The sequence below is a fragment of the Haematobacter massiliensis genome (assembly GCF_000740795.1).
GTDB classification, from domain to species: domain Bacteria; phylum Pseudomonadota; class Alphaproteobacteria; order Rhodobacterales; family Rhodobacteraceae; genus Haematobacter; species Haematobacter massiliensis.
Genome location: NZ_JGYG01000007.1, coordinates 1 through 56,240 on the forward strand (window position 1 = coordinate 1; position 56,240 = coordinate 56,240).

Annotated in this window: 54 protein-coding genes (1 of these 54 running past the window's edge); 34 read left to right on the forward strand and 20 right to left on the reverse strand. The window is 66.0% G+C overall.

The window, feature by feature from the left end; translation table 11 throughout:
- Window position 1 precedes the first annotated feature (1 nt).
- The 9 genes from CN97_RS11120 to CN97_RS11165 all read left to right on the forward strand — a co-directional run bounded on the left by CN97_RS11120 (window position 2) and on the right by CN97_RS11165 (window position 11,758).
- The gene (locus CN97_RS11120) at window positions 2-1,108 is read left to right on the forward strand and encodes an ABC transporter substrate-binding protein (RefSeq protein ID WP_051911173.1); all 1,107 of its coding nucleotides are present in this window, start codon (window positions 2-4) and stop codon (window positions 1,106-1,108) included.
- Between the two features lie 11 nt (window positions 1,109-1,119).
- Window positions 1,120-1,887, forward strand: coding sequence for an ABC transporter ATP-binding protein (locus CN97_RS11125; RefSeq protein ID WP_084684141.1), 768 nt, complete (start codon window positions 1,120-1,122; stop codon window positions 1,885-1,887).
- Complete coding sequence (locus CN97_RS11130) at window positions 1,888-2,589, forward strand: ABC transporter ATP-binding protein (RefSeq protein ID WP_035711368.1); 702 nt, start codon at window positions 1,888-1,890, stop codon at window positions 2,587-2,589.
- Window position 2,590: 1 nt separating this feature from the next.
- Window positions 2,591-3,478: a branched-chain amino acid ABC transporter permease gene (locus tag CN97_RS11135; protein WP_035711372.1), complete on the forward strand. Its 888-nt coding sequence runs from the start codon at window positions 2,591-2,593 to the stop codon at window positions 3,476-3,478.
- Entirely contained in the window at window positions 3,471-4,481 is a 1,011-nt protein-coding gene (locus CN97_RS11140; RefSeq protein ID WP_407059732.1) for a branched-chain amino acid ABC transporter permease, read from the forward strand. The genes CN97_RS11135 and CN97_RS11140 overlap by 8 nt, the downstream gene beginning before the upstream one ends.
- 55 nt (window positions 4,482-4,536) lie before the next feature.
- Window positions 4,537-6,132, forward strand: a complete 1,596-nt coding sequence (locus CN97_RS11145; RefSeq protein ID WP_035711378.1) for a GMC family oxidoreductase — start codon at window positions 4,537-4,539, stop codon at window positions 6,130-6,132.
- 522 nt (window positions 6,133-6,654) lie between these two features.
- Window positions 6,655-7,908, forward strand: coding sequence for a peptidase T (gene pepT, locus CN97_RS11150; protein ID WP_035711798.1), 1,254 nt, complete (start codon window positions 6,655-6,657; stop codon window positions 7,906-7,908).
- Window positions 7,909-8,032: 124 nt separating this feature from the next.
- On the forward strand, window positions 8,033-8,794 hold the full coding sequence (locus CN97_RS11155) for a siderophore-interacting protein (RefSeq protein ID WP_035711383.1): 762 nt from the start codon (window positions 8,033-8,035) through the stop codon (window positions 8,792-8,794).
- 570 nt (window positions 8,795-9,364) lie between these two features.
- On the forward strand, window positions 9,365-11,758 hold the full coding sequence (locus CN97_RS11165) for a Tex family protein (protein ID WP_035711387.1): 2,394 nt from the start codon (window positions 9,365-9,367) through the stop codon (window positions 11,756-11,758).
- Between the two features lie 24 nt (window positions 11,759-11,782).
- On the opposite strand, the gene CN97_RS11170 is transcribed toward CN97_RS11165, so the two are convergent.
- Window positions 11,783-12,667, reverse strand: a complete 885-nt coding sequence (locus CN97_RS11170) for a cation diffusion facilitator family transporter (RefSeq protein ID WP_051911174.1) — start codon at window positions 12,665-12,667, stop codon at window positions 11,783-11,785.
- Entirely contained in the window at window positions 12,664-12,810 is a 147-nt protein-coding gene (locus tag CN97_RS21250) for a hypothetical protein (RefSeq protein WP_242685279.1), read from the reverse strand. The genes CN97_RS11170 and CN97_RS21250 overlap by 4 nt, the downstream gene beginning before the upstream one ends.
- A 463-nt stretch (window positions 12,811-13,273) precedes the next feature.
- Between CN97_RS21250 and CN97_RS11175 the strand changes: the two genes are divergently transcribed.
- Complete coding sequence (locus tag CN97_RS11175) at window positions 13,274-13,843, forward strand: L,D-transpeptidase (protein WP_035711389.1); 570 nt, start codon at window positions 13,274-13,276, stop codon at window positions 13,841-13,843.
- 2 nt (window positions 13,844-13,845) lie between these two features.
- Here the strand turns inward: CN97_RS11175 and glpK are convergent, their stop codons facing one another.
- Window positions 13,846-15,342 carry a glycerol kinase GlpK gene (glpK, locus tag CN97_RS11180; protein WP_035711392.1) on the reverse strand — a complete coding sequence of 499 codons (1,497 nt, stop codon included), beginning with the start codon at window positions 15,340-15,342 and terminating at the stop codon, window positions 13,846-13,848.
- Between the two features lie 211 nt (window positions 15,343-15,553).
- On the opposite strand from glpK, the gene CN97_RS11185 reads away from it, so the two are divergent.
- Window positions 15,554-16,039, forward strand: coding sequence for a flavin reductase family protein (locus CN97_RS11185; RefSeq protein WP_035711395.1), 486 nt, complete (start codon window positions 15,554-15,556; stop codon window positions 16,037-16,039).
- Here the strand turns inward: CN97_RS11185 and CN97_RS11190 are convergent.
- Window positions 16,036-16,797, reverse strand: a complete 762-nt coding sequence (locus CN97_RS11190) for a TSUP family transporter (RefSeq protein ID WP_035711398.1) — start codon at window positions 16,795-16,797, stop codon at window positions 16,036-16,038. The two genes, CN97_RS11185 and CN97_RS11190, sit on opposite strands and share 4 nt — an antisense overlap.
- Before the next feature lie 373 nt (window positions 16,798-17,170).
- Here CN97_RS11190 and CN97_RS11195 point away from each other — a divergent pair, with 373 nt between their 5' ends.
- Entirely contained in the window at window positions 17,171-17,425 is a 255-nt protein-coding gene (locus tag CN97_RS11195; protein WP_035711402.1) for a hypothetical protein, read from the forward strand.
- Window positions 17,426-17,597: 172 nt separating this feature from the next.
- On the opposite strand, the gene CN97_RS11200 is transcribed toward CN97_RS11195, so the two are convergent.
- Window positions 17,598-18,710: a hypothetical protein gene (locus CN97_RS11200; RefSeq protein WP_035711404.1), complete on the reverse strand. Its 1,113-nt coding sequence runs from the start codon at window positions 18,708-18,710 to the stop codon at window positions 17,598-17,600.
- Window positions 18,711-19,027: 317 nt separating this feature from the next.
- On the opposite strand from CN97_RS11200, the gene CN97_RS11205 reads away from it, so the two are divergent.
- The 14 genes from CN97_RS11205 (at window position 19,028) to modC (ending at window position 34,661) form a co-directional block, all read left to right on the forward strand.
- Window positions 19,028-20,539 carry an ABC transporter substrate-binding protein gene (locus tag CN97_RS11205; RefSeq protein ID WP_051911175.1) on the forward strand — a complete coding sequence of 504 codons (1,512 nt, stop codon included), beginning with the start codon at window positions 19,028-19,030 and terminating at the stop codon, window positions 20,537-20,539.
- Between the two features lie 18 nt (window positions 20,540-20,557).
- Window positions 20,558-21,517 carry an ABC transporter permease gene (locus tag CN97_RS11210; protein ID WP_035711405.1) on the forward strand — a complete coding sequence of 320 codons (960 nt, stop codon included), beginning with the start codon at window positions 20,558-20,560 and terminating at the stop codon, window positions 21,515-21,517.
- 8 nt (window positions 21,518-21,525) lie between these two features.
- Window positions 21,526-22,326, forward strand: a complete 801-nt coding sequence (locus CN97_RS11215; protein WP_242685280.1) for an ABC transporter permease — start codon at window positions 21,526-21,528, stop codon at window positions 22,324-22,326.
- The gene (locus tag CN97_RS11220) at window positions 22,323-23,129 is read left to right on the forward strand and encodes an ATP-binding cassette domain-containing protein (RefSeq protein WP_035711409.1); all 807 of its coding nucleotides are present in this window, start codon (window positions 22,323-22,325) and stop codon (window positions 23,127-23,129) included. Before CN97_RS11215 ends, CN97_RS11220 begins: the two co-directional genes overlap by 4 nt.
- Window positions 23,126-23,890, forward strand: coding sequence for an ABC transporter ATP-binding protein (locus tag CN97_RS11225; RefSeq protein WP_035711410.1), 765 nt, complete (start codon window positions 23,126-23,128; stop codon window positions 23,888-23,890). The genes CN97_RS11220 and CN97_RS11225 overlap by 4 nt, the downstream gene beginning before the upstream one ends.
- Entirely contained in the window at window positions 23,880-24,659 is a 780-nt protein-coding gene (locus tag CN97_RS11230; protein ID WP_035711412.1) for a DUF1684 domain-containing protein, read from the forward strand. Before CN97_RS11225 ends, CN97_RS11230 begins: the two co-directional genes overlap by 11 nt.
- A 372-nt stretch (window positions 24,660-25,031) precedes the next feature.
- Window positions 25,032-26,183, forward strand: a complete 1,152-nt coding sequence (locus tag CN97_RS11235) for an osmoprotectant NAGGN system M42 family peptidase (RefSeq protein WP_035711413.1) — start codon at window positions 25,032-25,034, stop codon at window positions 26,181-26,183.
- Window positions 26,184-26,317: 134 nt separating this feature from the next.
- Window positions 26,318-28,093 (forward strand): N-acetylglutaminylglutamine amidotransferase, encoded by a 1,776-nt coding sequence (locus tag CN97_RS11240; RefSeq protein WP_035711415.1) that lies wholly within the window; start codon window positions 26,318-26,320, stop codon window positions 28,091-28,093.
- Window positions 28,090-29,871, forward strand: coding sequence for an N-acetylglutaminylglutamine synthetase (ngg, locus tag CN97_RS11245; RefSeq protein WP_211253684.1), 1,782 nt, complete (start codon window positions 28,090-28,092; stop codon window positions 29,869-29,871). Before CN97_RS11240 ends, ngg begins: the two co-directional genes overlap by 4 nt.
- Window positions 29,872-29,915: 44 nt before the next feature.
- Window positions 29,916-31,250, forward strand: a complete 1,335-nt coding sequence (locus CN97_RS11250) for an MFS transporter (RefSeq protein ID WP_051911176.1) — start codon at window positions 29,916-29,918, stop codon at window positions 31,248-31,250.
- A gap of 82 nt (window positions 31,251-31,332) precedes the next feature.
- Window positions 31,333-32,142: a TOBE domain-containing protein gene (locus tag CN97_RS11255; RefSeq protein ID WP_051911177.1), complete on the forward strand. Its 810-nt coding sequence runs from the start codon at window positions 31,333-31,335 to the stop codon at window positions 32,140-32,142.
- Between the two features lie 7 nt (window positions 32,143-32,149).
- Complete coding sequence (gene modA, locus CN97_RS11260; RefSeq protein ID WP_035711418.1) at window positions 32,150-32,908, forward strand: molybdate ABC transporter substrate-binding protein; 759 nt, start codon at window positions 32,150-32,152, stop codon at window positions 32,906-32,908.
- Window positions 32,908-33,585, forward strand: coding sequence for a molybdate ABC transporter permease subunit (gene modB, locus CN97_RS11265; protein ID WP_035711422.1), 678 nt, complete (start codon window positions 32,908-32,910; stop codon window positions 33,583-33,585). Before modA ends, modB begins: the two co-directional genes overlap by 1 nt.
- Window positions 33,582-34,661, forward strand: a complete 1,080-nt coding sequence (modC, locus tag CN97_RS11270) for a molybdenum ABC transporter ATP-binding protein (RefSeq protein WP_035711423.1) — start codon at window positions 33,582-33,584, stop codon at window positions 34,659-34,661. The genes modB and modC overlap by 4 nt, the downstream gene beginning before the upstream one ends.
- Here modC and CN97_RS11275 read toward each other — a convergent pair.
- Window positions 34,658-35,797 (reverse strand): autotransporter outer membrane beta-barrel domain-containing protein, encoded by a 1,140-nt coding sequence (locus tag CN97_RS11275; RefSeq protein WP_035711425.1) that lies wholly within the window; start codon window positions 35,795-35,797, stop codon window positions 34,658-34,660. The two genes, modC and CN97_RS11275, sit on opposite strands and share 4 nt — an antisense overlap.
- A gap of 122 nt (window positions 35,798-35,919) precedes the next feature.
- Entirely contained in the window at window positions 35,920-36,429 is a 510-nt protein-coding gene (locus tag CN97_RS11280; protein WP_035711426.1) for a MarR family winged helix-turn-helix transcriptional regulator, read from the reverse strand.
- Window positions 36,430-36,617: 188 nt separating this feature from the next.
- Here CN97_RS11280 and CN97_RS11285 point away from each other — a divergent pair, with 188 nt between their 5' ends.
- Genes CN97_RS11285 through aliA form a run of 4 tightly spaced genes read left to right on the forward strand, consistent with a single transcriptional unit; the run spans window position 36,618 to window position 41,106 of the window.
- A complete protein-coding gene (locus CN97_RS11285) occupies window positions 36,618-37,388 on the forward strand; it encodes an SDR family NAD(P)-dependent oxidoreductase (RefSeq protein ID WP_176414898.1) in 771 nt (256 codons plus the stop codon).
- 30 nt (window positions 37,389-37,418) lie between these two features.
- On the forward strand, window positions 37,419-38,201 hold the full coding sequence (badI, locus tag CN97_RS11290) for a 2-ketocyclohexanecarboxyl-CoA hydrolase (RefSeq protein WP_035711818.1): 783 nt from the start codon (window positions 37,419-37,421) through the stop codon (window positions 38,199-38,201).
- Window positions 38,202-38,252: 51 nt separating this feature from the next.
- Window positions 38,253-39,413 carry a cyclohexanecarboxyl-CoA dehydrogenase gene (aliB, locus tag CN97_RS11295; RefSeq protein ID WP_035711428.1) on the forward strand — a complete coding sequence of 387 codons (1,161 nt, stop codon included), beginning with the start codon at window positions 38,253-38,255 and terminating at the stop codon, window positions 39,411-39,413.
- A 28-nt stretch (window positions 39,414-39,441) separates the two neighbouring features.
- Window positions 39,442-41,106 (forward strand): cyclohexanecarboxylate-CoA ligase, encoded by a 1,665-nt coding sequence (gene aliA, locus CN97_RS11300; RefSeq protein ID WP_035711430.1) that lies wholly within the window; start codon window positions 39,442-39,444, stop codon window positions 41,104-41,106.
- Window positions 41,107-41,161: 55 nt separating this feature from the next.
- Here the strand turns inward: aliA and CN97_RS11305 are convergent, their stop codons facing one another.
- From CN97_RS11305 to CN97_RS11315, 3 genes are all read right to left on the reverse strand, one after another.
- Entirely contained in the window at window positions 41,162-41,863 is a 702-nt protein-coding gene (locus tag CN97_RS11305; protein WP_035711432.1) for a glutathione S-transferase N-terminal domain-containing protein, read from the reverse strand.
- A gap of 13 nt (window positions 41,864-41,876) precedes the next feature.
- Entirely contained in the window at window positions 41,877-43,325 is a 1,449-nt protein-coding gene (xylB, locus tag CN97_RS11310; RefSeq protein WP_035711434.1) for a xylulokinase, read from the reverse strand.
- 417 nt (window positions 43,326-43,742) lie between these two features.
- On the reverse strand, window positions 43,743-45,338 hold the full coding sequence (locus CN97_RS11315) for an AMP-binding protein (RefSeq protein WP_035711435.1): 1,596 nt from the start codon (window positions 45,336-45,338) through the stop codon (window positions 43,743-43,745).
- 104 nt (window positions 45,339-45,442) lie between these two features.
- Between CN97_RS11315 and CN97_RS11320 the strand changes: the two genes are divergently transcribed.
- From CN97_RS11320 to CN97_RS11330, 3 genes are all read left to right on the forward strand, one after another.
- The gene (locus CN97_RS11320; RefSeq protein WP_035711437.1) at window positions 45,443-46,174 is read left to right on the forward strand and encodes an enoyl-CoA hydratase/isomerase family protein; all 732 of its coding nucleotides are present in this window, start codon (window positions 45,443-45,445) and stop codon (window positions 46,172-46,174) included.
- Between the two features lie 23 nt (window positions 46,175-46,197).
- Complete coding sequence (locus CN97_RS11325) at window positions 46,198-47,394, forward strand: ABC transporter substrate-binding protein (RefSeq protein ID WP_035711439.1); 1,197 nt, start codon at window positions 46,198-46,200, stop codon at window positions 47,392-47,394.
- Window positions 47,395-47,455: 61 nt separating this feature from the next.
- Entirely contained in the window at window positions 47,456-47,944 is a 489-nt protein-coding gene (locus CN97_RS11330) for a thioesterase family protein (RefSeq protein WP_051911178.1), read from the forward strand.
- A gap of 88 nt (window positions 47,945-48,032) precedes the next feature.
- Here the strand turns inward: CN97_RS11330 and CN97_RS11335 are convergent, their stop codons facing one another.
- From CN97_RS11335 to CN97_RS11345, 3 genes are read right to left on the reverse strand one after another with little or no spacing between them, the layout of a single operon-like run.
- On the reverse strand, window positions 48,033-48,437 hold the full coding sequence (locus CN97_RS11335) for an acyl-CoA thioesterase (protein WP_242685281.1): 405 nt from the start codon (window positions 48,435-48,437) through the stop codon (window positions 48,033-48,035).
- Between the two features lie 56 nt (window positions 48,438-48,493).
- A complete protein-coding gene (locus CN97_RS11340) occupies window positions 48,494-49,408 on the reverse strand; it encodes an SDR family NAD(P)-dependent oxidoreductase (protein WP_035711440.1) in 915 nt (304 codons plus the stop codon).
- Window positions 49,405-49,827: a MaoC family dehydratase gene (locus CN97_RS11345; RefSeq protein ID WP_035711442.1), complete on the reverse strand. Its 423-nt coding sequence runs from the start codon at window positions 49,825-49,827 to the stop codon at window positions 49,405-49,407. The genes CN97_RS11340 and CN97_RS11345 overlap by 4 nt, the downstream gene beginning before the upstream one ends.
- A gap of 92 nt (window positions 49,828-49,919) precedes the next feature.
- Here CN97_RS11345 and CN97_RS11350 point away from each other — a divergent pair, with 92 nt between their 5' ends.
- Window positions 49,920-50,552, forward strand: a complete 633-nt coding sequence (locus CN97_RS11350; RefSeq protein WP_035711443.1) for a TetR/AcrR family transcriptional regulator — start codon at window positions 49,920-49,922, stop codon at window positions 50,550-50,552.
- 79 nt (window positions 50,553-50,631) lie between these two features.
- Here CN97_RS11350 and CN97_RS11355 read toward each other — a convergent pair whose 3' ends face one another.
- The 7 genes in view from CN97_RS11355 to CN97_RS11385 are tightly spaced (at most 22 nt apart) and all read right to left on the reverse strand, a layout consistent with a single transcriptional unit that may run on beyond the window.
- Entirely contained in the window at window positions 50,632-51,804 is a 1,173-nt protein-coding gene (locus CN97_RS11355) for a BatD family protein (protein ID WP_035711446.1), read from the reverse strand.
- Window positions 51,798-52,406: a hypothetical protein gene (locus tag CN97_RS11360; RefSeq protein WP_035711449.1), complete on the reverse strand. Its 609-nt coding sequence runs from the start codon at window positions 52,404-52,406 to the stop codon at window positions 51,798-51,800. The genes CN97_RS11355 and CN97_RS11360 overlap by 7 nt, the downstream gene beginning before the upstream one ends.
- Window positions 52,403-53,341, reverse strand: coding sequence for a vWA domain-containing protein (locus tag CN97_RS11365; protein ID WP_035711450.1), 939 nt, complete (start codon window positions 53,339-53,341; stop codon window positions 52,403-52,405). Before CN97_RS11365 ends, CN97_RS11360 begins: the two co-directional genes overlap by 4 nt.
- Complete coding sequence (locus CN97_RS11370; protein WP_035711452.1) at window positions 53,338-54,324, reverse strand: VWA domain-containing protein; 987 nt, start codon at window positions 54,322-54,324, stop codon at window positions 53,338-53,340. The genes CN97_RS11365 and CN97_RS11370 overlap by 4 nt, the downstream gene beginning before the upstream one ends.
- Window positions 54,317-54,679 (reverse strand): hypothetical protein, encoded by a 363-nt coding sequence (locus tag CN97_RS11375; RefSeq protein WP_051911179.1) that lies wholly within the window; start codon window positions 54,677-54,679, stop codon window positions 54,317-54,319. Before CN97_RS11375 ends, CN97_RS11370 begins: the two co-directional genes overlap by 8 nt.
- The gene (locus CN97_RS11380) at window positions 54,676-55,506 is read right to left on the reverse strand and encodes a DUF58 domain-containing protein (RefSeq protein ID WP_242685282.1); all 831 of its coding nucleotides are present in this window, start codon (window positions 55,504-55,506) and stop codon (window positions 54,676-54,678) included. The genes CN97_RS11375 and CN97_RS11380 overlap by 4 nt, the downstream gene beginning before the upstream one ends.
- A 22-nt stretch (window positions 55,507-55,528) precedes the next feature.
- Window positions 55,529-56,240: the 3' portion of an AAA family ATPase gene (locus tag CN97_RS11385; RefSeq protein WP_051911209.1), read on the reverse strand. The gene runs 203 nt beyond the window's last position; only the last 712 of its 915 coding nucleotides appear in the window; its start codon lies beyond the right edge, outside the window; it ends in the stop codon at window positions 55,529-55,531.

A 56,240-nucleotide genomic window follows, 5' to 3' on the forward strand; every position in this document is an offset into this window, starting at 1 on the left:
CCTGAACGACCAGTCGGGCGTCTATGCCGATACGACGGGGCGCACCTCCTATCAGGCCGCGCTGGTCGCGGTGGAGGAGTTCGGGGGCACCGTTCTCGGCATGCCGATCGAGGTCATCACCGCCGATCACCAGAACAAGCCCGACGTGGCCTCCAACATCGCGCGGCAGTGGTATGACACCGAACAGGTGGACATGATCACCGACCTGCCGAACTCCGCCGTGGCGCTGGCGGTGATAGGGCTGTCGAAGGACGCCAAGAAGATCACCATGGTCACGGGCGGCGGGGCGGCGGATATCTCCGGCAAGGCCTGCACGCCCTACAACTTCCACTGGGCCTATGACACGACGATGCTGTCCAATGTGGTGGGCGGCGCGCTGGTGGCGGAGGGCGGCGACAGCTGGTTCTTCCTGACGTCCGACTATGCCTTCGGCCACAACCTCGAAGCCTCGACGACCAAGGTCGTGGAGGCGAAGGGCGGCAAGGTGCTCGGCTCCGTGCGCCATCCGATCGGCACGACGGATTATTCCTCCTTCCTGCTTCAGGCGCAGGCCTCCGGCGCCAAGGTCGTGGGCCTGGCCTCCGCCGGGCTGGATACGCAGAGCGCGATCAAGCAGGCTGCGGAATTCGGCATCATTCAGGGTGGCCAGCGGATGGCGGCACTGCTGTTCACGCTGCCGGAGGTCCGGGGCATCGGCGTGGAAGCCGGGCAGGGGCTGGTGCTGGCGGAGTCCTATTACTGGGACGCCAACGACACCTCGCGCGAGCTGGGCGAACGGATCAAGGCCAAGGCCGGGGTCTATCCCAACATGATCCACGCGGGCACCTATTCGGCCGTGCTTCAGTATCTGAAGGCGATCGAGGCGGCGGGCACGGACGACCCGGATGCGGTGGCGGCCAAGCTGCACGAGATGCCGGTGAAGGATTCCTTCACCCCGAACGGCGTCGTCTGGCCGAACGGGCGGATGGCGAGCGATGTCTATCTCATCGAGGTGAAGAAGCCCGAGGAGATGAAGGGCGATTCGGACTTCTACAACATTCTGGCGACCGTTCCGGGGAAGGATGCCTATCCTGATCCCAAGACGACCGGTTGCCCCTTGGTGCAATGACGATGGTGGCGATGCAGCAGGCACAGGACGATGCCCGGGTGGTCTTGACCGCCCGGGGCTTGGGGAAGGACTTCGCGGGGTTCACCGCGGTCAACAACGTGGATCTGGACGTCCGTCACGCCCGGATCCACGCGCTGATCGGGCCGAACGGCGCGGGCAAGACCACGGTCTTCAACCTGCTGACGAAGTTCCTTCAGCCCACGCGCGGCAAGATCGAGCTTCTGGGCACAGATATCACCGGAACGAAGCCTGACCGCATCGCGCGGATGGGAATGGTCAGGTCGTTCCAGATCTCGGCGGTGTTCCCGCACCTGTCGGTGCTGGAGAACGTGCGGGTCGCGCTTCAGCGGCCGGCGGGGCTGGCCACGCAGTTCTGGCTGCCGCTCTCCACGCTCGACCGGCTGAACCCGCGGGCGGAGGAGCTGGTGGAGCATCTGGGCCTGACGCCCTACCTCCACGCCCGCGCGGCCGACCTCTCCTACGGGCGCAAGCGCGTGCTGGAGATCGCGACCACGCTGGCGCTCGACCCGCAGGTTCTGCTGCTGGACGAGCCGATGGCCGGCATGGGGCAGGAAGACGTGCGCATGGTGGCCGACATCATCCGCGAGGTCGCCAAGGACCGCGCCGTGCTGATGGTGGAGCACAACCTGTCGGTCGTGGCCGACATCTGCCACCATGTCACGGTGCTCCAGCGGGGTGAGATCATCGCCGCGGGCGATTACGCGACCGTGAGCCGCGATCCCCGCGTGCGCACGGCCTACATGGGCACGGAGGACTAGATGGCCGCGCTGCTGACAGTAAAGAACCTGCAAGCCTGGTATGGCGAGAGCCATGTCCTTCACGGCGTGAACCTGCATGTCGACGAAGGCGAGATGATCTGCATTCTCGGCCGCAACGGCATGGGCAAGACGACGACGTTGCGCACGATCATGGGTATCCTGCGGAAGCGCACGGGCGAGATCACCTTTGCCGGCCAGAACCTGATGGCCATGCCGCTCTACAAGGTGGCGCGAACCGGGATCGGCTTCGTCCCGGAGGAGCGGGGCATCTTCGCCACGCTCTCCGTGGAGGAGAACCTGATGCTGCCGCCGGTGGTGGCGCCGGGGGGCATGAGCCTTGACGAAATCTACGACCTGTTCCCGAACCTGCTGGAGCGGCGCAACTCGCCCGGGACCAAGCTGTCGGGCGGCGAGCAGCAGATGCTCGCCATGGCGCGCATCCTGCGCACGGGTGTGAAATGCATTCTGCTGGACGAGCCGACGGAGGGTCTGGCCCCCGTCATCATCCAGCGGATCGGCGAGGTGCTGGTGAAGCTCAAGGCGCGCGGCATGACCGTGGTGCTGGTCGAGCAGAACTTCCGCTTCGCCTCCAAGATCGCGGACCGGTTCTACCTGATGGACCACGGGCAGATGACGGCGGAATTCCCCGTCTCGCAACTGGCCGACAAGATGGAACTGCTCAACCAGGAGCTGGGGGTCTGACATGACGACATTCTTCGGCGTGCCGATCCAGGCACTCATGGGCCAGTTGCTGGTCGGGCTTATCAACGGCTCCTTCTATGCGCTGCTGTCGCTGGGGCTGGCGGTGATCTTCGGCCTGCTCCGGGTCATCAACTTCGCGCATGGCGCGCAATACATGCTGGGCGCCTTCGTGGCGCTGCTGCTGCTGACCAAGCTCGGGGTGAACTACTGGTTCGCCCTGCTCCTTGCCCCGCTGATCGTGGCGGCCTTCGCGGCCATCATCGAAAAGACCATGCTGTCGCGGCTCTACAAGCTCGACCACCTGTACGGGCTGCTCTACACCTTCGGGTTGGCGCTGGTGATCGAGGGGACGTTCCGTTACTTCTTCGGCGCGTCCGGCCAGCCCTATCCGGCGCCGAAGCAGCTGACGGGTGCGGTGAACCTCGGCTTCATGTTCCTGCCGATCTATCGCGGCTGGGTCATCGTCGCCTCGCTCATCGCCTGTATCGCGACATGGCTGCTCATCGAAAAGACCAAGCTCGGCGCCTATCTGCGCGCGGCGACGGAAAACCCGGTGCTGGTGCAATCCTTCGGGGTGAACGTGCCGCTGCTGCTGACCTTCACCTATGCGCTCGGCGCGGGGTTGGCGGCGCTGGCGGGCGTGCTCGCCGCCCCGGTCTATCAGGTGTCGCCGCTCATGGGTTCCAACATCATCATCATCGTCTTTGCGGTGGTCGTGGTGGGGGGAATGGGCTCCATCCTCGGCGCGATCGTGACCGGTTACCTGCTGGGCATCGCCGAGGGTCTGACCAAGGTTTTCTACCCGGAAGCCTCCAACATGGTGATCTTCGTCATCATGGCCATCGTCCTGCTCCTGCGTCCGGCGGGACTTTTCGGAAAGGATGCCTGACATGTCCGCACATGGTTCCTCCGTTCCCGCGGCAGCGCCCGTCGCGGCTCATCCCAAGGCCAGCGCGATCCGAGTGGTGCTTCTGCTTGCGCTGCTGGCGCTGGCGCTGGCCGCGCCGTTCTACGTCTATCCGATCTTCGTGATGAAGCTTCTGTGCTTCGCGTTGTTCGCGGCGGCGTTCAACCTGCTCCTGGGCTACACCGGGCTGCTCAGCTTCGGCCATGCGGCCTTCTTCGGCGGCGCTGCCTATTTCACCGCCCATGCGGCGAAGGTCTGGGGCTTTTCGCCGGAGCTTGCGATCCTGACCGGGGTCGTCGGCGCGGCGCTGCTGGGGCTGGTGATGGGCGCCATCGCCATCCGGCGGCAAGGCATCTACTTTGCGATGATCACCCTCGCGCTCAGCCAGATGTTCTTCTTCTATTGCCTGCAGGCGCCCTTCACCCATGGGGAGGACGGCATCCAGTCGGTGCCGCGCGGCCATCTGTTCGGTGTGATCGACCTCAACCAGCCGCTCAACATGTATTACTTCGTGCTGGCGGTCTTTCTGATCGGCATGGCGATCATCTGGCGGTTCGTGCATTCGCCCTTCGGCATGATCCTGAAGTCGATCCGGGAGAACGAGAACCGGGCGATCTCGCTGGGCTATTCGACGGCGGGCTACAAGCTTGGCGCCTTCGTGATGTCGGCGGCGCTGTCGGGGCTGGCGGGCGGGCTGAAGGCGCTGGTCTTCCAGTTCGCCACGCTGACCGACGTGTCCTGGCAGATGTCCGGCGAGGTCATCCTGATGACGCTGCTCGGCGGGATCGGCACCTTCCTCGGGCCGGTGTTCGGTGCAGGGCTGGTGGTGACGCTGCAGAACTATCTCGCGACGTCCGACTTCCCGGTGACCATCATCACCGGCCTGGTGTTCATGGTCTGCGTGCTGCTGTTCCGCCGTGGCATCATCGGGGAGTTCTATGCCTCCCGTATCGGCCGGAGCCTTGGGTTCAAGGCAGAGAACTGAGCCTGCTCGGGGGGCTTCATGGCCCCCCTGGCGACATCTGACGCAGAGAGCCGAGATGGAAGAATACGACTATATCGTCATCGGCGCGGGGTCCGCGGGCTGCGTGCTGGCCAACCGGCTCTCCGCCGATCCACGAAACCGGGTACTGCTGCTGGAGGCGGGGGGTCGGGACAACTACCACTGGATTCACATTCCGGTGGGATACCTCTACTGCATCGCCAACCCGCGCACCGACTGGTGTTTCCAGACGGAGGCGGAGCCGGGGCTCAACGGGCGGAAGCTGGGCTATCCGCGCGGCAAGGTGCTGGGCGGATCCTCCTCCATCAACGGCATGATCTACATGCGGGGGCAGGCGGCGGATTACGATCACTGGCGGCAGCTCGGCTGCACCGGCTGGGGTTGGGACGACGTGCTGCCGGTGTTCAAGCGGCAGGAGGATTTCTACAACGGCGCCTCTGACCTGCATGGCGCGGGCGGCGAATGGCGGGTGGAGAAAGCGCGTGTACGCTGGAAGGTGCTGGACGCCTTCCTTGACGCGGCGGTGGAGGCGGGGATCCCGCGCACCGACGATTTCAACACGGGGACGAACGAGGGGGGCGGCTACTTCGACGTCAACCAGCGGTCGGGGATTCGCTGGAGCGCGGCGAAAGCCTTCCTGCGGCCGGCGATGACCCGGCCCAATCTGCGCGTTCTGACGGAGGCGCAGGTCAAGCGGCTGGAGATCGCGGAAGGGCAGGTGACCGGCGTGCGATATGTCCATGCTGGCCAGGAAAAGGGCGCGCGCGCCCGTGCGGAGGTTGTGCTCTCGGCGGGCGCGGTGGGTTCGCCGCATATCCTGCAACTCTCCGGTATCGGACCGGGGCAGGCGCTGCACGACGCAGGCATCGACACGATCCGGGAAGTGGCGGGCGTTGGCGGCAATCTTCAGGATCACCTGCAACTGCGGCTCGTCTACAAGGTGACGGGCGTGCCAACGCTGAACGAAAAGGCGTCCTCGCTGTTTGGCAAGGCGTCGATCGGGCTGGAATATGCGCTCAAACGTTCCGGCCCGATGTCGATGGCACCGAGTCAGGTGGGGATCTTCACCCGCTCCGGCCCGGAGAAGGCGACGCCCGATCTGGAATACCATGTCCAGCCGGTGAGCCTCGACAAGTTCGGTGACAAGGTGCACCCCTTCCCGGCGATGACGGCGAGCGTCTGCAACCTGCGGCCCGAAAGCCGGGGAGAGGTGCGCGCGGTGAACGCCGATTATCGCAGCCCGCCCGCGATCCGGCCGAATTACCTTTCGACAGAGGGCGATCTGGAAGTGGCGTCGCGCGCGATCCGGCTGACGCGCAGGATCGCCAGCCAGCCGGCGTTCGCGCGATACCAGCCGGAAGAATACCGCCCCGGACCGGATTACCAGAGCGACGCCGACCTGCGCCGTGCGGCGGGTGAGATCGGCACGACTATCTTTCACCCGGCGGGCACTTGTCGCATGGGCGGAGACGAAGGGTCGGTGGTAGACCCCCGGCTGCGCCTGAGGGGGATCGGCCGGCTTCGCGTGGTGGATGCCTCCGTCATGCCGACGATCACCAGCGGCAACACCAACTCCCCCACCATCATGATCGCGGAAAAGGCGGCGGCGATGATCCTGGCGGACAACCGCTAGGGCTTTCGCCCTTTCTGGGTTGCCGCCTTTGGCAGGGTGCGCGGCTGCTTCCCCGCTCCGGCGATGGCAGACAGGATGGCTCCGTGTCGCGGCCCGCTCGAAGGAAGGCCCGCTGCGGCCGCGAGGACGGGGATTGGCATCCGGATGTGCGACCCCAGGGGGGCGTGGCCGGTTGGTCCGGCTTCCGCGATCGCCCGCCGCGCTGCGCCATCTGAGAGCTTCGCGCGGCGGGCGATCGCTCTTCGTCGTGAGCGGGGGAGAACCGGATCCAGCGCTGGCTGCCTCATCCCCGCAGTGGCACTCCGCCGCAACTGCATGCGGCCAGCTCTGCTCATGAAACGGGTATCCGATACGCCGGCCATCACGGCAGGTCTGCGGGACAACTCAGCCCGTGCAGGAGCGGCGCCGGATGTTTTCACACGCTTCCCCGGCAGCTCAACTGAGGTGAAGACGGCGGTGCGGGGCGGGTTGACTTCTCCCGCGCTTGGGCGGCTCATCCTCCGGCAACGCCCGGAGGACAGGATGACCGATTTCGACCGTGAAGTGGAAGAGCGGCTTGTGCGCTATGTTCAGGTGGACAGCCAGAGCGACGAGCGCTCGGCCAGTTCCCCCAGCACGGCGATCCAGCTGGACATGGCGCGGCTGCTGGCGGCGGAGCTGAGGGAGATCGGCGCGGCGGAGGTGACGGTCACCGACTACGGTGTCGTGCTGGCCACGGTTCCCGCCAGTCCCGGAGCGGAGGGGGCGCCGGTCGTCGGGCTGCTTGCCCATGTCGATACCGCGCCGGCCTACAACGCGACCGGCGTGAAACCGCGCGTTCACCGGGGGTACAACGGCGGGCCGATAACCTATCCGGATGCGCTCGATCTGGTGTTGTCGCCGGAGGTGTCGCCGTATCTTGGCACGAAGCTCGGCGAAGACATCATCACGGCGAGCGGTTCCACGTTGCTCGGCGCCGACGACAAGGCGGGTGTGGCGATCATCATGACGGCGGCGCGGCATCTGCTGTCGCAGTCCGAGATCCGGCACGGCAAGCTGCGGCTGGCCTTTACGCCCGATGAGGAGATCGGGCGCGGCGTGGACAAGCGGTTGCCTGCCGATCTGGGCGCGGATTTCGCCTATACGTTCGATGGCGCCGGATTGGGTGAGATCGAGTATGAGAGCTTCTCGGCGGACGGGGCGATGGTCAGCATCACCGGCGTTTCCGCCCATCCCGGCTGGGCCAGGGGCAAGCTGGTGAACGCCCTGCATCTGGCGGCGAAGCTGGTGGCCCTTCTGCCGCAGGCGACGATGACGCCGGAAGTGACGGAGGGGCGGGAGGGCTTCCTGCATCTCTACGAGATTACCGGCACGGCCGCGAAGGCGGAGCTGCGGTTCATCCTGAGGGATTTCGAGCTGGAGGGCCTGTCGGCCAAGGGTCAGTTGCTCAGGGAGGCCGCGGGGGCGGTGCAGGCAATGGAGCCGCGCGCGCGGGTGACCTGCGATATCCGGCCCCAGTATCGCAACATGCGCTACTGGCTTGAGAAGGACATGACCCCCGTGGAGATCGCCCGCGCCGCCGTGCGGGCCGAGGGACTGGAGCCGGTTTCGGTGCCCATCCGCGGTGGCACGGACGGCTCACGCCTGACGGAAATGGGTGTGCCCACGCCGAATGTCTTTACCGGGATGCAGGAGATCCACGGCCCGCTCGAATGGGTCAGCGTGCAGGACATGGCGGCGGCGGTGCGGGTCTGTCTGCGGATTGCCGCCAATGCAGCGGGTGAGCCATCCGCTTGACGCGGGCAGGTATTGTTGACAATAACACTATGATTTTGTCGCCGAGACGCGGTACCGGGGCCTGCCGAATGGGCGGTTCCCTGATGATCGGCCGCTCCGCCGTCGCAGGAAGGGATGAAAGACCATGACCGATATCGCCGGCCACCATGCCGAGCCGCGGATCGAGCGCATCCGCCACGAACTGAAGCGCCGCGAGCTGACCGTGGCCCGGACGGAGCGGCTGACCCCGCATATGCAGCGTGTCACCCTGACCGGAGCGGATCTGGATGGGTTTTACAGTGCCGCGCCGGATGACCATGTGAAGATCATGCTGCCGGGCGAGGGGGAGCCGCAACGGCGGGACTATACGCCCCGGCGCTATGACACGGCTCAGGGAGAACTGGTGATCGACTTCGCGCTGCACGAGGCGGGTCCGGCGACGGACTGGGCGCTCACCGCCGTGGAGGGATCGCGGCTGACGGTCGGCGGGCCGCGCGGGTCGCAGGTCATCGCGGGGGACATCGAGCGCTGGCTGCTGATCGGGGATGAAACCGCGCTGCCCGCGATCGGGCGGCGGATCGAGGAGATGGCGGCGGGCACGCCTGTGACCGCGCTCATCGCCGTGCCGGGGCCGGAGGACGAGCAGAGCTTCGATACCGTGGCTGCGACAGATATCCGCTGGATCCATCGCCCGGAGGCGGAGGCCGTTCTGGCCGAACGGCTGCTCGGCCCGCTTCGGGAGATCGCGCTTGGCCCGCGCTGCTTCGTCTGGATCGCGGCGGAGGCTTCGGTGACGCGGGCGCTCCGCGCCTATCTGCTGGAGGAAGTTGGGCTGCCGAAGCACTGGATCAAGGCCTCGGGCTACTGGGTGGCAGGGGCCGCCGATGCGGTCGAGCATTTCGACTGAAGCCCTGCGCGCTGGACATCGCGGCATATCCGCTTCCGGCGAGCGGGATGCCTCCCGGTAGCGATGGAGGGTGAGGCGCGCATGGCCCTCTCCGCGCGCCTTCTGGACGCCCGGAGGACTCCACGCGCGCTTACAGAGCACGGTCCCGATGCGCGCTTGGAGACACTGCGCTCGGTGGCCGGGATGCTGATCTTGCCGCCCGCGGTGCGCGCAGAGGTGTTCCTCGCCCGGCAATCCCCGTGGGGCTGAACCGGTCCAAGGTTACACCTTTTGGCCGTCCCTTGTCGTGTCCGTGACCCGCTGCTGCGGGACATGTGGAGTGGGCCCGGGTAATCGTGGGGCACTCGTGGACGTCTTCTGCGCCGGGGTACCCGCTCCGCGTGGGCGGAGGTGCTCGCCTTTCATATGTCATCACGGCAGTGGGGCGCGCCGCTCGGAGCGATGGGGGGCAGTCCCGGGGTCCGAACCGCGCCTATCCGGATGGCGGCGTTTTGCCGTCCGGCCATTGTGCCGGCTTGCGTCTCCGCGACCTTCGCTGTCATGGAGGAGGGGAGAGCCAAGGAGACCATGATGACCGCTATCGACCCCGCCCGCCGCATCGCGCAAGCCATCGCCCGCGACATCTCGGCCCGGCCAGATCAGGTGGCGGCGGCAGTGGCGCTGCTGGACGGCGGGGCGACCGTTCCTTTCGTCGCGCGCTACCGCAAGGAGGCGACCGGCGGGCTTGATGACACGCAACTGCGCACGCTGGCGGAACGGCTGGCCTATCTGCGGGAGATGGAGGCGCGGCGGGCGACCATCCTCGGCTCCATCCGCGATCAGGGCAAGCTGACCCCGGCGCTGGAGGCTGAGATCGCGGGCGCGGAAACCAAGGCTGCGCTCGAGGATATCTACCTCCCCTACAAGCCCAAGCGGCGCACCAAGGCGATGATTGCGCGGGAGAACGGGCTCGAGCCGCTGGCCGATGCGATCCTTGCCGACCGGCAGGCGGTTCCGGCCGACCTTGCCGCTGGCTTTGTGAGCGAGGCGGTGCCGGAGCCGAAGGCCGCGCTGGACGGCGCGCGCGACATCATCGCCGAGCGGCTGGCCGAGGATGCGGCGCTGATCGGGCGGCTGCGCGACCATCTGCGGGCGGAGGCGCGCGTTGCCTCCCGCGTGGTGGAGGGGAAGGAGACGGCGGGGGCCAAGTTCTCCGACTATTTCGCCCATGTGGAGCCATGGAAATCCGTCCCCGGCCATCGGGCGCTGGCCATGTTCCGGGGCCGGAACGAGGAGATCCTGACGCTCGACCTCGAGGTGGACAGCGAGTCCGCGGCGGGGCAGGGCCGGGCCGAGGGGATGGTGCGGGCGGCGCTCGAGGCGACGGGGCGCGGGCCGGGCGATCTGTGGCTGTCGGATGTGGCCGGGTGGACATGGCGGGTGAAGCTGCGCACGACGCTGTCCATCGACCTCTTCGGGGAGCTGCGCGACCGGGCGGAGGAAGAGGCGATCCGTGTCTTTGCCCGGAACCTGCGCGATCTGCTGCTTGCAGCGCCTGCCGGTGGGCGGGCGACGCTGGGGTTGGATCCGGGCATCCGCACCGGGGTGAAGGTGGCGGCGGTCGATGCGACGGGGCGGCTGCTGGAGACGGCGACGGTCTATCCCTTCCCGCCGAAAAGCGATCTGCGGGGGGCGCAGGCGGTGCTGGGCGCGATGATCGCGCGACATGGGATCGACCTCATCGCCATCGGTAACGGCACGGCCAGCCGCGAGACGGAGAAGATGGTCGCCGATCTGCTGGCACAGCTGCCGGGCAAGAAGCCGATGAAGGTGGTCGTGTCGGAGGCGGGGGCCTCGGTCTATTCGGCCTCCGCGCTGGCGGCGGAGGAGTTTCCGGGGTTGGACGTGTCGCTGCGGGGCGCGGTTTCCATCGCGCGACGGCTGCAGGATCCGCTGGCGGAACTGGTGAAGATCGAGCCGAAATCCATCGGCGTCGGTCAGTATCAGCATGACGTGAACGAACACCGGCTGGGCCGTGCGCTGGACGGTGTGGTGGAGGATGCGGTGAACGGGGTGGGGGTGGACCTGAACACCGCTTCGCGGCCGCTGCTCTCCCGCGTGGCGGGGATCGGGCCGGGGCTGGCGCAGGCCATCGTGCAGCACCGGGACGACAATGGCCCCTTCGCCAGCCGGAAGGAGCTTCTGAAAGTCGCGCGTCTTGGCCCGAAGGCCTTCGAGCAATGCGCGGGATTCCTGCGGATACGGGAGGGGAAGGAGCCGCTCGATGCCTCCGCCGTGCACCCGGAGGCCTATGATGTCGCGCGCCGGATCGTCACGGCCAGCGGGCGAGACCTGCGGGCACTGGCGCGGGAGCCGGAGGCACTGCGCCGGCTGGACCCGGCGGACTTCACCGACGCGCGCTTCGGCCTGCCCACGGTGCGGGACATTCTGGCGGAACTGGAGAAACCCGGGCGCGACCCGCGCCCGGAATTCCGCACCGCGACCTTTGCCGAGGGGGTGGAGACGATCTCCGACCTGAAACCGGGGATGCGGCTGGAAGGGGTCGTGACCAATGTCGCGGCCTTCGGGGCATTCGTCGACATTGGCGTACATCAGGACGGTCTGGTCCATGTGAGCCAGCTTGCCGACCGGTTCGTCAAGGATCCGCATGAGGTGGTGAAGGCGGGGGATGTCGTCTCCGTCCGCGTGACGGAGGTGGACGTGCCCCGCAAGCGGATCGGCCTGACGATGCGCAAGGACAACGCGGGTGAGGAGGCCGCGCGGGAGCGGTCCGCAGAGCGGAGCGGCGGCAAGGGCGCCGGGAGCAGGAGCGCGGGCAAACCGGGTCAGACCGGTCCGCGCGCCCAAGGTCCGTCGGGGGGCCAGAGGTCCAACAATCAGCGGGGGGGCACTGCGGATCATTCAGACGGCGGGGGCACTGGCGCGCTTGGCGCGGCGCTGCTGGAGGCGATGAAGCGGAAGTGATGGCACAGACCCGGCGAGGACCGGTCACGCGGGCGCGGGCCGGGCCTCTTCCGCAGGGGCGCGGATGGAGCCGGGACGATCAACTTCCACCGTGGCATGGTCTATGCCGAACCGCTCCCGCAGATGGGCGCTGACGCGGGGCGGCAGGTCCAGCGGATCGACACCGGGCGCGGGCGTGACGTGGAGCGTCGCGACGATGGTGGTGTCGGTCAGGGTCCAGGCGTGGAAATGCGCGGCCTCCGCCACGCCGGGAATGCGGATGGCCTCGGCCAGCACTTCACCGGGATCGAGGTTCTTCGGGGTTGCCTGCAGCAGCACGAGCACGGAGTCCTTCACCAGCAGCCAGGCCGAGCGCAGCACCAGCAGCGCCACGAGCAGCGAGAGCAGCGGGTCAAGCGGCATCCAGCCGGTCAGCATGATGCCGATGGAGGCGGCGATAGCCCCGACGGAGCCCAGGAGATCGCCCAGCACATGCAGGAAGGCGCCGTGCAGGTTCTGATCCTCCTGGCCGCCGCGATGCAGGATCAGCGCCCCCGCGATATTCACCAGCAGGCCGACTACGGCGACGGCGAGCATCGGCCCGGCCAGCACCTCCACCGGCTGCCGGAAGCGCTGGATCGCCTCCCACGCGATCCAGCCGACGAGCAGCAGCAGCGAGCCTCCGTTCACCAATGCCGCGAGCACCCGGACACGGTGGTAGCCATAGCTGACCCGCGCATTCGCCGCCCGCCGCGCAACCCGGTAGGCGACGAGCGCCAGCAGCAACGCCGCCGCGTCGGACACCATGTGACCCGCATCCGCGATGAGCGCGAGGGAACCTGAAAGCAGCCCGCCCACGACCTGCACCAGCGCGTATCCCGCCGTCATCAGGAAGACGATCAGGATCCGCTTTTCGTTGGAGCGCGTCACCGCCGGCGCGTGGGAATGACCATGACCCTCGTGGCTGTGCGATCCTTGGCCATGGGTCGCGCCATGGCCTGCCGGTGCGTGACCCGCCGATCCGTGGCCCGCCGATCCGTGGTCGTGCGCGCCATGATCGTGATCTGTCCCATGGTCGTGCTCAGTCGCGTGCGCGTGGTCGTCCTGGCGATGCGGCTCGCCGGCAGGGCGGTACAATGGCTGCCCGCCAAGCTCCGCTGTGGTGGGGCTGGGGCCGCTCCTGCCGGAGTCATCGGATATTGCTCCGTCGGGTCGGCGATCCTGTCCGGTCATTGGTTCGGCCTTTCCTCCGGGCGCGCGTCAAGGGTAAGGCGGGGACGGGAGGCGTCAAGGGCAGTGATCCGTGCCGCGCAAGGGACCGGATCGCGCGCGCAGACGTGATCGGGACGGACATTTCGTCGCATAGCTCATCTCGCCGCAGGAGATAGCTTCCCGGCGAGACCGGATCTTCGCAAAAGCCGCTCCCTGACGCAGGCCGAACCCTGCGTCAGGACGCTGCGAAACCTTGAAAATACAAATGCGTAGCCTTATTGCCACCACACCGCCCCGAGAGGCGGGACAGAACCGAGGACAGCCATGACCACTCCCGCCACGCGCCGCGGCCTCCTGCTCGGGGCGCTCGCCATGCCGTTCCTCGCGCCCGCGCTGGCGCGCGCTCAGGAGCCGAACATTCGGGCGCCGAGCCACCGGCGCAACATCTCCAGCTTTGTCACCCACCGTTGGCAGGACCATTTCGCGACGCTGGGCAAGGGCGTGATCGTCGCGGACCTGACTTCCCGCGCGGTGCATTTCTGGTCCGGCGACGGGCTGGAATACCGGATCTATCCGAGCTCCGTGCCGATGAGCGAGGAGCTGACCCGCACCGGCTTCACCGAGGTGGTGCGCAAGCGCATCGGGCCTGACTGGACGCCGACGGCGAACATGATCGCGCGGGATCCGAGCCTGCACTACATGCCGCCGGGACCGGATAATCCGCTCGGCACCCATGCGCTCTATCTGACGTGGCCCGCCTATCTGATCCACGGCACGCAGGATACGCGGAAGATCGGGCGGCCCTCCTCCTCCGGCTGCGTCGGCCTTTACAACGAGCATATCGCGGAGCTTTACGGCATGGCGCCGATCGGGACACAGGTGCGGCTGCTCTGACCTCAGGCGAAGGGCACGGCGATGGTGGCCGCCACCGCCGCCTTCCACTGGTCATAGCGGCTGTCGCGTTCCTGCGCCGCCATCTGCGGCTCGAACCGGCGGTCGAGCGCCCATGCCCGGGCGAAGTCCTCCCGCCCCGGGCAGAGGCCCGCCTTGTGCCCCGCGAGCCAGGCGGCGCCGAGGGCCGTCGTCTCCAGCACCTCCGGCCGATCCACGGGGGCGCCGATGATGTCGGCCAGAAAGCCCATCCCCCAATCGGAGGCGGAAAGCCCGCCATCGACCCGCAGCACGGGCGGGGTTTCGGAACCGGCCCAGTCGGCGTGCATCGCCTCCATGAGGTCGCGCGTCTGATAGCCGACGCTTTCAAGGGCGGCGCGGGCGAATTCCGCCGGGCCTGACGCGCGTGTGAGACCGAAGATCGCGCCCCGCGTCTCCGGTTTCCAGTAGGGCGCGCCGAGGCCGGTGAAGGCGGGGACGAGGATCAGCCGCTCCGCCGGGTTGGCGGCCTCGGAGAGGGGCTGCGTCTCCTCCGCCCGCCGGATGAGGCGGAGGCCGTCGCGGAGCCATTGCACCACTGCCCCGGCGATGAAGATCGACCCTTCCAGCGCATAGGTGGTTTTCCCCTCCAGCCGGTAGGCGATGGTGGTGAGCAGGCGGGCGCGGCTGGCCACGGGGGTATCTCCTGTGTTCAGCAGCGCGAAACAGCCGGTGCCATAGGTCGCCTTGACCATGCCGGGGGAGAAGCACGTCTGCCCGATGGTCGCCGCCTGCTGATCGCCCGCGATGCCGAGAATGGGGATCGCGCGGCCCAGCAGATCCTCCCGCACCATCCCGAAGTCGGCGGCGCAGTCCCGCACCTCCGGCAGGAGGGAGAGGGGGATGTCGAGCAGGCCGCAGATCTCCTCATCCCACCGATTTTCATTGATGTTGTAGAGCATGGTCCGCGCGGCGTTCGTGGCGTCGGTCGCGTGCACCGCCCCGCCCGTCAGCCGCCAGACGAGGTAGCTGTCCACGGTGCCGAAGGCGAGCTCGCCACGCCTTGCGCGGTCCCTCGCGCCGGGGAGCGTGTCCAGCAGCCAGGCGAGCTTCGTCGCCGAGAAGTAGGGGTCGAGGATCAGGCCCGTCCGCTCCGTCACCAGCCGTTCATGGCCAGCGTCGCGGAGCGCGGCGCAGCTTTGTGCCGTGCGCCGGTCCTGCCAGACGATGGCGTTGTGCAGCGGCTGGCCCGTATGCCTGTCCCAGAGCAGGGTGGTTTCCCGCTGGTTGGTGATACCGATGGCGGCGATGTCCGCCCCAGTCAGCCCGGCTTTCTCGACCGCCTGGCGCATGGTGCCCGCCACTGTCAGCCAGATGTCGCCGGGATCGTGTTCCACATGGCCCGGCGCGGGGAAATGCTGGGGGAACTCCTCTCGTGCGATGGCGCGAATGGTCAGGTTCCGGTCGAAAACGATAGCGCGCGACGAGGTGGTGCCCTGGTCGATGGCAAGGATATGGGTCATGACGGTCCTCCCCCCGCCATCTAACCCGGTCCTGCCGCCTGTCGCCAGTGGCGTTTGCGGAGAAAGGCCCGAAGCGCCGGACGGGCCACGGGTATCGCCCGGGATCGTTGCCGCCGGGCAGCTCCCGCCCATGCGATGTCGATGAAAGGGCTCGGGTTGCGGTTCCACGACGGCTCGGCCACTCTCGCGCCATTGTCACGGGGGAAAGCACATGATGGAAGCCACGGGGACCGATATCGACATCGGCAAGTTCTGGAAGACGCTGGGAGAGCGGGCGACCGGGGCCACGCTGGTCACGGCGGAGGGTGCGGAGGGCTGGACCGGCTTTCTGGGCCTGTCGGCTTCCCATGTCTCCGCTGCCCCGCCGGTGATGCTGGTCTCCATCGACCGCAAGACCTCCGCGCTGAGCGGGATTCTGGAGAAGGGGCACTTCGCGGTGAACTTCCTGCCTGCGGGTGAGACGGCGCTCGCGCAGGCCTTTGGCGGCAAGGGCGAGAAGCTGTTCGAGGAGGGCCGCTGGGAGCCCTTCGTGACCGGCGCGCCGGTGTTCCGCGACGCGCTTGGCGTGTTCGACTGCCGCGTGTCGCAGGTGGTGGAGGAGGGCGACGTCTCCATCGTGATCGGCAGGGTGCAGGGGGTGCGGGCGCGGGGTGAGGGTGCGCCGCTCCTTTTCTTCCGCGGCAAGTTCGAGGGCTAGCCTGCCAGCCTCGTCAGCGCGGGGCCGACCAGCGCCGCGCCCGAGCAGAACAGCAGACCCACGGCAAGCTGTCGCATGCGGGCCGGGGTAAGCGGCGGCGGCCAGCGGCGTGCGGCAAGGGTGCCGAGCGCCACCGCCGGTATGGCACCCGCAGCGGCGGCGAGCGTCGGCAGCGCTATCCCATCCGTCGCGACCACCAGGCCGAGCCGGAACGTCTGGTTCAGTACGAAGACGGCAACGAGGGTCGAGCGGATCGCGATCTGCGCGATCGGCTGACGATAGATGTGGTAGATGATCGGCGGCCCGGCGGTGGAGAACAACCCGCCCATGATGCCGCCTGCCGCGCCGAAGGCGATGAAGCTGGCGGGCGGGGAGCGGTGCTCCTGCGGTCTGGGGCGAAGGCCGAGCTGGATGCTCGATCCAACGATGACCAGCCCCAGCAGCAGTTGCAGCAGCCAGAGCGCCGTTCCGGCGAGGTAATGAAGCAGCGCATAGCCGATGATGAGTGTTGGCAGCGTTCCGGCGAGATACAGGCGGAGGGCTGCCACATCGACCTCCCGCCAGCCGCGCCAGAGGACGATCGCGCCGTTCGTCACCACGAGGATCGACGTGACAACGGCGGCCTCTGGCAGCGGCATCAGGCCAAGAAGCCCCACCCCACCCATCAGGATCAGCCCGAGCGCAAAGCCGGTGAGCGTCTGCATCCATGCCGCAAGGCAAGCGATGAGCCAGAAGGCGAGCGTGGCGGTGGTAAGCATCTCGATCCCGGAGCGACGACATGCCGCACGGCTGTGAATGCGACAATTTCCTGAGCGATGAAAGCCCGCTTGGTGGATTATTCGCTTTTTCGCGGCGCTATGGGACTGATTTCCTTAATGCCGGGCTTATGCGGGGAACTGTTCCGGGCAGCAGCTTCGGTCAGATGATGCGCATCGGGAGGGAATGCCAGCGTTCCTGCCCGCCGTGCTTGCCATGTTGGGGCGCACGCGAGGGTGCATCCGCTTGTCTTGCCGGGAGGCTGTCTGAACGCTGGGTCGGCGGCGTGATCACCAGATCGCATAGGCGGCGGGCCATTCCGATACCGCGCGTTGACCGTGAAGGACGGGGACCGGTTTCCACCGCGCCGGGGAGGTGCTGACGCGCGTGGAGGTGCTGCTCGCGTTACCGCTCTCGCAGGGCGGATTTCGGATCGGCGCGCTTGCGCATCGGGTCACCGCAGACGGTGCGGCTATCGCTGGCGCCATGCCTGATGATGTGGCTGATCCGGGAATGGAACATGTTTCCGGCCTTCGTGCGCGACCTCAGCAAAGCCGGGCGAGCCGCATTGGCCATGTCATGCAGACGCGCGGTCCGGCGATGGCAAAGGCGGACATTCTGGCGGGGTGATCGGAGGGAGTCGGTGCGGGTTGTTCCCAAGGCTCTTACCCTGGCCTGCGTGATTGTTTCTATCGGGATGGCGTCGGCTGGCCGGACAGCAAGCGCGGGGGCGACAAAAAAAGGGACCGGCGTCGTATGCGCCGGTCCCCTCTGGTTCCATTCATATGTGTTCGGCGTCCTATCAGCGGTTGTAGAAGAGACCACCCCAGATGCGCCCTTCATCCCGGTGACGGCCGCCATGCACGGCGCCGATATAGGCAGCGGCACCGGCAACGAGGGAGGCCGCGGCCAGCAGGAAGGCCGTGAGGATGGTGGCTTTACGAGCCGCTTCGGCAGCTTCGGCCGCCTGTTGCTTGGCTTCCTCGAAGCGCTGTTCAGCCTCCGCACGGAGTTGCTCGGCCTGTTGCTGGGCTTCCTGAAGACGCTGCTCTGCCGTCGCGCGGATCTCGTTGGCGCGATCGACAGCCTGATTGACGCGGGCATCGACTTCCTGCTCCGAAAGGCCGGTGCGCGCGGCAACCTGCTGACGGAGGAACGCACGGTCCTCGTCCGAGATCTCGCCGGTTTGAACGATGTTCATGAGGATGCCGCCGATCTGACGCTGGGTCGCTTCAGGATCGTTGGCCGCTCCGGGGAAGCCCGGTTGCTGATCGCCGGGCCGCAGCAGCGTATCGGTGATATAGTCCATCGGATTGCTTTGCAGACCCTGGGGAAGCATGTCCTGCATCGCCGGCGCAACGGCTTCGCCCGCACCCTGGACAAGACCGCCAACCGCCTGACCCGCGCCGGAAACGACACCGCCGGCGAGCTGACCCGCACCTTGAGCAATGCCGCCGACCGCAGTCCCCGCCGCTTCAGTCACGGTGCCGGCCGCGCTGCCAACGGCACGGGCACCGCCCGAGATGGCGCCAGCCGCCAGCATCCCGCCGACCAGCATTCCGAGCCCCCATACCGCGAGACCATGGATCCCGTCGCGGGCCGTTACTTCATCACGCACGGCACCATCGACGCGCCGCCGCATACGACCGGCGATATAACCGCCGAGCATGTATATCCCCACCATGGCAATCACCGTGAACAGCGCGGTGACAACCAGCCACAGCAGACTGATGCCGCCGCCGTCGCCATCGTCGATGGCGATGGAACCGAGCCCCAGTCCCGCCGCGAAAGCCGTCATCACGACCGTCGCGCCACCCGCGACGACTGTTCCCGCAAAGATCGCAGCCCAGTCCACATAGCTCCGACCGGGATCGCGTATATCGGTCGCACGGACCTGTTCAACCGGGGCGGCCATCAGCGTAGGCCCAGGAAGGAAAGGATGAACAACACGATGACCACCAGACCGACAAGATAGATAATGGAATTCATGACTGCCTCCGAAATCTCTGGCACGTTTCACGTACCGCTGCGGTAGAACCTCGCTGCCAAGGGGATGTTCCGTAGAATTTCGTCAAATTCAGATACATCGTTTGCATGAGACATTTCTGCAGCGGCCAATTCCCTCACCTTGGCTGGAAGGCGGTCATGGGTGTACCGGTAACGCGGAGGGGGTCGACAGCACCGAGAGAACTATATTACGGCTCGCCAGACGCCCAATCGAGGAACCAGACCATGGCCGAGACGCTGCCCTTTTCCGCCGCCGTCACCAGAACCGCCGCGGCACTGGTGGCCGCGCTTCTCGCCACGAGCGCGCCCGGTGCCCTGATGGCTGCGGACGGCCCGGCTGCTGTCATCCGGATAGGATCCCTGTACGAGCCGCAGAACCTCGACAACACCGCGGGGGCGGGCCAGGGGATCAGCGAAGCGTTCAACGACAATGTGTATGAGGCGCTTTTCCGCCTGAACGACGATGGGTCGGTGGAGCCGGTTCTGGCCTCCCGCCACGACGTGAGCGACGATGGCCTGACCCATACCTTCTCGCTGCGGGAGGGCGTGCATTTCCATTCCGGGGATCCGTTGACCGCAGCGGATGTGAAATATTCCATCGAGCGGGTGAAGGCCGAAAGTTCGCGGAGTTCCCGCAAGTCGAGCCTCGCCAGCATCGACAGCGTGGAGGCCCCGGATGACCACACGGTCATCGTGCGACTGAAGTCGAAGTCGATCTCACTCCCTTACAATCTCAGCTACGTGTGGGTGGTCAATGACGCGGCGGGCGACATCACCCAGAAGGAGGATGGCACCGGCCCCTACCGGCTGGCCGGTTGGCGGCGGGGGACGGCCCTGTCGCTGGAAGCGTTCGACGGATACTGGGGGGATGCACCGAAGAACGCAGGCGCGACGTTCAGCTATTTCACCGATGCGTCGGCGCTCAACAATGCGCTGCTGACGGATGCGGTGGACATCATCACCTCGGTTCAAAGCCCGGATGCGCTGGCCCTGTTCGCCGATCCGTCGGCCTTCACCATCTCGGAGGGCCGCTCTACCACCAAGCAGATCATGGCCTACAACGACCGTGTTGCGCCCTTCGACAATGTGAAGGTGAGGAAGGCGCTGGCCCGTGCGGTGGACAAGAAACGGCTTCTGGAGGCCATCTGGGGCGACCGGGGCATGGTCATCGGCTCCTTCGTGCCGCCGACGGATGCGTGGTACGAGGATCTGACCGGAGTGGACCCCTACGACCCGGAAAGCGCCAAGGCGCTGCTGGCGGAGGCGGGGCTGGCGGACGGCTTCACCTTCACCCTGGAGACGCCAAACTACGATCCCCACCCGATCACCGCGGAGTTTCTGAAGGCGGAACTGGCGAAGATCGGGGTGACGGTGAACATCCGCCTCATCACGGCGAACGAATGGTACACCAAGGTCTATCAGGCACATGACTTTCAGGCGACGCTGCAGGAGCATGTGAACCACCGCGACATCGTCTTCTACGGCAATCCGAACTTCTACTGGGGTTATGACAATCCGGAGGTCGCCCGCCTGATCGCGGAGGCCGAGGCGAGCGACACGGAAGCCGGGCAGGCGGAGAAGCTCCGGCAGGCCAACGAAATCATCGTGGCGGATGCGGCCTCCAACTGGCTTTTCCTTTATCCGCAGATCGTCGTCTCCAACACCCGGACCACGGGCTATCCGGTGAACGGGCTGAATGCGCAGTTCTTCCTGCGCGGCGTCGAGAAGGCGGAGTGACCTGACGGGGCAGGCGGCATGGCACGCTATCTCCTTCGCCGGACGTTGATCCTGTTCGCATCGCTGCTGGTGGCGGGGCTGGTACTGTTCGTGCTGCTGCGCCTGCTGCCGGGAGATCCGGCGGCGGCGCTTCTTTCGGTCGGAGCAGATGCGGAGCAGATCGCCGCCGCGCGGGCGGAGGTGGGAAGCGATCAGCCGATGGTCGTTCAGCTTGGCCGTTTCCTGTCGGACATGGCACGCTTCGACCTGGGCCGGTCCTTCGTGAGCGGGGCGGAGGTTCTGCCGGAGATCCGGGAGCGGCTGGCGGTGACGCTCCCCCTGACTTTCGCGGCCTTTACCCTGGCGCTGGTGGTGGCGGTACCGCTCGGCATCGTCGCGGCCATGCGGGGGGACCGATGGTATGGGGCACTGATCTCCGCCGTGTCGCAGGTCGGGCTGGCGGTGCCGGTGTTCTGGATCGGCATCCTGCTGGTCTGGATCGTCGCGGTGAAATGGCGGCTGCTTCCGGCCAGCGGCTTTCCCGTACGGGGTTGGGCCGATCCGGTCGCGGCAATGCGGGCGCTTCTGCTGCCGGTCGTGACCATCGCGGTGGTGATGAGCGCCTCCCTGATCCGTTACGTACGCTCCGCCACGCTGGACGTGCTCGGATCCGACTATATCCGCAATGCCCGCGCCCTGGGGGAGAGCCTGCCGGAAGCGATGATACGGCACGGCATCCGCAATGCGTCCCTTCCCGTCATCTCCATCCTCGGGATAGAGCTTGCCTCCACCCTGCTCGGCGCGGTGGTGGTGGAGAGGGTATTCGCCCTGCCGGGGCTTGGGTCCATGTTGCTGCTCGGCATCGAGCAACGCGATTATCCTAGCGTGCAGGGGGTGCTGTTCGTCTCCACGCTCATGGTGCTGCTGATCGGCTTTGCCGCCGATATCCTGCAGCGTCTTGTCGATCCGCGGCTGCGCGATGCGGGGGCGCGGCGATGAGACGGGCGATGCTGGTGATCGGATGCCTGCTTGTCGGCCTGCATGTCGCGGTGGCGCTTCTGACGCTCGTCTGGACGCCCTACGATCCGGCCGGGATGGTGGGAGGCAGGCTCTCTCCCCCCTCATGGGCACATTGGGCCGGGACGGACCGGCTCGGGCGGGACTACTTCACCCAGGTGATGATCGGCTCTCGCATCGCGTTGACCGTGGGTGCGGGCGCGGTGCTGATCGGGGGGGTGATCGGCACGGTGCTTGGCCTATTGGCGGCCTTTGCCCGGGGCGGCGCCGATGACGGGCTGGCCGCGACGTTTGATATCCTCATCGCTTTTCCGACCCTGCTGCTGGCCATGCTGATCGTGGCGGCGAGCGAGGGGGCGAGCCTTTCGACCGCGATCATCGCCATAGGGCTTGCGCTGTCGGCAATCGTGGGGCGACTGGTGCGGATCCTGACGAAGCGGGTGTTGACGCAGGATTACATTACCGCCGCACGCTGCTCCGGCGCGGGCTGGCCGCGCATCGTGCTGACCCATGTGCTGCCGAACATCCTGCCCACGCTTCTGGTGGCGCTGGCGTTGCAGTTCGGGCTTGCGGTGATCGCGGAAGCCTCGCTTTCCTATCTGGGCCTGGGCGCGCCGCCGCCGAATGCATCCTGGGGTCAGCTTCTTCAACAGGCGCAGTCGACGGTGTTCACGGCGCCACTCGGGGTGATCGTGCCGGGGGTGGCGCTGCTCACACTGGTGCTGGGGATCAACTTTCTGGCGGATGGGCTGCGCGATCTACTCGACCCCGAACGGGAGGGCGCGGCATGACGCTTGTGCAGATCGAAGGCCTGACCGTCGGCACGGCCGTGCAGCAGCTCGTGCACGGGATCACGCTTTCGATCGCGCCGGGGGAGCGGCTCGGTCTGGTGGGAGAGAGCGGTTCCGGCAAGTCGCTCACGGCCATGTCCATCGTGGGCCTGCTGCCGCCCGGCCTCCGGTCCGCCGGTTCCGTGCGGCTTGCGGGACAGGAGGTGGTGGGACAGCCGGAGCGCGTGCTCAACGATCTGCGCGGACGGGTGGCGGCGGTGGTGTTTCAGGATCCGCGTTCGGCGCTCGACCCGTTGATGCGGCTTGGCGATCAGCTGGCACTGCCCATTCGTCGCCATGCGCGCCGCTCGGGTGTCACGCTCGGTCGCAGAGCGCTTCGGGCGGAGCAGCTCGCCGCACTGGCGCGCGTGTCGATTGCCGAGCCGGAGCGCGTTCTCGCGGCCTGGCCGCATGAAGTCTCCGGCGGTCAACGGCAGCGAGTAGCCATCGCAATGGCGCTGGCCTGCCGCCCGCAGCTTCTCATCGCCGATGAGCCGACAACGGCGCTCGACGTGACGACGCAGGCGGAGGTGCTGGACCTGCTTGACCGGCTGGTACGGGAGGAGGGGCTGGCGCTTCTGTTCATCAGCCATGATCTTCCTGTCGTCGCAGGCATTACCGACCGGATCATTGTGATGGAAAAGGGGCGAGCCGTGGAGGAAGGGCCGGTGGCTCAGGTTTTCACCCGCCCCGGCCATCCCTATACCAAAAGCCTGATCGCTGCCGCCCGGCGGCTTGAAGCCGCGTTGGAGGGTCAGGCATGACGCTTCTGTCGCTCAGGCATGTGAGCCACGCCTATCAGCCGGGCTCGCCGGTGCTGGAGGACGTGAATCTTGATCTGCGGCAGGGGGAAAACCTCGGCATTCTGGGCGAAAGCGGTTCGGGCAAAACCACGCTGATGCGTGTCATGCTGGGCCTCGTCACGCCACAGGCGGGAGTGGTGGAGGCAGAGGGCAGCCTGCTCGACACCCGTTCGGCTGCGCGGATGCGGGCACATCGCCGCATGGTGCAGCCTGTGTTTCAGGATCCCTATACCTCGCTCGATCCCCGGATGCGGGTGGGCCGGATATTGGCGGAACCGGTGCAGGCGCTGGCCCTTCCGTTCGATGCGCGGGCGGAGTCGTTGCGCGTGCTGGCGGCCGTCGGCCTGCCGCCCGACAGCCTGGAGCGCTTTCCGCGCGCCTTCTCGGGCGGTCAGCGCCAGCGTATCGCCATCGCCCGCGCGCTGATCGCGCGGCCCAAGGTGCTGCTGGCCGATGAACCGGTCAGCGCGCTCGACCTGTCCACCCGTGTGCGGATCGTCGATCTGCTGCGCGACCTGTCGCGGGAAACCACGATGGCGCTTGTCTCTCATGATATCGCCATCGTTGCGGCGCTCTGCCCGCGTATGATGGTTCTGCAACGTGGGCGGGTGGTGGAGGCGGGCGAGACGCGTGCTATCCTTAACGCCCCCCGCCATCCCTATACCCAGCGGCTGCTCGCAAGCCTGCCGCGTCTGCCGGAAGGAATGACCGATGACCGATGACGCCTATCGTGCCGAGATCGACGCATGGCGCAGCCAGAGACTCGCTGCGCTGACAGCGCCGGACGGCTGGCTGAACCTGACCGACCGGGTGGAAATCTCGCCCGGAACCTATCAGGTGGGCAGCGGACCGGAGAACGATGTGCACCTCTCCGTCGGGCCGTCGCGGCTCGGTGAGCTGGTGCTTGCCGCGGATGGGACGGGGACTTTCGATGAGGGCACGGGCGCACATGCCTTCGTTGCCGCGGGGGACAATCCGCCGCGGTTGGAAGCGGGCGGACTGCTGCTCGAGGTGACGGAGATCGAGGGGCAGCACGCGCTGCGCGTCCGTCAGATCGATGCGCCGTCGCGATTGGCCTTTGCGGGCATCGAGAGCTTTCCGCTGGATCCCGCGTGGCGGGTGGAGGCGGAGTGGCGGGCACTCAGCGAGCCTGAGCGTCTGGGGATCGACACCGTGAAGGGCATCCGAACCTCCGTCAGCATCACGCACGAGGCGCGGTTCACCCATGACGGCGCCGAGGTGCTGCTCCTGCCGACCCATTGGAAAGGCGGCAAGCCGATGTTCGTGATCCGCGACCGCACCTCGGGGCCGGAGACCTATGGCGCGGCGCGGTTCCTGATCGGTGACGTGCGGGGCGACCGGGTAGTGCTCGACTTCAACAAGGCATTCAACCCGCCCTGCGCATTCACCGACTTCGCCGTCTGCCCGCTGCCGTCCGCGCAGAACGTGCTCCCCTTTCCGATCAGGGCGGGAGAGAAGAAGCCACACTGAGCGGGTCATGAGCGGGGATGGCAGGCCCTGTCCGAGGGGGCGTTTTGACCGGTGCCCGGTTGCGCCGGGCAAGGCCACGCGGGCAGGGCCGTGTTGTGTTCTTTTTCGAAGCGCCGGCGGATTGTCGGAGCGGATGTCCGCGCGCGAAGAATATCGGTCATCTCCAGCGGTCCGCTTTCGGTTGTAATCGTTTCCAACCGCTCAGGTCACGCCGGGCACTGCCGGGGATGGACTTGGTTCCTGTCGCCTGACGACTTGTGTCGGGGCTGGTCCCTGACATGGCACGGCCCGCCGAGGTCATGGGTCATCGTCCTCCTCGCGGGCGAAATCCGGGGGTTGACCCGTGCCGGGCCTGAGGCATCTGTTGGCCCCATGCAGATCTTCGCTATTGATACCGACTATCTCACCCGGCAGCTTGCCAGCCTGCTTGCCATACCAAGTCCCACAGGCTTCACCGATGAAGCCGTCCGCCATGTTGCGGAGGAACTGGAGCGGCTGGGGCTTCATGTGGTGCTCACGCGGCGCGGGGCGATCCGGGCGTGTCGGCGCGGTGCGGCGCGGCGGCCTGCGCGAAGTATCGTGTCGCATGTGGATACGCTCGGCGCGCAGGTGAAGGCGCTGAAGGCGAACGGTCGGCTCGAACTGGTCGCCATAGGGCATTGGTCGGCGCGCTTCGCGGAGGGGGCGCGGGTCTCCATCCTCTCGGACCGAGGGGTGTATCGCGGCACCATTCTGCCGTTGAAGGCTTCCGGCCACACCTTCAATGACGAGGTGGACAGCCAGCCCACGGGTTGGCCGCATGTGGAACTGCGGGTCGACGCACTGTCTCGCGATGCGGATGATCTGGCGGGGCTGGGCATCGACATCGGTGACATTGTCGCCATTGATCCCCAGCCGGAGTTTCTCGACAACGGCTACATCGTCTCTCGCCATCTTGACGACAAGGCGGGGGTGGCCGTGATGCTGGCCGCGCTGGAGGCAATGCAGCGGGAGCGGGTGCAGACGCCGGTGGACAGCTATTGGCTTTTCACCATCGGAGAGGAAGTGGGTGTCGGCGCCTCTGCCGTGCTGACGCCGGAGATCGCGTCGCTGGTCGCGGTGGACAACGGCACGACGGCGCCGGGGCAGAATTCCTCCGAATTCGGCGTGACGCTCGCGATGGCGGACCAGACCGGTCCGTTCGACTATCACCTGAGCCGCAAACTTCACGCCCTCTGCCTGGAGCATGGCGTCCGGGTTCAGAAGGACGTGTTTCGCTATTACCGTTCGGACGCGGCCTCTGCGGTGGAGGCCGGGCACGACGTGCGGACGGCGCTCCTCACCTTCGGGGTGGATGCGTCGCATGGGTATGAGCGCATTCACCTCAATGCGCTCATCTCGCTGGCCCGGCTTCTGGTCATCTACGCCGCAAGCGAGGTGCTGATAGAGCGGGATGCCGAGGAGATTGCGCCGGGTCTGGAAGGATTTACCCATCAGGACCTTCCCGAGGCGGAGCAAGCGCAGAGCAGCGAAAACCAGCCCTGACGGTTACCATCCGGTTTTCTTATGGAACCAATCGGTAAGACCTCGGTTTGCCTTATGAATGTGCTGTGTCTGCGTTGTGATATCGCGGACGCTGGCATCTTTTGTGCAACGACAAGGAGGCCTAGGCCCAGTTCATGTGTGGTATTTGCGGAGAAATTCGGTTCGACGGCGCGCAGCCCTCGGTTACGGCGGTTTCGTTGATGGCGGACGCGCTCGCGCCCCGGGGGCCGGATGGAGCAGGGGTCGTGGTGCGGGGCAATGTCGGGCTGGGGCATCGGCGGCTGCGCATCCTGGACCTGTCAGACAAGTCGCAGCAGCCGATGATTGATGCGGACCTCGGCCTTTCCATCGTGTTCAACGGCTGCATCTACAACTTCCGGGATCTGCGCACGGAGCTGGAGGCCAGGGGCTACCGCTTTTTCTCCGACGGCGACACGGAGGTCATCCTCAAGGCATGGCACGCCTGGGGTGAGCGTTGTGTGGAGCGGTTCCACGGCATGTTCGCCTTCGTCATTCATGAGCGCGACACCGGGCGCGTGGTGATGGCGCGCGACCGGTTCGGGATCAAGCCGCTCTACCTTTCGGAACGCGGGAAGCAGGTTCGCTTCGCATCCGCGCTACCTGCGCTGCTCCGCGCCGGCGATGTCGATACGGCTATCGACCGGGTGGCGCTGCAATTCTACATGAGCTTCCACGCGGTTGTGCCTGCGCCCCGGACCATCCTCGCCGGGGTTGGCAAACTGCCGCCCGCGACCATCCGTATTTATGAGCGCGACGGTACCTTTTCCGAGCGGCGCTATTGGGATCCCGCCTATGAGCGGCGTGCCGAGGATAGCGGCATGACGCGAGAGGACTGGCAGGAGGAACTGCTGGCCGCACTGCGGCTGGCCGTCAAGCGGCGCATGGTGTCGGATGTGCCGGTAGGCGTACTGCTGTCGGGTGGCGTCGATTCCAGCCTGATCGTGGGGCTGCTGGCGGAGGCGGGTCAGACGGGGCTGATGAGCTTCTCCGTCGGGTTCGAGGAGGCGAATGGGGAGAAGGGCGACGAATTCGTCTATTCCGATCTCATTGCACAGCATTTCGGGACAGATCACCGCAAGATCTTCGTCCCCTCCGGTGAGTTGATGTCGGCCTTGCCGGGCACGATCGCCGCCATGTCGGAGCCGATGGTGTCTTATGACAACGTGGGCTTCTACCTGCTGTCCAAGGAAGTTTCCAAGCATATCAAGGTGGTGCAGTCGGGACAGGGCGCGGACGAGGTGTTCGGTGGCTATCACTGGTATCCGCCGCTCGTCGAGTCGAACGACGTGGTCAGCGATTATGCGAAGGGTTTCCGCGACCGGCCCTACGATGTGCTTGCCCGCCAGATCCAGCCGCGATGGATGGCAGACCGGGATGTCGCCGGAGAATTTCTCGCCGACGAATTGCTGCGGTCGGGTGCGGATACGCCGGTGGATGCCGCACTCCGGCTTGATAGCAACGTGATGCTCGTCGACGATCCGGTGAAGCGGGTGGACAACATGACCATGGCCTGGGGGTTGGAGGCACGTGTGCCCTTCCTTGACCATGAGCTGGTGGAACTTGCCGCGCGTATCCCGGCGGCGGAAAAGCTCCGCGAGGGCGGCAAGGGCATCCTGAAGGACGTTGCGCGCCGGATCATCCCGAGCGAGGTGATCGACCGCAAGAAGGGCTATTTCCCAGTGCCGCAACTGAAATACATCGACGGTCCCTATCTCGACATGCTGAAGGACACGCTGAACTCGCAAGCGGCGAGGGATCGCGGGATTTTCCAGCCCAGCTATCTTGAGACGCTGTTCGATGCGCCGTCGGATCATATCACCCCGCTCCGCGGATCCGAGCTGTGGCAGGCGGGCCTGCTGGAGCTGTGGCTTCAGGAGCAAGGCGTATGACCATGGAGCGGTCTGGGCTGCGCCCTCGCGGCAAGGGGACGCGCGCGGTATCCCACCGTCTGACACGCTTGCGAACCCCGGCGACGATCGACGAGCAGCGCGACCGTCTGCGCCGGGAGGCGGAGCCGGGGGAAAGCGCCGTGTTGGACTGCGGCTGGGGACGGCTGCTGTTCGGCGCGACATTCGCCAGTCATGCGGCCCTTCTCGAAGAGTTGCGGAAGGAGGCCGCAGGGGCGCGTGACATCGCCTTCCACATCCGGGATCCGCATGTCCTGCTGTCGCTTGCGCCGCAGGAGGTGTTTCTCGACCCGTCGCATACCTATCGGCTCGAACTGTCCACCTATCGCCCCGGCGGCCGCAAGCCGAAGGGGATCGCGATTCGCAGGATGATCGCAGAGGCCGATGCCGAAGGCGTAAATGCCGTCTATGCCGCAGCGGGGATGGTGCAGATCCGGCAGGATTACCTCGAGGGCGAACGCAACAACCGATCCGTCACTCATTTTGTCGCGCAGGAGGAGGAGACGGGCCGGATCGTGGGCACGGTGACGGGCATAGATCACGAGCGTCTCTTTGCCGATCCGGAGCGGGGGGCGTCGCTCTGGTGTCTCGCTGTTCACCCTCAAGCACGCCAGCCCGGGATCGGGGAGCGGCTTGTGCGCACGCTGGCCGAACATTTTCAGGCACGTGGGCTGAGCTATATCGACCTCTCGGTTCTGCACGACAATGAAGGTGCGATCGGGCTTTATCGGAAGCTGGGGTTTCGAAGGGTGCCGTTGTTCTCCGTGAAGCTGAAGAATGCCATAAACGAACGCTACTTCGCGCAGCCGCCTGCGGAATACGCGGCCCTGAACCCCTATGCGCGGCTCATTGTCGATGAGGCGATGCGGCGCGGCATCCGGGTGGACGTGACGGATGCAGAAGGCGGGTTCTTCCGCCTCAGTTATGGTGGCCGGACCATCCGGTGTCGCGAAAGCCTGACGGAGCTGACGTCCGCGGTCGCCATGTCGATCTGCGACGACAAATCCGTCACCCGCCGCGTGGTGAGCGCCGCGGGCGTCACCGTGCCCGCGCAGATCGACGCCGATGCGGAGGAGGAAGCGCTGGAGCAATTCCTTGTTACCCACGGCAAGCTCGTGGTGAAACCCGCGCGCGGGGAACAGGGACGCGGCATTTCAATCGGCATTTCCACGATGAAGGATCTGAAAGCCGCGATCCGCGCCGCGCGGAGCGTATCGGAGCGCGTGCTTCTGGAAGCCTTCCATGAGGGGGAGGACCTGCGGCTCGTCATCATTGATGGGGCGCTGGTCGCGGCTGCGCTTCGCCGTCCGCCGCGGGTGACGGGGGATGGGCGCTCGCCGCTCCGCCGGCTGATCGAAGCGCAATCCCGGCGCCGCTCGGCTGCAACGGGCGGGGAAAGCCGGATACCGATCGACGCCGAAACGCGCCGCTGTTTGGAAGGGCAGGGCCTCGACCTCGACAGCATACCGGTGGAGGGGCAGGATATCATCGTGCGCAAGGCCGCGAACCTGCATACCGGCGGGACCATCCATGACGTCACGGCGGAGGTGCATCCCGAACTGGTCGATGCGGGCCTCCGCGCCGCGCAGGCCATCGGTATTCCTGTTGTGGGGATTGATCTGATGGTGAGCGATCCGACCGCCCCCGACTATATTTTCATCGAGGCGAACGAAAGGCCGGGGCTTGCAAATCACGAACCGCGACCCACGGCGGAGCGGTTCATGGATCTGCTCTTTCCCGCGACCGGAGGCGCGCGCTAGCTTCGGCTGACTACCTTCCCCAGAATATCAGACGGAGATCGCCCATGGGATCCTTCAACCGCATCCTTGTGACGGTCGGCGCGACGATCATCGGCATCAGCATCGTGCAGCTCGCCAACGGCTATCTCGGCACGCTCGTCTCCATGCGAACGGCGAGCGAGGGTTTTGCTCCGCTGATGGCCGGTCTTGTGCTGGCGGCATATTACGGCGGCTATACCATCGGCGCGGCGACCGTCAGCGGCGTGTTGCAGCGCGTGGGCCATATCCGCATGTTCGCCGCACTGGCTGGGCTGGTCGCGGCTTCGGTGTCGCTCCAGCCGATCTTCACTTCCCCCGAGGCATGGATTGCCATCCGTCTCATCACCGGCATCGGCTGTGCGGGATTGTTCGTGACGGCGGAGAGCTGGCTCAATGCCTCCACGACGCAACAGAACCGTGGCACGATCTTTGCCATCTACATGGTGGCGACCTATGCGACCTTTGGACTGGGTCAGTTCGTCATCACCCTGCCCGCACCGGGCGGGTTCGAACTGTTCTCTCTGGCTGCCGCCCTTTTCTGCATCGCGCTTCTGCCGGTGAGCCTGACCCGTCGCATTCCTCCCACGTTGACTCCCGGCCCGCGGCTGAGCCTCCGAGAGCTGCAGAACGTCGCCCCCGTGGCCTTTGCGGGCTGCGCGGTATCGGGACTCATCAGCGCGTCGTTCTTCAGCCTGATGCCTGCCGAGGCGCAGGCCTCCGGGGCGACGACCGAACAGGTATCACGGCTGATGGCGACGGCGATCTTTGGCGGGCTTGCGTTTCAGATACCGGTGGGCGCCATATCCGACCGCTTCGACCGGCGGATCGTGGTTGCGGTGCTGGCGGGGGTGCTGGCGGTCCTGTGTGTGGGTATGATCCTCATCCCGCCCGGGGACTGGATGCGGCTGGTGCTGACCTTCCTGTTCGGCGGCTTTATGGCGACGATCTATCCGGTTTCGGTGTCTCATGCCAACGACCGGGTCGATCCCGACAAGGTCGTGTCGGTGAGCGGGCAGCTCATCCTTCTCAACGGGACGGCCTCCTTCCTTGGGCCGCTGCTGGGCGCATGGCTGCGGGGGATCGGGGGTATGACGCTGGTCTTTGCCTATATGGCCACGGCCGCGCTGTTGTTCATTGCCTTCACGCTCTGGCGCGTGCGTAATGTCGCGCCTGCGGAGCGGCGGGAGCGGCCCTTTGTCATCCTTACCGAGCGTATGGGCCAGCAGTTCGCCCATGCGTCGGAGAGCGACTCCCTGCCGGATGGCGTTGCAGTCGAGGAGGCTCAAGCGCAGGCAGAGACCGGGCGGGAAGAGGCGGCGAGCGAAGTCGAGACTTCCCCGACCGATCAGACAGCGCGCTAGGCGTAGCGACGTGAAAATGCGCCGTTGACTGGTGGCAGAAGCAATATGTAATCTGACGACATATCGCCTGTGGAGCCGCCGCTTGACTGCCATAATCCCCTCCGTCTCGCTTGCCATGCCGGACCTCGCCCCCGCCGGAACCGAGCATGTGCGGCTGCTGGAGGCAATCGGGCGGGAAGGCAGCATCTCTGCCGCCGCCCGTGCGATCGGGTTGAGCTACAAGGCAGCATGGAGCCGGGTTACCGCTCTCAACACGCTGGCGGGACGGCCTTTGGTCACCTCGCAACGGGGTGGTGCGGAAGGGGGTGGCGCTGCTCTCACCCGCGAGGGGATCAATTTCGTGGAAGCATTCCGCAGGCTGGAAGCGGAAACCGCCGATGCCGTGCGACGATTGTTCAGCGATCCCCCAGGTCCGGTGCTGGAGAAGGGGCTGGTGCGCGGCGGGTTCTTTCGCACGAGCGCCCGCAACGCCCTTTCCGGTGTCGTGGTCGGTGTGGAGGAAGGGCCGCTGAATGCGCTTGTCCGCCTTCGCATCGCCGGGGGCCAGATGGTGGAGGCGGCCATCACACGTGCGAGCCTGCTTGAGCTTGGGCTGTTCCCGGGTCGCCACGCTCTCGCTCTCATCAAGGCGCCTTTCGTCCATTTGCTTCCGCCGGGGGAAGGCGGGAGCAACCGCCTGCTCGGCCATGTCGTCAGCGTCGAGGTGGAGGGCGACGGCGCCGACGGCAGGGCGGAGGTCGTGCTGGACATCGGCCCGCTCAACGGGCCGGACATCGGGGCGCGTCTGGTTGCCGTGACCCCTATCTCCCGCATCCTGGCCCTTGGCCTCGCACCCGGAACTGTGACCATGGCGGCCTTTGAGCCGTCGCAGATCATCCTCGCAACAGATTGACACCGATATGAAACAGACGATCTTCGCCGCCCTTGTCGCCGTGCTCCCGGCACTTCCGGCCTTCGCCGGGCAAACCAATGTCGCGGTTGCCGCCAACTTCACCGAACCTGCGACGGAGATCGCCAAGCTGTTCGAGCAGCAGACCGGCCACAAGGCGGTGCTGAGTTTCGGAGCGACCGGGCAATTCTTCACCCAGATCACGCAGGGTGCGCCTTTCGAGGTGTTCCTCGCCGCCGACAACATCCGGCCGGAGAAAGCCGTACAGGACGGATACGGTGTGCCGGGGACAGTGTTTACCTACGCTATCGGGCAGCTGGTGCTCTGGAGCAAGGATCCGGCCCTCGTCACCGGGCCTGAGGTGCTGAAATCGGATGCGTTCCACAAGATCGCCATCGCGGACCCTGCCACGGCCCCCTACGGTCTTGCCGCCGTTCAGACGATGACGTCACTTGGGGTGGAGGAGGCGCTTCGTCCGAAGATCGTTCAAGGAACGAGCATCGGGCAGACGCTGCAATTCGTGGAAACCGCCAACGCGGAGCTCGGCTTCGTCGCGCTCTCGCAGGTGATCGCAAAGCAGGAGGGATCGCGCTGGATCGTGCCTGCTGGGGATCACGAGCCGATCCTTCAGGACGCGGTTCTGTTGAAAACCGGGGAGTCCAACGAGGCCGCCCGCGCGTTTCTCGACTTCCTGAAAGGGCCGGAGGCGGCAGCGGTGATCGAGCGCTTCGGCTATGCTTTGGCCAAGGACGGGGTACCGGCCAACTGATGTCACCCGAGCTCTGGCAGCCGATCCGGCTGACCCTTGAACTGGCGACGATCACCACGATCATCCTGCTGTTCATCGGCACGCCGCTCGCCTGGTGGTTGGCACGATCGCGTGCGCGGTGGAAGGAAGCGGTTGCGACGGTTGTGGCGCTGCCGCTGGTGCTGCCGCCGACGGTGCTGGGGTTCTACCTGCTGATTGCGCTTGGACCCTCCGGTCCGGGCGGGTGGATTGCGAGCCTTTGGGGTGGGCGGACGCTGGCCTTCACCTTCCCGGGGCTGGTGATCGGCTCTGTGCTTTATTCGATGCCCTTCGTCGTCCAGCCGATCCGCAATGCCTTCGAGGCGATGGGCGAACGGCCCATGGAAGTGGCGGCCACACTCCGAGCCTCACCGCTCGCCGCTTTCTTGAGCGTGGCGCTGCCGCTGGCACGACCCGGGCTCATGACGGGGGCCGTGCTCGGCTTCGCGCATACGATCGGAGAATTCGGCGTGGTGCTGATGATCGGCGGCAACATTCCGGGCACGACCAAGGTGCTCTCCGTCGCGATCTATGATTTCGTCGAAACGCTGCGCTGGCGTGAGGCCCATCTGCTGGCAGGCGGAATGCTGGCATTCTCCTTCGTGGTCATTCTCTCCATGTTTCTGCTGGAGCGGCGGATGGCGCGGGCGGGGCGATGAGCGGCAGAATTCAGGCAGCGTTCCACGGGCGCCTGGGCGACTTCGTGCTGGACGCGGCGTTTGAGGCGCCTCTCACCGGTATCACCGCGCTTTTCGGCCAGTCCGGATCAGGCAAGACGTCCGTATTGCGCGCCATTGCGGGGTTGAACCGGCTGGATGGGCGCTTTGCCTTGGGTGAGGATGTCTGGCAGGAGGGCAGGAAATTCCGGCCCGTTCATCGACGGCCCATCGGCTATGTCTTTCAGGAGGCGAGCCTTTTTCCGCATATCGACGTGCGCGCCAATCTCGATTACGGGCGCCGACGGGCGCTGGCGGGCGGCGCGGTGGAGGAGATACACCTTGACGAAGCCGTCTCGCTGCTGGGTCTTGCGCCGCTACTCAACCGTGGTCCTTCCGCGCTTTCCGGGGGAGAGCGGCAGCGGGTGGCCATCGGACGCGCTCTCCTTTCCCAGCCCCGGCTCCTGCTGATGGATGAACCGCTGGCGGCCTTGGACAGGACGGCCAAGGCGGAGATACTCCCCTATCTGGAAAGCCTGCGGGACCGGTTGTCCATCCCGATCCTCTATGTCAGTCACGATATTGCCGAGGTGGAGCGGCTTGCCTCGCACATGATCCTGCTGGAGCGGGGCAAGGTGCGTGCGTCGGGGCCGCTTGCGGAGCTGGCGTCCGATCCCACATTGCCTCTCCTGCGTATGCCGGAGGCGGGAGTGACACTTGCCGGGCGGGTGATCGGGCAGGATGCGGGCTATGGGCTGATCCGCATTGCGGTTGAGGGTGGAGAGCTGGTCGCGCCGGGGGAGGGCACGGGCACCGTCCGGCTGCGTATCTCTGCGGCGGATGTCAGCCTTGCCACACAGCAGCCGGAGGGGAGTTCGATCCTCAATATCCTGCCCGCGCGCGTCATCGCTGCGGAAGCGGAGGGAGCCGCGATGATCGTGGTGCTGGCGCTGGGACGGGGAGGAGAGGGCGCGCGGCTCCTGTCACGGGTGACGAGGCGATCATGGGATGAACTGGCATTGTCGCCGGGCGCGCAGGTGTTCGCGCAGGTCAAGGGGCTGGCCTTTGCGCCCCGTTAGAAGCGAATTTCGACGGTGACACGTCCCCGGTGATCCTCGAAGTCATCTCCGAAGCGGCCGCCGTATCCCATCTGGACCGTGCCGTTCCGGAGCGCGGCGATGCTGACGGACGCCTCGACATCCAGAAGGTTTTCCGGCAGTTCGGAGCCGCGCGCACGGCAGGCAGGACTACCGGCGAAGGCTGCGGACAGGGGCGTGGACCGGTCGCCCATGTTCCCCTCCCAACCGGCGCCGAGCCGGGCAATCATGGGATAGGGCCCGATATCGATGTTCCAGATTCCGCGGGCGCCCAGCCGGAGCGTCGTCAGCGCCGCATCCTGATCGTCCACGGCAAGGGCCGCGATGGTGCCCCGCTCGCGAAAGCGCTCCGAGTGGAAGAATGTCTGGGTAAGGCCGAGCACCGGCTCGACCTCCACCACCTGGAGCTGAACGGGGCGGGTCGCTTCGGCAAAGAGGCGATGGGCACTGGCGGAAGAACTGCCGCGCACGCGCATCGTGTCCTGCAGAGGCACGGCGCGGTCTTCGTCAAGGTCGTAGCGCGCGTAAGTCCAGCCCCCGGTCAGGTTCCAGCCAGCCCGCTCTCCCAGAGCATAGACACCTGCGTGCAGGCCGTTGGCGGTGGCAGAGGTATGCCGGTCACGGCTGTCGAAACTGCTGTCGTTATAGCCGATTGCAATGCCCGCCCGAAGGCCCTGCCAATCGCTGTCGGCGCCCAGGCGAATGCCGCTGGAGCGGAAGCCCGAGGTGGCGAAATTGCCGTCTCCCGACGCGTGCAGCTTGCGGGATTCCCCATCCAGCCAGAACAGCCCGGCTTCGCCGAAGGCAGAAGTCTCCACCGTGCCTGAACCACGCCGAAGTATCCCCCGCGAGAGAAAGGCGCTGTCATCGAGAAGCATCATCCGCGCGCTCGCGATACCCTCGCCCGAGAGCATGGAATAGGCGAGGCGCGTGCCAGAAGGGCTTAATCCTGCCAGGGCAGCCGGGAGCGGGCCTTCGGGGTCCATACCGGAAACCGCCCGCGCCACCGCTGCCTGGTTCGGGCGCAAAGCGCCGGCCACATCTTGCGCCACGGCTTCGGCCGTGACGGCAAGCTGGCCAGCGAATGATAGTGCGATAGCGAAAACGGCACGGATCATTGCGACACCCGGCTTCTGAAGGTGGTTCAGCACTCTTGCAGCAAGTCTGGGGCGAAATCCGGCGAGGGGGAGGGCAAAGTCTGCAAGGGGCAGCTTGCGTCGCCTACTGCGACGCGTTTGCATCAGTCGCCTTTCGTCTCCCGCAGCCCTGCATCGGCGTCTATCGCGCTGAAATTGCCGAGCATCTTGTCCAGATAATGGATCATGTGGATTTTGTCGGAAGTGGAGAAGTCGGCAAGAGCTTGCTCATAGTAATCGGCGATCACGGGGCGCATGTTCTTGTCCCAGAGACTCCTGCCCTTTGCTGTGAGGCGAATCAGACGGGAGCGGTTATCGCGGGCGTGGATCGCACGCTCCACATAATCCAGCGCCTCCAGCCGGGAGAGCACGCCTGCCAGATTCTGCCTGCTGACCATCAGGAAGGCAGCAAGATCACCGACCGCCACACCTTCCGAAAACCCTGTCCGTGTCAGGGCGCCGAGCACGGCCCATTGCTGCGTGGTAATGCCGTGGTCTTCCAGCGCTCGGGTGCCGGTCTTATGCAACATGTTGGCACATTGATAGAGCCGGAAGAAGAGCCGGTTGCTCAAGCCGAGCGACATATCCCGAAACTGATCGCTGTCCTTTGCCATGATGCAGCATGTCTTCCCGACGATCCTTCGTCAAGCCGTGATAAATCATGAAAGTAAATATATTGACATATATTGCTGGCGCATGCTTTCCTGAGAGCAGGCGAGCTGCACAGGATTCGAGTTAAAAGGCGGGTAAAACTACTGCCAACTTGAAAAAGTGCTGCCACGGAATGATCGAGGAGGCGAGGATGCGCGGCCTGAAAGGTAAAGTAGTTGTAATAACTGGCGGGGGTGGAGGTATCGGTTCGGCAACCTGCAAACGCTTCGCCGGAGAGGGCGCTCGTGTGGTGGTGGCCGATATCGGCGAAGCCGCAGCGAACCGCGTGGTGCAGGAAATTCGCGCAGAAGGCGGTGAGGCGATCGCGATGATCGTCGATCTGACCGATTATCAGGCCACGGTCAGCGCAGTTTCCCGGGTGGAGGCTGAGTTCGGGCCCATCGACATCCTCGTGAACAACGCGGGCTGGGATCTGTTCGTGCCGTTCCTGAAGCAGGAGCCGGACTTCTGGAGCAAGATCATCGACATCAACCTGCGGGCCGTGCTGAACATCACCAAGCCGGTTCTGGCCTCCATGGTTGCGCGCGGTGTGGCGGGACGGGTTGTGTCCATCGGCTCCGACGCCGGCCGGGGCGGGTCGTCGGGCGAGTCGGTCTATTCCGCCTGCAAGGCCGGGGTGATCGCGCTGTCGAAAACGCTGGCGCGGGAACATGCCCGCCACGGGATCACCTTCAACACGGTCTGCCCGGGTGTCACCGAAACGGCGATGCTTGAGCAGTTCATGGAGGCGGCTGGCGACAAGGAAAAACTGCGTGGCGCCTTTGCCAGGGCGGTGCCGATGGGGCGGCTGGGCCAGCCCGACGATCTTCCGGGCGCGATCCTGTTCTTCGCGAGCGACGATGCGGCCTTCATCACCGGTCAGGTGATCTCGGTCTCTGGCGGTCTGACGATGCATGGTTGAGGGGAAGTCATGGCCTATGAGGGGGAGACAATGACCTACGAAGACATCCTTTACGCCATTCGCGGCGGTGCCGCCTGGATCACGATCAACCGGGCTGAAAAGTACAACGCCTTCCGCGGCCAGACAGTGGATGAGCTGATCCACGCCTTCCAGACGGCAGGTTGGGACCGGTCGGTGGGGGTGATCGTGCTGACCGGCGCGGGTGACAAGGCCTTCTGCACCGGCGGCGACCAGTCGGCCCATGATGGGCAATACGACGGGCGCGGAGTCATCGGCCTGCCGATAGACGAGTTGCAGTCACTGATCCGCGACGTGCCGAAGCCGGTCATCGCACGGGTGAACGGATTTGCCATCGGCGGCGGCAACGTTCTGGCCACGATCTGCGACCTGACCATAGCGTCGGAGAAGGCGCAGTTCGGGCAGGTCGGACCAAAGGTCGGCTCGGTCGATCCGGGGTTCGGCACCGCCTATCTCGCGCGCGTGGTGGGCGAGAAAAAGGCGCGGGAGATCTGGTATCTCAACAAGCGTTACACGGCGCAGGAAGCGCTCGCCATGGGATTGGCGAACGCGGTTGTCCCGCATGAGGAACTCGATGCGGAAGTGGACCGCTGGGTGGCCGAGCTGATGGAGCGCTCGCCGACGGCGCTGGCGCTGGCAAAGGTGTCTTTCAACGCCGACAGCGAGGGTATCCGGGGCATCTCGGCGCTCGGGATGCGGGCGCTGTCGCTCTACTACGACACCGACGAGAGCAAGGAAGGCGGCGTCGCGTTCCGCGAAAAGCGCAAGCCCGATTTCCGCAAGCACACGAAGTAGCCATCTTTCCGGATGGCCAGCGCGCCACCCGCACCGGTTTGGGAGGACAGGGTGCAACCGACGATTTTCGATACAGATGACCTCAGCGCGCTCCGCGATCTCGCGCGCAAGTTTGCCGGTGAGAAGCTTGCACCCGGCTATCGGGCGCGGGAGAAATCGGGCCGCTTCGGCCCCGATCTCGTGCGGGAGATGGGCGGTCTTGGCCTCATCGCGCCTGAACTGCCGGAAGACGTTGGCGGGCTGGGCGCGGGCAGCATCTATTCCGGCGTGATCATCGAGGAGATCGCACGGGCGGATTTCAACTTCGGTTACGTCAACATCCTCGCTTCGCTGAACGGCCAGATCCTTGCGAATTTCGCGAACCCGGAGATCCGGCGGGACTGGCTCCCGCGGCTCACGGCGGGAGAGATCATGGTGGCCATCGCGCTGACCGAGCCGCGGGGCGGATCGGACGCCGCCAACCTCGGGTTGAAGATGGAGCGCTCGGGCAATCACTATGTGCTGAATGGCGAGAAGACCTCCATCTCCGCGGCGGATCAGGCGGCGGGAACGGTCGTGTTCGCGCGGACGGGCAGGCCGGAGGACGGGGCGCGGGGGGTTTCCGCCGTCTTCGTGCCGATGGATACGCCCGGTATCTCGACCACGCGGTTCACCGATGTCGGTCAGCACGCCATCGGCCGGGGGTCCATCTTCTTCGATAACGTGAGGGTGCCCACGGATCATCTTCTCGGCGAGGAGGGGCAGGGCTTCGTGCAGGTCATGCAGGGCTTCGATTTCTCGCGTTCGCTGATCGGGCTGCAATGTCTTGGTACCGCACGGCAATCGCTGGATGAAGCATGGGCCTATATCGGGGAGCGGAAGGCGTTCGGCAAACCGCTCGCGGCGTTTCAGGGGGTGACTCATCAGCTTGCCGATTTCGACACCAAGGTCGAGGCGGCGCGGCTTTTGTGTCTGAACGCGCTGTGGCTGAAGGATACCGGGCGTCCCCATGTGGCGGAAGCGGCGATGGCCAAGTGGTGGCCTCCGCTTCTGGCCTATGAGGCGATCCATGCCTGCCTGCTGATCCATGGCCATGCCGCCTATTCAAACGAACTGCCGTTCGAGCAGCGGCTCCGCGATGTGCTGGGCCTCCAGATCGGCGACGGCACCGCGCATATCATGAAGAACATCATCGCCCGGGAGCGGGCGGGACGCGCCGCCGTCGGCGCCTGACCGGACCGAAAGCAGGGGGGAGGAAACCATGCACTTCGATGCCGTTCTGATCGAGCCGCGCCGTGCGCGGATGGAGGCGGAGGGCCTCTGGCCCGGCAAGACACTGCTCGACTATTTTGAGGAAGCACTGGCGGAAGCGCCGCAGGCACGCGCGCTGACCAGCGTTATCGCCGCTACGGGGGAGACGCGGCACCTGACCTGGGCGGAGATCGAGCATCTGTCCTGGCGCGCCGCCGAAGGGCTCCGGCGCCTCGGGCTCCGGCGGGACGATGTCCTGGCCTGCCAGCTTCCTAATTCATGGGAGTTCGTCGTGCTCTACATCGCCTGTCGGCGGCTTGGCGTCGTGTTCAATCCCGTGATGCCGATCTTCCGGGAGCGGGAACTTCGCTTTATGCTCCGCCATGGCGAGGCCAAGGTGCTGGTTGTGCCGAAAGCCTTTCGCGGCTTCGACCATGAGGTGATGGCAGGAACGTTGCGCGCCGATCTGCCGGACCTTTCGCGGGTCATCGTCGCGGGCCGCGGCGGAGAGGGCAGTTTCGAGGCGCTGCTCCTCGACCCCGTCCTCGACGACGCGCCAGGTCTGAGAGCGCTGAGCCTTCGGGATAGGGGCGATGCAAACGCGGTCTGCCAGCTCATCTACACCTCCGGCACGACCGGCGAGCCGAAGGGTGTGATGCATACGGCCAATACCATGTATTCCAACCTCGTCGCCTATGCGGAGCGGCTGCGGCTGGACGGATCGGACGTGATCCTGATGGCCTCGCCGATGGCGCATCAGACGGGGTTCATGTACGGCTTCCTGCTTCCCGTGATGCTGCGGGCGCGGATGGTGCTGATGGACAGCTGGGACAGGACGCTGGCCGCCCGTCTGATCGCAAGCGAGGGTGTGACCTTTACCATGGCCTCCACGCCCTTCCTGATGGACCTGACCAATGCGGTGGAAGAGGGTGCCGGCGACAGCCGGAGCCTGCGGATCTTCCTCTGCGCGGGGACAGCCATCCCGGGTCCGCTGGTGGAGCGGGCCTGCCGGGTGCTGGGCGCGCGGATCGTTTCCGCCTGGGGCATGACGGAAAACGGGGCGGTGACCGTCGTACCCCTGGACGACGCGCCGGATCGCTCCGCCCGGTCGGATGGCGCGCCGCTCCGCGGAATGGAGGTGCAGGTGCGGGGGGGTGATGGCAGGCCGGTTCAGCCCGGCCGGGAGGGCGAGCTTTTCGTGCGCGGCTGCTCCAACTTCGCGGGATATCTCAGGCGGCCCGATCTGAACGCCACCGATGCCGAGGGTTGGTTCGAGACGGGCGATATCGCCCGATTGGAGGTGGACGGACATATCCGCATCGTCGGGCGATCCAAGGATGTCATCATCCGGGGCGCCGAGAACATTCCCGTGGTGGAGGTCGAGGCGCTTCTCTACAAGCATCCCGCCGTGTTGCAGGTCGCAATCGTCGCCTATCCGGACGACCGGCTGGGGGAAAGAGCCTGCGCCTTCATCGTGCCAAAAGACGGCAAGGCCATCGACTTTGCGGAGATGAGCGCATTCCTTGCCGGTGAACAGCTCGCCCGGCAATATGTGCCGGAGCGGCTGGAGATCCGCGAGCGGCTGCCCGCCACCGCCTCCGGCAAGATCCAGAAGTTCGCCCTGAGGAACGAGCTTTTGGTGGAATATGAGCAGAGGCGATCAGCGACGGCCTGATAGCGGCGCCGATCACAGTCAGCCGGGTGCGTCACGCGTGCTCTGGTTTCCTTGATCAGGGTCTGGCGGGGATGGTCAGTCCCCGCTCCACAGCCGCGCGGGCAAGGCAGGTTTCCAGCCAGCGCGGCACCGCTTCCAGTTCTGCATAGTTCACCAGCTCCCCCGCATCGTAAAAGCCGATGAGGTTCCGCACCCAGCCAAGCATGGCAATATCGGCGATCGTATACTCCGGCCCGGCGATGAAGGCATTATTGGCGAGCTGCCCTTCCAGCACCCCGAGCAGGCGCGCGGATTCCTTGGCGTAGCGGTCACGGGGGCGCTTGTCTTCGTACTCCCGCCCCGCGAAACGGTGGAAGAAGCCCAGCTGTCCGAACATTGGCCCGATGCCGCCCATCTGGAAAAACACCCATTGGAGCACTTTGTAGCGCTGCGGGCCGTCAGGAAGAAACATCCCGGTTTTTTCGGCGAGATAGACAAGAATTGCCCCGGATTCGAACAAGCCGAGAGGTTGGCCATCCGGACCCGAGGGGTCAAGGATCGCCGGTATCTTGCCGTTGGGGTTCAGCGACAGAAACGCATCGGTCCACGTTTCGTCTTTGCCGATATCGATGAAATGCGGCTCATAGGGCAGGCCCGTCTCCTCCAGCATGATCGACACTTTCACCCCGTTTGGCGTTGGCGTGGAGTAGAGTTGTAACCGCTCGGGATGTTTCGCGGGCCAGCGCTGCGTTATGGGAAAGCGGGTAAGGTCCGGCATGTCCGTCTCCATATCAAAGGGGTGCGAGTAGGGGATACAGGCTGCGATAGCGTTGGCGGGCCTTCTCGAAGGCAGGGCGAAGCGTGGCGTCGGGAGCGATGACGCGATCCACGGCAGGAGCGGTGCACACGCTGAGCGGATCGGCACCGGTCGCCGCAATCAGCCCGAGCCGTGCTACGCCGAAGGCCGCGCCGAAATCGCCGCGTGCGGGAAGCTCCACGGGAATATCCAGCGCCGTCGCGATGGCCCGCAACCAGTAGATCGATCGTGAGCCGCCGCCGATCGCCGTCACCCGCGACACCTCGGCCCCTGCAGACCGCAGCGCGGCGAGGTTATCGGCCAGCGCGAAGGCCACCCCCTCCATGACAGCCTGCGTCATCTCCGCCCGGCCCGTCCCATGGCTCAGCCCCGTGAAGGCGCCTCGGATTCGGGCGTCATTATGGGGGGTTCGTTCGCCCGACAGATAGGGGAGGAAGTTGACCGGCCCCGGTGCGCGAAGTGTCTCGCCCAGCTCGGCGGAAAGTTCCCCGGCGCTCGTGCCGGAGATGCGGGCGTGCCAGTTCAGGGCGTCTGCGGCAGACAGGATCACACCCATCTGATGCCAGCGGTGCGGCAATGCGTGACAGAAGGCATGGACGGCACTTTCCGGCCGTGGTCGCCAAACGTCGTTCGCGGCAAAGAGCACACCGGATGTGCCAAGAGAGATGAAGGCCTGTCCCTCGGACACCATGCCCATGCCGACGGCGGAGGCGGCATTGTCTCCCGCACCCCCTGCGATGGTCACCGGTCCCTCAATCCCCCATGCTCTCCGGAGCCGGTCGCGGAGCATGCCACCCGGTTCCGTGCCTTCCACAAGCCGGGGCATGTGGACACGGCTGAGGCCGGTCGCGGCCAGCAGCTCGTCCGACCAGTCGCGCGCCCCGATATCGAGCCAGCTCGTCCCGGAAGCATCCGACATCTCCGACACATGCTCTCCGGTAAGCCAGAGCCGGAGAGCGTCTTTCGGAAGCAGAACCTTGGCCAGGCGGGCAAAAGCCTCCGGTTCGTGCCGCGCGATCCAGCGCAGTTTCGGTGCGGTGAACCCCGGAAAGACGATGTTGCCGGTGATGCGGCGAAAGGCGGGCGCCGCGTCCATCTCCGCCGCCTCTTGCGCGGCGCGCGTGTCATTCCACAGGATCGACGGACGGATCGGCCTGTCAGCGGCATCGTAGAGCGTCGCGCCATGCATCTGTCCGGACAAGCCGATCCCCCTCAGGGCGGCGAACTCCCCTGGATGCGTTGCCCGGACGCTTGCGATGGCCGTTTCGGCGGCGGCGATCCAGTCATCGGGTGCCTGCTCCGACCAGCCCGGATGCAGACGCGAGACGTGAAGCTCCGCTGTTGACGAACCGAGGATGCGCTGACCTTCGTCCATCAGGAGCGCCCTGATACCCGAAGTTCCCAGATCGAGGCCGAGGAACATGCTTCTCTCCCAGTCGCAAGCGCTGGTTCGTTCTCGCAGGTGTGCCTGTCAGCGTCCATCCCTCCCACCTGGGTCTCTTTTCGCGCCTGTGCGCCCGGACGCAGCGCCGCTTTAGGGTCACGCAGCGATGCCCGGCAGAATACGGGCGCGGGATGTGCTGCCTGATCCACCCTGTTATGCAGTTGGAAGAGCGACAGCGGGCGTTGCGGCGCGCCGACGCCCCAGACCAGGGCCGCGCAGCAGCACCGGTGAACTGGCAAGGAGAAGCGACGTCTACGCTGGCCTCTAGGGCAGTACCATCGGGTCGTGGATGCCTTTGCCAAGGGGCCTGAAGCACTTTGGACAAAGACAACGCGGGCGATACCGTAGGACGAGCTGGCCTGAGGGCAGGGGCGGGCGCGCGCGCCTGACGACAGATCAGGCGCGGGCGCGCGCTTGCTCCCGGTCGAACGTATCGCCCGTCACACCATCGCTCCGCAGGATGTGCTTCTGGATCTTGCCGCTTGCCGTCTTGGGCAGGTCTTCCATGATCCTCAGGTAGCGGGGCACCATGAACTTCGGCAGTCGCGCCGCGAGATGACCCAGCAGTGCCTCTGCGTCGATGAGCCGGCCGGCGACCGGCGTGACCACGATCAACACCTCGTCCTCGCTGAAGGCGCTCGGCACGGCAACGGCAGCGCATTCCCGCACATCGGGATGGGCGGTCACCTCCGCTTCCAAGGCGAACGAGGAGATGTTCTCCCCCCGACGGCGGATCACGTCCTTGAGCCGGTCGACGAAGAAGAACCGCCCCTCGGCATCGCGACGAAAGCTGTCGCCGGTGTGAAACCAGCCGTTCCGCATCGCCTCCACGGTCGCGGCCGGCGCGTTGTGGTAGCCCTTCATCAGTGCCCAGGGGCGGCTTGAGCGGATGATGAGCTCGCCCGTGCCGCCCTCGGGAACCTCGATATCATTGGCGTCTACGATCCGCAGATCGAACCACGGGCGGGGTAGCCCGGCAATACCCTTCAGACCGGCGCTTCCCTGCAGGGGGCCTGCGTGCAGGGGGCTGGCGATCTCTGTCATGTTGTATATCGTCCAGGCCTCCACTCCGAACCGCTCGGCAAAAAACGGTCCGTCCTCCCCGAAGGGCGTGATGAAGGCGCGACGAAGGGGATGGTCGCGGTCATCGGGCTGACCGGGCTCTTTCAGCAGAAAGCTCGCCATGACGCCCAGCAGGAGACAATAGGTCGATCCCGTGTCGCGTACCGCTCGCCAGAATTCCCGCGTCTTGAACTCCCTCATCATGCCGATGGACAGACCGCGCGCCAGCTGCCCATAGACGTAAAGCGTTGAGCCGCAATGGAAGATAGGGCCGCAGATGAGGCAGCGGTCATCCGGCGCGACCTCGAACGCATCCGGACCCATCGTGTAAAGTTGTGTGTAGGACGTCACGACGCCCTTGGGATTTCCGGTGGTGCCGGAGGTATACATGATCGCCAGAGTGTCCCACGGCTCTATGGGTGTTTCCAGCGCGAGGACCGCTGGATCGACGTCATCCAGATCATGAAGCGGCAGGATTTCGACATGGGGATGGGCCGGTATCTCGCCCGGGCCGACGACCAGCACTTTCCGGAGCTGGCCCGGCGCCACATCGGCCAGCCGGTCCAGCAACTCCGCTTCCGCTACCATGAGCGACGCATCGGCATCGCTCAGGATATGTTCGAGGGGCCTTCCACGAGAGGCGGTGTTCAAGGGAATATAGACCGCGCCGAGATAGTTGATCGCGAACCAGGTGGCGAGCAGGTCCGGCCCGTTTCCCATGAAGCACAGCACATGGCTGCTCCTTCGGACACCATGCGCATGCAGCGTCGCGGCCCGCTGGCGGACCATCTCCCACGTTTCACGGTAAGACCACTGAACATCCGGCCAGAAATGTACGAAAAGCGCGTCTGGGCGATCCTCCGCATAGCGGTCCAGCAGATTGCGCAGCACCGCGTGCTCCCGGTCGAGCGCTTTTTCCTGATCTTTCATTCCGTTCTCCTCCCTACGTGCCAGGTGCACGGACACGCAGAAGTCGTTTGCAATGTCGCAACAACCATGCAACATACCGCGTAGTATGTCAAAGGGGGAACGGCATGCCGACCGTCACCATCACACGGGAAGACAGTGTGGCGTTGGTCCGCTACGACAGGGGCGCCAAGGCAAACGCGCTGAGCCATGACACCATTCTCGACCTGACCCGAGCCGCGGAGGAACTGGCCGCCGATACGACCTGTCATCTGGTCATCCTGACAGGGACAGAGAGGCGTTTCTCGGCGGGCGTCGATCTGGAGGATGTCTCCCTTTGGCAGCCGGGAGAGGACAGCGTTGCGCGCTCGGAGGCGATGGCTGCCGGGGGGCGAATGGTGGATCGCTGGGCGCGGCTGCCCCAGATCTGCATTGCGGCCGTTGAAGGGCCTGCCATCGGGGGGGGCGCAATTCTCGCACTCGCCGCCGATTTCCGGGTCATGGGGGAGGGCAGCTACTTCCGCTTTCCGGAGGTGCGGCTTGGCATGACCTTGGGTTGGGGCGGGTTGCCGCTGCTGACTGCGCTGGTCGGGCCCGCACGGGCGAAGCTCATGCTTTTCACCGACGCACGCATCGAACCCGGGGAGGCAGAGCGGCTCGGCCTGTGCGAACGCGCGGTACCGGCCGGAGGGGCGCTGGAAGCCGCGCGGGAATTGGCCGCCGGAATCGCCGCCTGTCCACCCATGGCCCTTCGCATGACCAAGCGGACAGTGGACAGCCACTGCCGAGATAACTGGGCTTCGGGATTCGAGGCCGATCAATTCTTTCTGTCGCGCCTGCTGTCGGAGGAAACCGGCTGACGCGATTTCATGGGGCGGAGCATATGAAACTCAAGGCACTATTGGCAGGTGTGGCGATTGCCGCGCTTGCGTCCATGGCGTCAGCAGAGCCTTATCGGCTTGGCGTGCTTACGGACATGTCGGGCATGAACTTCGACCTCGCCGGACAGGGTTCGGCGGTGGCCGCGCGTATGGCGGTGGAGGATTTCGGCGGTACGCTGCTCGGCGAGCCGGTCGAGGTGATCGTGGGCGACCACCAGAACAAACCTGATGTGGGTGCGACGCTCGCCCGCCGGTGGATCGACGAACAGAACGTGAAGGCGGTGATCGATGTGCCCACGTCGTCCGTCGCCATGGCTGTCCAGGATGTGACACGTGCGGCGGATGTGGCGTTCCTGATCTCCACCGCGGGGTCATCCGACCTGACGGGCAAGGCATGCTCGCCGTCCAGTGCGCTCTGGACATGGGATACCTATGCGCTTGCCAATGGCACCGGGCGGGCCATGACGCAGGAGGGCGAGAAGAGCTGGTTCTTCATCACGGCCGACTATACCTTTGGTCACGCGCTGGAACGCGACACGTCAGAGGCGGTGCGTTCGCTCGGCGGTGAGGTTGTGGGCGCCGTCCGCCACCCGCGCGAGACGACCGACTTCTCGTCCTATCTGTTGCAGGCGCAGGCCTCCGGCGCGGAGGTGATCGCATTGGCGAATTCCTCCGGCGACACGATGACCGCGATGAAACAGGCAGGGGAATACGGTATTACCGCAGCCGGACAGAAGCTCGCCGGGCTCCTGCTGTTCCTGACGGACGTGGATGGCGTGGGGCTCGAAACGGCGCAGGGTCTGACGCTCACCACCGGGTTCTACTGGGACTTCGACGATCAGACCCGTGCCTGGTCCAAGCGGTTCGGCGAGCAGATGGGCGGGCGTATGCCGACGATGGTGCAGGCGGGCGTCTATTCTGCAGTGCTGAACTATCTGAAGGCCGCTGAGGCGGCGAAAGCCGTCGAAGGGACGGCCGTCATGTCGCAGCTTCGCACCATGAAGATCGACGACATGTTCGCGCGGAACGCTTATCTTCGAGAAGACGGCCGCCTCGTCCATGATATGTATCTCGCGCAGGTAAAGACGCCCGCAGAGTCAACCGGACGCTGGGATTACTATAAGATTCTTCGGACGATACCCGGGGAGGAGGCTTTCAAGCCGCTTGAGCAGAGTGACTGTCCGCTTGTCAAAAAGTGACGCCTTGTGCGCCCTCGTCCCGGGGGCGCGCCTTCGGGAGGATCGAGGAGAGGAGACGCGGATGGAGAATGCCGACCGCCATGGGCTGATCGTGCTGAACCGGCATGTGCCGGAGGAGTGGGTGGACTACAACGGTCACATGGGCGACTTCGCCTATGGGATCGCATTTTCGGATGCCGTGACAGCCTATATGGACCGGATCGGTGTCGATGCTCCCTATCGCGAGCGAACGGGCGCCACGCTCTATACGCTCGACCTGCGTATCGGCTTCTTCCGGGAATGTCATCGGGGAGACCCGCTCGAAGTGGAGTTGGTTCTGCTCGCTGCGGATGACAAGCGGCTGCACGTCTTTCTCCGGTTGCGGGGCGCAGAGGGGCAGGAACTTGCGCTTTGCGAGCAGCTTCTCATGCATGTCGGGCGTGCCTCCGGCAGTCCACGGGCGGAGCCATTCCCGGAAAGCATCTCGGCGATAGTGGAGCGGGACCGGGAGGATCATGCCGCCCTGATCCGGCCGGATTGGCTGGCGCGGCGGATCGGGCTCTCCCGCTAGCCGTCCGGTGGGAAGGGCTGCGACGGTCTCCTGGTGAGGCGCCAAGCCTCGCTTCAGGCCCTTGCAACCGGGTTGTCCCAACCCGGGATCAGATCGCCGCGTCAGGAGGGGGCGTCATGCCACCTGCCATCTCCAGTTGCGCGGGGGTCAGAGGGACAGGGCGACGGGTCACGCGGTCGATATAGACATGCACATATCCGCCCTGGGCCGCGGCTGTCTCCTCCCCCTCGCGGAAGAGCGCGAAGCTCCATGTCAGGCTGCTGGAGCCGACCCGGGTGATGCGCAGACCTACCTCCACGCGCTCTGGATAGGTCACCTCGGCAAAGTAGTGGGTCCATTGCTGGGCGACGAGCCCAATGGACCCGGTACCGCCTGCAAGGTCGAGAGCTCCCGAGGCGATCAACGCGCGGTTCACCGCGCTGTCGAAGCACTCCAGGTAGCTCACGTTGTTCATGTGACCATAGATGTCCATGTCGCGCCAGCGCGTTTCCATGCTGTAGAATGCAACATAATCAACGCGTCTGTGTGGGCTGGCACGCTCAAGCATGGTCATACCGCCCGTTTTGCATCGCGCGCGCGGGCGACGATACGCTCCACATGATCCAGCCCGTTCTGCGTTTCGATGAACCCTTCCAGCTTCGCGAGCGTGCCGAATGCTTCCGCGACTGCTTCGGGGGTGCGATCGCCTTCGGGCAGATAAACACCCTGGTTCTCCACGATGGCGAGCCGCGCTACCGTGCCAGCGCCGGCCAGCAGCGCCGTGCGGCTCGGCGCCCCTTCGCTGGTGAGATAGAGCGCGGCGGGAACAACGTTCTCGGGGGAGAGATGGGCGAGCGTCTCCTCCTCCATCATGTCGCCGGTCATGCGCGTGGCGGCGGTGGGCAGGACAGCATTGACATGGATGCCGTATTTCTGCCCCTCGAAATGCAACACGTTCATCAGCCCGATCAGCCCGGCCTTGGCCGCGCCATAGTTGGCCTGACCGAAGTTGCCATAGACGCCGGATGTGGAGGATGTCATCAGGACGCGCCCATAGCCCTGCTCGCGCATCGTCTCCCAGACCGCCTTGGTCGCGTTGGCCGAACCGATGAGATGCACCTCCACCACAGCGCGGAAGTCGTCCATCGTCATCTTGGCGAAAGTCCTGTCGCGCAGGATGCCGGCGTTGTTGATGAGCACGTCGATCCGACCGAATGTCTCCCGCGCACGGGCGGCAAGCGCCTCCATCTGCGAAAAGTCGGTGACGTTTCCGCCGTCCGCCAAGGCCGCCCCGCCCTGCGCTTCGATCTCTGCAACGACGGCTTCCGCAGCGGCGCTGGAGCCACCACGGCCATCCCGCGCTCCGCCGAAGTCGTTGACGACCACCTTTGCTCCCCGCCGGGCCAGCTCCAGTGCATAGGCGCGCCCCAGCCCGCCGCCTGCTCCGGTGACGATGGCGACGCGCCCTTCGTAGCTGATGCTCATCCTGCTTTATCCTCCGCCTCTGCCTTCAATATGTGCCATTCCGCGATCGCGGCTGGCTTCTGCTGGCCTTCCACCTCTACTGTCACGCCATAGGTGTCGAGCCGTCCGGTGCCGCGTGCCTGCGATGAAATCAGCGTAAAGCGCGCGCGGATGCGGCTTCCGACCCTGACGGGCGCGACGAAGCGAACCTTGTCGAAGCCGTAATTTACCTCCATCCCGCTGCCGGGGGGCATAGCGCTCTGCTGCAACTGGGTCAGGAGGGATAGAACGAGAAACCCATGCGCTATGGTGCCGCCGAAACCGCCTTCGCGGGCTGCACGTTCGGGATCGACATGGATGAACTGATGATCGCCGATGACATCGGCAAAGCGATCAACGAGCCGCTGATCGACGAGAAGCCAGTCGCTTACCCTGTCCATAGCCCCTCTCCTCTACAACATACGGAGTAGTATGGATTGCCTTTGTCCCTGTCCAGTGTCAATATCGGCGGGAAACGAATGACCGAGACCGGATGACACAGCCACGCACACGCAACAGAGACGATGGGGCGGGGAATATCGAGATCCTCGAAATGGCGGCGCAATGCTTCATGGAGCAGGGTTTCGCCGCCACCAGCATTGACGACGTTGCCCGACGACTGGGTGCCACGAAGGGGCGGATTTACCACTACTATTCGTCAAAGACCGACCTGTTCTTCGACGTGCACCGTGAGGGCATGGAACGGCTGTTTCACGCGGTCGAACCGGTGATGGCGGGGCCGGGGTCCGCTGTGCGGCGGCTGGAGGCGATGCTGCACGCCCATGCGATGGCGATGATGACCAACGTCGCTTTCGAGGCGGTCGTGGTGCAGGGTGTGCACATGCACAGGATGGCCGCAACGACACCGGGCCAACGCGGCACACTGGACGCGTTGATCGCACTGCGCCGTCGTTTCGAAGGATTGTTCCGGCAGGTGATGGAGGAGGGCATTGCGGATGGCTCGCTTCGCGCAATGGATGTGTCGGTCGGCGCAAAGGCCATGCTCGGCGCGGTGAACTGGATGTCCGTCTGGTATCGGCCGATGCCGGAGGAGACGCAGGAAAGCCGTCATCGCCTTGCCGATCAGATTGTCGCGACGCAGATCGAAGGTCTCCGTCAGAGGTAGCAGCAATACCGAGTTGAGGGGCGCGACACCGGTCCGCGAAGCCTCCGCATGTCGAGGGCAGGGTGGGCGGCGAGGCTGGCTAAAACTCTGCCCGCGATGCTGCCCGACGAAGATCGCGGGCAAAGACCCGGGGTCGAAACCCCTGTGGATCAGGTCCGTAGATCCGGCGATCCAGCCCGGCGAGCAAAGACCTTATCTCTGGCGATGTTCGGCCATCCAGATATGCCCCCGCTGCGCGACGAAGCGCGAGAGGATCGTCGGATCGGGCGGCACGCCCGAGCGCCAGCCGCGGAAAGGGTGACCAGCGCCGCCGAAGCCGCTTCCAGCCTGCGCGCCCAACGGCGGGAGCGCTTCGCCACAGCATCAACCCCGTTCCGGCACCGATCCCCGCCACGATCGCGGCGCCGGAAAGTGCGTCCTCCCACATCCCGAACCGCCCTGTCGCCGCGCGATTGGCAGTGAAACTCGCATAACCTATGGAAAGGGGCGGAATTTCCACAGTCTCTATCCGGCGGCTCCTGCTATCGAAATAGGGGATCGTGACAGGTTCGATGACCCCCGGCTCCCCGGTTTCCGGGCGGAACTGCCATGTCCAGACCACCTCCGCCATCGGCCCCTCCGCGGTGAGGGTCAGCTTCCGCTCCACCGGCGCCGCGAAGGTGATGAGCCAGTTCTCCGAGACCACCGGCCGGGGTGGCAACATCTCCGGCAGCGCGCCCTCCGCCGTCAGGATGATGCGCCGCGTGACCGTTTCGCCATCCGCCAGATGGGCGGGATCGGTGGAGAGTTCCTGGCGGAGTGTCAGCCGCTCTGCCGCCAGCTTCCAGCCCCGCTCCGCCGGGAATGGGCCTACGGGGATTTCCACCGGTTGGGCCTTCACCTCCCGCGGTTGGCGCTGGCTCGCTTCGTCGATGATGGTGAGATGGTGCAGCACCGGGCCGAAATGCAGCACGCCCGAGCGCCGGGGAAAAAGCGCCAGGTGTCGTTCCATGACCTGCCAGGGCAGCCCGTCGATCATCTCCTGTCGCCAACTGTCTGGGGCAATCTGGATCCAGTCGAAACCGTCGCTGGGGGCGATCTCCAGCTTTTCGTTTGCCACCTTGCGGTCATAGACGGCGCGGATGGTGACGGGAAGCATTTCCCCGACGATCAGATCCTGATGTCTCGGCTCGGGCCGGATGGTGAGCGTAAGGCTTTCCGCGCCCGCGGGCGAGGCGAGCAGTGCGAGGGAGAGAAACAGCCATCTCACCATGGGTCGCCCTCCTGCGGTGCTGTCAATCCCATCGACAGGCGGCGGTCGTTCTCGGCGGCAAGCCGGAGCCGCAGGAACGCGCCGGGATCGTCGGGAACTGTCGCCAGCCATTCCCGATCGGCGACCCGTCTGCCCGCGTCCAGCGGACGCCCGAGCCGCCTTACATCGTCAAGCGGTGTTCCGCCCGTTGCGGCGATGGCGACGACGGCGATCCGCCCCGCTTCGTTTCCCTCGCCCCTCAGGGGCGGTATCAGCGCATTCACGATGTCGCGGTTCTCCCGCGCTGCGCTGTCGGCGGGGTTTGCGAACAATACCGCATCGAAATAGGCGCGCGACAGCGGGTAATTCCCTGTCGCGGCGAGAGAAAGGCCACGGTTGTAGGTGGAGGACCGGCCTGCCCGGGCGAAGGCCGCGTCCGCCTCGGCAAAGGATCCTGCCTGATAGAGGGCGACGCCCGATACGGCGGGATCATCCAGAAGGGACGAAGCCAGCCGCGGCTGCCCGGCCATGAGCAACAGGCGTCCCCCCGCCTCCCGCCCGGCCATGAGCAGCGCCGCGACGCCTGCAACGGCGAGCAGGGACGCTATGCGGGCCGGGGTCATGTGCGCCTCCGGTAAAGTGGCAGAGCAAGCACCATGGCCAGCCCTACGCACCATGGCCCGAGGTCGCGAAAGACCCGTGTCGCCTCACCGCTTTTCGCGAGGCGGGCCGTCCGCGCGGCGGCGATTTCTGCGAGGAGGGGTCGGGGTGTCGCTGCCGGAAATTCCCGCCCGCCGCCCGCCGCCGCAAGCTGCACGAGCGCGCCCCGATCGGGTGTAGGCGCTCCGTCCGCCGCACGGTTGAGCGAGAGGGCCCAGACACGCGCCCCCTCGGCCTGAAGCCTCCGTGTCTCTGCGAGCGCTGGCGGGCCGATACCGCCGCCATCGGAGATGAGGATGAGGTCCGCGCCAGCCATGCCAGGACCATCCTTTCCGGCCACGAGGTTTCGGCTCTCCGCGAGCGCGATGTCGGGACGGCTGCCGGTGACCGGCATGGTATCGGCTGCCAATACCGCGATGATGCTCTGAAGACTGGCCGCGTCGCTTGTCGGGGCGGAGGCGACATAAGCATCCGCGGCATAGACCATGATGCCTACCGGCCGACCTTCGGATTGATTGAGCAGGAATGCCGCAGCTGCCTGAAGGTCGGGAAGAGACGGGCCCGCCGCCACGGAAGGGGAAAGGTCGAGCAGCAGCAGCATCGGATCGAGCGCGCGGTACTCGACACCTCCCGGCCGTAGAACCGCGGGCCCCGCAAGACCGAGGATGAGACTGCCCGCGATGAGAAGGGGCAGCAGCGCCGCGCTGTCGGGGCGGGCCGGCAGGATCTGCTCCAGCGCCAGCAACTCGCGCCGGATGGCGGGGTCGATGAGCTTGGTCCACGGGCTACGTCGCTGCTGCGCGCGGAGCCAGAGCGCCAGCGCGGCAAGCGGCAGCAGGGCGAGAAGCCAGACCGGACGCAGCAACACCAGACCCGCACCAAGAGCGAAGGGCGTCATGCGGCTTGCCCCGGGCGGCGGGTGAAGAGACCGGTTGCCTCCGCCACCGCCGCGCTCACTGCCAGCAACAGGGCGAGCGCGGCCGGCCAGACCCACAGCGCTTGGGCCATTATCACCGGCGGACGTGTCGAGGGGTTCGGCTCAAGCCTGTCCAGATCGGCGGCCATCTGCACGAGGTCCGCCATATCGCGCACCCGCCAGGAGCGACCGCCACTCGCCTCCGCAATGTCACGGAGCGCGGCGATATCGACGGCATCCCGGGCGGCCGGCCGCGTCTCCAGATCCTCCGGGCCGAGGGCAATGGTGTGGACCCGGACCCCCATCGTCGCTGCGAGCCGCCCCACGTCGCGTGCGTCCAGCCGGTCGGAGGTATCGCGCCCGTCCGAGAGCAGCACGATCACCCGGGATGTCGCGGGCTCCGCCGTCACGCGTTTCAATGCCAGTCCCAACCCGTCTGCGATGGCGGTCGAACGCCCCGTTATTCCGATCTCGGCAGCGTCTATGGCACGCACGACCGCAGGAAGGTCGTATGTGAGCGGCGCGGCGACATAGGCCTGATCGGCAAAGATCACCAGGCCGATCCTGTCGCCCTCCCGCTCGGAAACAAAGCGGCTCGCCACCCGCTTGACAGCGGCGAGCCTGCTGGCGGTCTGTCCGTCAAGAGTGAAATCCGGGGTTTCCATGCTGCCCGACAGATCGAGTGCAAGCATGATGTCCCTCCCCGTCGCCGTCCTGTCGGGCATCGGCCGCAACCACTCCGGCCCTGCAAGGGCGAGTGTCAGGCACAGCCACAGGGCGAGCCTTAGGGGCAGGGACCCATCCCGGAAAGATGCGTCCGCCACCGGCATCCCGGCTGCCGCGATGGCCTCGGGAAGGCGCAGCGCCTCCGTCCGGTTCTCGCGGGGCGGCAAAAGATGGAACAGGATCACGGGAAGCGGCAGAAGAAGAAAAGCGAAGGGGTGAGCAAACTGGAGATTACCCATTCCGCCGCCCCCCCCAGGCATCCGCGACCAGCCGCTCCAAATCCGCCGCATCGTAGGATGCCCCCAGATAAAGCGCGTCGTGATAGCTGTCTGGCAGGGCCACGCCGCGTTCGGCCAACAGCCGCGCTGCGGCAACCAGCCTGTCGGAGGCGGGGAGCCCGCGCAGCTCGCCGAGCGCATCGACGGCACGTCGGGGCGCCGGGCGCCGCCGGAACAAGGGTGCCAGGATAAAGATCAGCACCGCCGCGATGAGCAGTCCGATACCGAAAGCCGCAAGGATGTCTGTCATCCCGGTGCGTACGAACTCGGCAGGCAGCCGGGGCGGATTGAGCGTTTGGACAAGTTCCCCGTTCATCCAGAGCCCTCCATGCCCGGGCCGATGCGCTCTGCGGCTATACCGGGGCGATGCAGGGCTTCCACGCGCGCTGCCGTCACCGCGGGAAGGCCAGAGAACCCGCGGCGGATAACATGTTTCTCATCTTCCGCGACCGGCAGCGGGCCATCGGCGGGCGCGCGCTCGAAAACATCTTCGATGAGCAGGAAGCGTAAGGGGCCACGGGTGGAAATGGCGGCAAGGGTTTCTTGCCACCCGGAACCGGGCAGGTCGAGACCCGTGGCGACCACCAGGCCCGCCCCCCGCGGCGCGAAGCGTGCGGCGCGGCGCAGCTCGACGTCGAGCGGGCGCGTGGGCAGATGCGCCATCACCGCTTCCCGGGCGGCGGCATGGGCGCGCGTGAGGCAGCCTGCGACACGGGCCATTCCCCGTGCGCCCGGGGCTGGGCGCTCTCCGAAAATCCCGGCATCCGTAATTGCGGCAACACCGATGGAGCCGCGCTCGGCCGCTTCCCGCCAACCTTCCATCGCCAGACGCTCCGCCCCCAGGACCGAGCGGAATCGCCCACGCGTGGCCCAGAGCATCGGGCGGCGAAAGTCTGCGATGAGCAACAGCGTCCGCTCCCGCTCTTCATGGAAGGTACGGACCTGCGGCACTCCGGTTCGCGCGGTCGCGGCAGCGTCCAGATGTCTCGGGTCATCGCCATCGGCGAAGGGGCGTATCTCGCGAAGCGCCTGTCCGCTGCCGCGTTGACGGACCGGCGTGAGGCCGGGGCGCTCTGCCAGCCGCTCCTCTCTGCCGCGCTGCAGGGCGAGCGGAGCGAGGGCGAGCAGGCGGCTTGCCGTCACCTCTCCCACCCCCCCGCTTGACTCACCAGGGCCTGACATGATCGATGAGCCGCCGTACCAGATCGCGCGGACCCAGCCCCTCTGACGTAGCGCGCCAGCTCGGGACGAGGCGGTGCGCCAGCACATCCGGCGCCAGCAGTTCCACATCCTCGGGCAGCCCGTGATCCCGCCCGAGCAGGCCGGCGCGCGCCCGGGTGCAGGCGGCGAGCGCCAGCGTTCCACGGGGAGAGACGGCATGTTCGATCAGCCCGGCAAGCGGCCCGCCCTCCGTCTCCCGCGTGGCGATGACGAGCCGGACGATGTAATCCTTGAGAGCGGGGGCCAGCAGAACGCCGTTGGCCGCGCGGGCTGCGGTATGGAGGGTATCCGCGCCGAGCCGCGACGGTGCGCGATGGGTTGGCAGGCGCAGTTCCCCCTCCACCAGATCGAGGATACGCCGCTCCGCCTCCGCGCCTGGCAGGACCAGATCGACATGCAGCAGGAAGCGGTCGAGCTGCGCCTCCGGCAGGGGAAAGGTACCCTCGTGCTCGATGGAGTTCTGCGTGGCGACCACCATGAACGGATCAGGAAGGGCGCGCGTCGTCCCTCCCGCCGTCACCTGTCGTTCGGCCATCGCCTCCAGCAGCGCCGACTGCACCTTGGGAGGCGCGCGGTTGATTTCATCGACGAGCACAAGCTCATGAAACAAAGGTCCGGGCAGGAAGTCGAACCGCCCCGTATCGGGGCGGAACACC

Excerpts from the sequence above, each read along its gene's own strand:
- CN97_RS11125 (WP_084684141.1), top strand. The coding sequence starts at position 1,120 with ATGCAGCAGGCACAGGACGATGCCCGGGTGGTCTTGACCGCCCGGGGC.
- CN97_RS11130 (WP_035711368.1), top strand. The coding sequence starts at position 1,888 with ATGGCCGCGCTGCTGACAGTAAAGAACCTGCAAGCCTGGTATGGCGAG.
- CN97_RS11135 (WP_035711372.1), top strand. The coding sequence starts at position 2,591 with ATGACGACATTCTTCGGCGTGCCGATCCAGGCACTCATGGGCCAGTTG.
- CN97_RS11140 (WP_407059732.1), top strand. The coding sequence starts at position 3,471 with ATGCCTGACATGTCCGCACATGGTTCCTCCGTTCCCGCGGCAGCGCCC.
- CN97_RS11145 (WP_035711378.1), top strand. The coding sequence starts at position 4,537 with ATGGAAGAATACGACTATATCGTCATCGGCGCGGGGTCCGCGGGCTGC.
- pepT (WP_035711798.1), top strand. The coding sequence starts at position 6,655 with ATGACCGATTTCGACCGTGAAGTGGAAGAGCGGCTTGTGCGCTATGTT.
- CN97_RS11155 (WP_035711383.1), top strand. The coding sequence starts at position 8,033 with ATGACCGATATCGCCGGCCACCATGCCGAGCCGCGGATCGAGCGCATC.
- CN97_RS11165 (WP_035711387.1), top strand. The coding sequence starts at position 9,365 with ATGACCGCTATCGACCCCGCCCGCCGCATCGCGCAAGCCATCGCCCGC.
- CN97_RS21250 (WP_242685279.1), bottom strand. The coding sequence starts at position 12,810 with ATGGGACAGATCACGATCATGGCGCGCACGACCACGGATCGGCGGGCC.
- CN97_RS11175 (WP_035711389.1), top strand. The coding sequence starts at position 13,274 with ATGACCACTCCCGCCACGCGCCGCGGCCTCCTGCTCGGGGCGCTCGCC.
- glpK (WP_035711392.1), bottom strand. The coding sequence starts at position 15,342 with ATGACCCATATCCTTGCCATCGACCAGGGCACCACCTCGTCGCGCGCT.
- CN97_RS11185 (WP_035711395.1), top strand. The coding sequence starts at position 15,554 with ATGATGGAAGCCACGGGGACCGATATCGACATCGGCAAGTTCTGGAAG.
- CN97_RS11190 (WP_035711398.1), bottom strand. The coding sequence starts at position 16,797 with ATGCTTACCACCGCCACGCTCGCCTTCTGGCTCATCGCTTGCCTTGCG.
- CN97_RS11200 (WP_035711404.1), bottom strand. The coding sequence starts at position 18,710 with ATGGCCGCCCCGGTTGAACAGGTCCGTGCGACCGATATACGCGATCCC.
- CN97_RS11205 (WP_051911175.1), top strand. The coding sequence starts at position 19,028 with ATGGCCGAGACGCTGCCCTTTTCCGCCGCCGTCACCAGAACCGCCGCG.
- CN97_RS11210 (WP_035711405.1), top strand. The coding sequence starts at position 20,558 with ATGGCACGCTATCTCCTTCGCCGGACGTTGATCCTGTTCGCATCGCTG.
- CN97_RS11215 (WP_242685280.1), top strand. The coding sequence starts at position 21,526 with ATGCTGGTGATCGGATGCCTGCTTGTCGGCCTGCATGTCGCGGTGGCG.
- CN97_RS11220 (WP_035711409.1), top strand. The coding sequence starts at position 22,323 with ATGACGCTTGTGCAGATCGAAGGCCTGACCGTCGGCACGGCCGTGCAG.
- CN97_RS11225 (WP_035711410.1), top strand. The coding sequence starts at position 23,126 with ATGACGCTTCTGTCGCTCAGGCATGTGAGCCACGCCTATCAGCCGGGC.
- CN97_RS11230 (WP_035711412.1), top strand. The coding sequence starts at position 23,880 with ATGACCGATGACGCCTATCGTGCCGAGATCGACGCATGGCGCAGCCAG.
- CN97_RS11235 (WP_035711413.1), top strand. The coding sequence starts at position 25,032 with ATGCAGATCTTCGCTATTGATACCGACTATCTCACCCGGCAGCTTGCC.
- CN97_RS11240 (WP_035711415.1), top strand. The coding sequence starts at position 26,318 with ATGTGTGGTATTTGCGGAGAAATTCGGTTCGACGGCGCGCAGCCCTCG.
- ngg (WP_211253684.1), top strand. The coding sequence starts at position 28,090 with ATGACCATGGAGCGGTCTGGGCTGCGCCCTCGCGGCAAGGGGACGCGC.
- CN97_RS11250 (WP_051911176.1), top strand. The coding sequence starts at position 29,916 with ATGGGATCCTTCAACCGCATCCTTGTGACGGTCGGCGCGACGATCATC.
- modA (WP_035711418.1), top strand. The coding sequence starts at position 32,150 with ATGAAACAGACGATCTTCGCCGCCCTTGTCGCCGTGCTCCCGGCACTT.
- modB (WP_035711422.1), top strand. The coding sequence starts at position 32,908 with ATGTCACCCGAGCTCTGGCAGCCGATCCGGCTGACCCTTGAACTGGCG.
- modC (WP_035711423.1), top strand. The coding sequence starts at position 33,582 with ATGAGCGGCAGAATTCAGGCAGCGTTCCACGGGCGCCTGGGCGACTTC.
- CN97_RS11275 (WP_035711425.1), bottom strand. The coding sequence starts at position 35,797 with ATGATCCGTGCCGTTTTCGCTATCGCACTATCATTCGCTGGCCAGCTT.
- CN97_RS11280 (WP_035711426.1), bottom strand. The coding sequence starts at position 36,429 with ATGGCAAAGGACAGCGATCAGTTTCGGGATATGTCGCTCGGCTTGAGC.
- CN97_RS11285 (WP_176414898.1), top strand. The coding sequence starts at position 36,618 with ATGCGCGGCCTGAAAGGTAAAGTAGTTGTAATAACTGGCGGGGGTGGA.
- badI (WP_035711818.1), top strand. The coding sequence starts at position 37,419 with ATGACCTACGAAGACATCCTTTACGCCATTCGCGGCGGTGCCGCCTGG.
- aliA (WP_035711430.1), top strand. The coding sequence starts at position 39,442 with ATGCACTTCGATGCCGTTCTGATCGAGCCGCGCCGTGCGCGGATGGAG.
- CN97_RS11305 (WP_035711432.1), bottom strand. The coding sequence starts at position 41,863 with ATGCCGGACCTTACCCGCTTTCCCATAACGCAGCGCTGGCCCGCGAAA.
- xylB (WP_035711434.1), bottom strand. The coding sequence starts at position 43,325 with ATGTTCCTCGGCCTCGATCTGGGAACTTCGGGTATCAGGGCGCTCCTG.
- CN97_RS11315 (WP_035711435.1), bottom strand. The coding sequence starts at position 45,338 with ATGAAAGATCAGGAAAAAGCGCTCGACCGGGAGCACGCGGTGCTGCGC.
- CN97_RS11320 (WP_035711437.1), top strand. The coding sequence starts at position 45,443 with ATGCCGACCGTCACCATCACACGGGAAGACAGTGTGGCGTTGGTCCGC.
- CN97_RS11325 (WP_035711439.1), top strand. The coding sequence starts at position 46,198 with ATGAAACTCAAGGCACTATTGGCAGGTGTGGCGATTGCCGCGCTTGCG.
- CN97_RS11330 (WP_051911178.1), top strand. The coding sequence starts at position 47,456 with ATGGAGAATGCCGACCGCCATGGGCTGATCGTGCTGAACCGGCATGTG.
- CN97_RS11335 (WP_242685281.1), bottom strand. The coding sequence starts at position 48,437 with ATGGAAACGCGCTGGCGCGACATGGACATCTATGGTCACATGAACAAC.
- CN97_RS11340 (WP_035711440.1), bottom strand. The coding sequence starts at position 49,408 with ATGAGCATCAGCTACGAAGGGCGCGTCGCCATCGTCACCGGAGCAGGC.
- CN97_RS11345 (WP_035711442.1), bottom strand. The coding sequence starts at position 49,827 with ATGGACAGGGTAAGCGACTGGCTTCTCGTCGATCAGCGGCTCGTTGAT.
- CN97_RS11350 (WP_035711443.1), top strand. The coding sequence starts at position 49,920 with ATGACACAGCCACGCACACGCAACAGAGACGATGGGGCGGGGAATATC.
- CN97_RS11355 (WP_035711446.1), bottom strand. The coding sequence starts at position 51,804 with ATGGTGAGATGGCTGTTTCTCTCCCTCGCACTGCTCGCCTCGCCCGCG.
- CN97_RS11360 (WP_035711449.1), bottom strand. The coding sequence starts at position 52,406 with ATGACCCCGGCCCGCATAGCGTCCCTGCTCGCCGTTGCAGGCGTCGCG.
- CN97_RS11365 (WP_035711450.1), bottom strand. The coding sequence starts at position 53,341 with ATGACGCCCTTCGCTCTTGGTGCGGGTCTGGTGTTGCTGCGTCCGGTC.
- CN97_RS11370 (WP_035711452.1), bottom strand. The coding sequence starts at position 54,324 with ATGGGTAATCTCCAGTTTGCTCACCCCTTCGCTTTTCTTCTTCTGCCG.
- CN97_RS11375 (WP_051911179.1), bottom strand. The coding sequence starts at position 54,679 with ATGAACGGGGAACTTGTCCAAACGCTCAATCCGCCCCGGCTGCCTGCC.